This window comes from Streptomyces sp. NPDC093600 (assembly GCF_044764755.1).
In the GTDB taxonomy this organism is placed as follows: Bacteria; Actinomycetota; Actinomycetes; order Streptomycetales; family Streptomycetaceae; genus Streptomyces.
The window spans coordinates 67,314-115,197 of sequence record NZ_JBIWIU010000016.1; the positions used below are offsets into that span (position 1 = coordinate 67,314).

Annotated in this window: 47 protein-coding genes and 4 pseudogenes; 24 read left to right on the forward strand and 27 right to left on the reverse strand. The window is 71.3% G+C overall.

What is annotated here, in order from left to right; all coding sequences use genetic code 11:
• Window positions 1-135: 135 nt before the first annotated feature.
• On the reverse strand, window positions 136-930 hold the full coding sequence (locus tag ACIRB4_RS29040; protein WP_403295276.1) for an MBL fold metallo-hydrolase: 795 nt from the start codon (window positions 928-930) through the stop codon (window positions 136-138).
• Between the two features lie 82 nt (window positions 931-1,012).
• Between ACIRB4_RS29040 and ACIRB4_RS29045 the strand changes: the two genes are divergently transcribed.
• The gene (locus ACIRB4_RS29045; protein ID WP_403295278.1) at window positions 1,013-1,615 is read left to right on the forward strand and encodes a CGNR zinc finger domain-containing protein; all 603 of its coding nucleotides are present in this window, start codon (window positions 1,013-1,015) and stop codon (window positions 1,613-1,615) included.
• A gap of 80 nt (window positions 1,616-1,695) precedes the next feature.
• Here ACIRB4_RS29045 and ACIRB4_RS29050 read toward each other — a convergent pair whose 3' ends face one another.
• Window positions 1,696-1,923, reverse strand: a complete 228-nt coding sequence (locus tag ACIRB4_RS29050) for a hypothetical protein (protein ID WP_403295280.1) — start codon at window positions 1,921-1,923, stop codon at window positions 1,696-1,698.
• A gap of 35 nt (window positions 1,924-1,958) precedes the next feature.
• Between ACIRB4_RS29050 and ACIRB4_RS29055 the strand changes: the two are divergent.
• Window positions 1,959-2,474 (forward strand): annotated as a pseudogene (locus ACIRB4_RS29055) (MerR family transcriptional regulator); the annotation flags it as partial.
• A gap of 467 nt (window positions 2,475-2,941) precedes the next feature.
• On the opposite strand, the gene ACIRB4_RS29060 reads toward ACIRB4_RS29055, so the two are convergent.
• The 4 genes and pseudogenes from ACIRB4_RS29060 to ACIRB4_RS29075 all read right to left on the reverse strand — a co-directional run.
• Complete coding sequence (locus tag ACIRB4_RS29060; protein ID WP_403295282.1) at window positions 2,942-3,250, reverse strand: hypothetical protein; 309 nt, start codon at window positions 3,248-3,250, stop codon at window positions 2,942-2,944.
• A gap of 223 nt (window positions 3,251-3,473) precedes the next feature.
• Window positions 3,474-4,007 (reverse strand): AAA family ATPase, encoded by a 534-nt coding sequence (locus ACIRB4_RS29065; protein WP_403295365.1) that lies wholly within the window; start codon window positions 4,005-4,007, stop codon window positions 3,474-3,476.
• Between the two features lie 611 nt (window positions 4,008-4,618).
• On the reverse strand, window positions 4,619-5,224 hold the full coding sequence (locus ACIRB4_RS29070; RefSeq protein ID WP_403295284.1) for an HD domain-containing protein: 606 nt from the start codon (window positions 5,222-5,224) through the stop codon (window positions 4,619-4,621).
• A 330-nt stretch (window positions 5,225-5,554) separates the two neighbouring features.
• Window positions 5,555-6,148 (reverse strand): annotated as a pseudogene (locus ACIRB4_RS29075) (epoxide hydrolase family protein); the annotation flags it as partial.
• Window positions 6,149-6,269: 121 nt separating this feature from the next.
• On the opposite strand from ACIRB4_RS29075, the gene ACIRB4_RS29080 reads away from it, so the two are divergent.
• Window positions 6,270-6,530 carry a hypothetical protein gene (locus ACIRB4_RS29080; protein WP_403295286.1) on the forward strand — a complete coding sequence of 87 codons (261 nt, stop codon included), beginning with the start codon at window positions 6,270-6,272 and terminating at the stop codon, window positions 6,528-6,530.
• Here the strand turns inward: ACIRB4_RS29080 and ACIRB4_RS29085 are convergent.
• Both ACIRB4_RS29085 and ACIRB4_RS29090 read right to left on the reverse strand, forming a co-directional pair.
• Window positions 6,477-7,343, reverse strand: a complete 867-nt coding sequence (locus ACIRB4_RS29085) for a GNAT family N-acetyltransferase (RefSeq protein ID WP_403295288.1) — start codon at window positions 7,341-7,343, stop codon at window positions 6,477-6,479. The two genes, ACIRB4_RS29080 and ACIRB4_RS29085, sit on opposite strands and share 54 nt — an antisense overlap.
• Window positions 7,344-7,501: 158 nt before the next feature.
• Window positions 7,502-8,467: a MerR family transcriptional regulator gene (locus ACIRB4_RS29090; protein WP_403295290.1), complete on the reverse strand. Its 966-nt coding sequence runs from the start codon at window positions 8,465-8,467 to the stop codon at window positions 7,502-7,504.
• A 239-nt stretch (window positions 8,468-8,706) separates the two neighbouring features.
• Between ACIRB4_RS29090 and ACIRB4_RS29095 the strand changes: the two genes are divergently transcribed.
• Entirely contained in the window at window positions 8,707-9,087 is a 381-nt protein-coding gene (locus tag ACIRB4_RS29095; RefSeq protein ID WP_403295292.1) for a hypothetical protein, read from the forward strand.
• Between the two features lie 281 nt (window positions 9,088-9,368).
• Here the strand turns inward: ACIRB4_RS29095 and ACIRB4_RS29100 are convergent, their stop codons facing one another.
• Entirely contained in the window at window positions 9,369-9,776 is a 408-nt protein-coding gene (locus ACIRB4_RS29100) for a RidA family protein (RefSeq protein ID WP_403295294.1), read from the reverse strand.
• Window positions 9,777-9,912: 136 nt separating this feature from the next.
• Here ACIRB4_RS29100 and ACIRB4_RS29105 point away from each other — a divergent pair, with 136 nt between their 5' ends.
• From ACIRB4_RS29105 to ACIRB4_RS29120, 4 genes are all read left to right on the forward strand, one after another.
• On the forward strand, window positions 9,913-10,293 hold the full coding sequence (locus tag ACIRB4_RS29105; protein WP_403295296.1) for a winged helix-turn-helix transcriptional regulator: 381 nt from the start codon (window positions 9,913-9,915) through the stop codon (window positions 10,291-10,293).
• 149 nt (window positions 10,294-10,442) lie between these two features.
• Window positions 10,443-11,153: a VanZ family protein gene (locus ACIRB4_RS29110; protein ID WP_403295298.1), complete on the forward strand. Its 711-nt coding sequence runs from the start codon at window positions 10,443-10,445 to the stop codon at window positions 11,151-11,153.
• A gap of 146 nt (window positions 11,154-11,299) precedes the next feature.
• Complete coding sequence (locus ACIRB4_RS29115; protein WP_403295300.1) at window positions 11,300-11,995, forward strand: response regulator transcription factor; 696 nt, start codon at window positions 11,300-11,302, stop codon at window positions 11,993-11,995.
• Window positions 11,988-13,067 carry a sensor histidine kinase gene (locus ACIRB4_RS29120; protein ID WP_403295302.1) on the forward strand — a complete coding sequence of 360 codons (1,080 nt, stop codon included), beginning with the start codon at window positions 11,988-11,990 and terminating at the stop codon, window positions 13,065-13,067. The genes ACIRB4_RS29115 and ACIRB4_RS29120 overlap by 8 nt, the downstream gene beginning before the upstream one ends.
• Window positions 13,068-13,289: 222 nt before the next feature.
• Here the strand turns inward: ACIRB4_RS29120 and ACIRB4_RS29125 are convergent.
• A pseudogene (locus ACIRB4_RS29125) lies at window positions 13,290-13,553 on the reverse strand (GNAT family N-acetyltransferase); the annotation flags it as partial.
• A 385-nt stretch (window positions 13,554-13,938) separates the two neighbouring features.
• Between ACIRB4_RS29125 and ACIRB4_RS29130 the strand changes: the two are divergent.
• The 3 genes from ACIRB4_RS29130 to ACIRB4_RS29140 all read left to right on the forward strand — a co-directional run bounded on the left by ACIRB4_RS29130 (window position 13,939) and on the right by ACIRB4_RS29140 (window position 18,434).
• Window positions 13,939-14,979, forward strand: a complete 1,041-nt coding sequence (locus tag ACIRB4_RS29130) for a VWA domain-containing protein (protein ID WP_403295304.1) — start codon at window positions 13,939-13,941, stop codon at window positions 14,977-14,979.
• 222 nt (window positions 14,980-15,201) lie between these two features.
• A complete protein-coding gene (locus ACIRB4_RS29135; protein ID WP_403295306.1) occupies window positions 15,202-17,322 on the forward strand; it encodes a hypothetical protein in 2,121 nt (706 codons plus the stop codon).
• A 257-nt stretch (window positions 17,323-17,579) separates the two neighbouring features.
• On the forward strand, window positions 17,580-18,434 hold the full coding sequence (locus ACIRB4_RS29140) for a hypothetical protein (RefSeq protein WP_403295308.1): 855 nt from the start codon (window positions 17,580-17,582) through the stop codon (window positions 18,432-18,434).
• A gap of 77 nt (window positions 18,435-18,511) precedes the next feature.
• Here ACIRB4_RS29140 and ACIRB4_RS29145 read toward each other — a convergent pair whose 3' ends face one another.
• Window positions 18,512-19,426 carry an SDR family oxidoreductase gene (locus ACIRB4_RS29145; protein ID WP_403295310.1) on the reverse strand — a complete coding sequence of 305 codons (915 nt, stop codon included), beginning with the start codon at window positions 19,424-19,426 and terminating at the stop codon, window positions 18,512-18,514.
• On the reverse strand, window positions 19,423-20,253 hold the full coding sequence (locus ACIRB4_RS29150) for an SDR family oxidoreductase (protein WP_403295312.1): 831 nt from the start codon (window positions 20,251-20,253) through the stop codon (window positions 19,423-19,425). Before ACIRB4_RS29150 ends, ACIRB4_RS29145 begins: the two co-directional genes overlap by 4 nt.
• Window positions 20,254-20,331: 78 nt before the next feature.
• Between ACIRB4_RS29150 and ACIRB4_RS29155 the strand changes: the two genes are divergently transcribed.
• Genes ACIRB4_RS29155 through ACIRB4_RS29170 form a run of 4 tightly spaced genes read left to right on the forward strand, consistent with a single transcriptional unit; the run spans window position 20,332 to window position 23,775 of the window.
• Window positions 20,332-21,087, forward strand: coding sequence for an enoyl-CoA hydratase family protein (locus ACIRB4_RS29155; RefSeq protein WP_403295314.1), 756 nt, complete (start codon window positions 20,332-20,334; stop codon window positions 21,085-21,087).
• Window positions 21,084-21,947, forward strand: coding sequence for a CoA transferase subunit A (locus ACIRB4_RS29160; RefSeq protein ID WP_403295316.1), 864 nt, complete (start codon window positions 21,084-21,086; stop codon window positions 21,945-21,947). Before ACIRB4_RS29155 ends, ACIRB4_RS29160 begins: the two co-directional genes overlap by 4 nt.
• A complete protein-coding gene (locus tag ACIRB4_RS29165) occupies window positions 21,944-22,714 on the forward strand; it encodes a CoA-transferase subunit beta (RefSeq protein WP_403295318.1) in 771 nt (256 codons plus the stop codon). Before ACIRB4_RS29160 ends, ACIRB4_RS29165 begins: the two co-directional genes overlap by 4 nt.
• Window positions 22,715-22,725: 11 nt before the next feature.
• Window positions 22,726-23,775, forward strand: coding sequence for an NAD(P)H-dependent flavin oxidoreductase (locus ACIRB4_RS29170; protein WP_403295367.1), 1,050 nt, complete (start codon window positions 22,726-22,728; stop codon window positions 23,773-23,775).
• A 36-nt stretch (window positions 23,776-23,811) separates the two neighbouring features.
• On the opposite strand, the gene ACIRB4_RS29175 is transcribed toward ACIRB4_RS29170, so the two are convergent.
• From ACIRB4_RS29175 to ACIRB4_RS29190, 4 genes are read right to left on the reverse strand one after another with little or no spacing between them, the layout of a single operon-like run.
• A complete protein-coding gene (locus ACIRB4_RS29175) occupies window positions 23,812-24,969 on the reverse strand; it encodes an acetyl-CoA C-acetyltransferase (RefSeq protein WP_403295320.1) in 1,158 nt (385 codons plus the stop codon).
• Between the two features lie 33 nt (window positions 24,970-25,002).
• The gene (locus ACIRB4_RS29180) at window positions 25,003-25,620 is read right to left on the reverse strand and encodes a TetR/AcrR family transcriptional regulator (protein WP_403295322.1); all 618 of its coding nucleotides are present in this window, start codon (window positions 25,618-25,620) and stop codon (window positions 25,003-25,005) included.
• A gap of 15 nt (window positions 25,621-25,635) precedes the next feature.
• Window positions 25,636-26,445 (reverse strand): SDR family oxidoreductase, encoded by an 810-nt coding sequence (locus tag ACIRB4_RS29185; protein ID WP_403295323.1) that lies wholly within the window; start codon window positions 26,443-26,445, stop codon window positions 25,636-25,638.
• Window positions 26,442-27,608, reverse strand: a complete 1,167-nt coding sequence (locus ACIRB4_RS29190) for an acyl-CoA dehydrogenase family protein (RefSeq protein ID WP_403295324.1) — start codon at window positions 27,606-27,608, stop codon at window positions 26,442-26,444. The genes ACIRB4_RS29185 and ACIRB4_RS29190 overlap by 4 nt, the downstream gene beginning before the upstream one ends.
• Before the next feature lie 224 nt (window positions 27,609-27,832).
• Between ACIRB4_RS29190 and ACIRB4_RS29195 the strand changes: the two are divergent.
• The 5 genes and pseudogenes from ACIRB4_RS29195 to ACIRB4_RS29215 form a co-directional block, all read left to right on the forward strand.
• A pseudogene (locus ACIRB4_RS29195) lies at window positions 27,833-28,666 on the forward strand (enoyl-CoA hydratase); the annotation flags it as partial.
• Entirely contained in the window at window positions 28,666-29,904 is a 1,239-nt protein-coding gene (locus tag ACIRB4_RS29200; RefSeq protein WP_403295326.1) for an acyl-CoA dehydrogenase family protein, read from the forward strand. The pseudogene ACIRB4_RS29195 and the gene ACIRB4_RS29200, both read left to right, overlap by 1 nt.
• A complete protein-coding gene (locus tag ACIRB4_RS29205) occupies window positions 29,904-30,905 on the forward strand; it encodes an acyl-CoA dehydrogenase family protein (RefSeq protein ID WP_403295328.1) in 1,002 nt (333 codons plus the stop codon). Before ACIRB4_RS29200 ends, ACIRB4_RS29205 begins: the two co-directional genes overlap by 1 nt.
• A 97-nt stretch (window positions 30,906-31,002) precedes the next feature.
• On the forward strand, window positions 31,003-32,127 hold the full coding sequence (locus ACIRB4_RS29210) for an acyl-CoA dehydrogenase family protein (RefSeq protein ID WP_403295330.1): 1,125 nt from the start codon (window positions 31,003-31,005) through the stop codon (window positions 32,125-32,127).
• A gap of 309 nt (window positions 32,128-32,436) precedes the next feature.
• On the forward strand, window positions 32,437-32,877 hold the full coding sequence (locus ACIRB4_RS29215; protein ID WP_403295331.1) for a hypothetical protein: 441 nt from the start codon (window positions 32,437-32,439) through the stop codon (window positions 32,875-32,877).
• Window positions 32,878-32,986: 109 nt separating this feature from the next.
• On the opposite strand, the gene ACIRB4_RS29220 is transcribed toward ACIRB4_RS29215, so the two are convergent.
• A complete protein-coding gene (locus tag ACIRB4_RS29220) occupies window positions 32,987-33,208 on the reverse strand; it encodes a hypothetical protein (protein WP_403295333.1) in 222 nt (73 codons plus the stop codon).
• Between the two features lie 284 nt (window positions 33,209-33,492).
• On the opposite strand from ACIRB4_RS29220, the gene ACIRB4_RS29225 reads away from it, so the two are divergent.
• On the forward strand, window positions 33,493-34,053 hold the full coding sequence (locus ACIRB4_RS29225; RefSeq protein ID WP_403295334.1) for a nitroreductase family protein: 561 nt from the start codon (window positions 33,493-33,495) through the stop codon (window positions 34,051-34,053).
• A 412-nt stretch (window positions 34,054-34,465) separates the two neighbouring features.
• Here ACIRB4_RS29225 and ACIRB4_RS29230 read toward each other — a convergent pair whose 3' ends face one another.
• Genes ACIRB4_RS29230 through ACIRB4_RS29240 form a run of 3 tightly spaced genes read right to left on the reverse strand, consistent with a single transcriptional unit; the run spans window position 34,466 to window position 35,905 of the window.
• A complete protein-coding gene (locus ACIRB4_RS29230; protein ID WP_403295336.1) occupies window positions 34,466-34,654 on the reverse strand; it encodes a hypothetical protein in 189 nt (62 codons plus the stop codon).
• A gap of 31 nt (window positions 34,655-34,685) precedes the next feature.
• The gene (locus tag ACIRB4_RS29235; RefSeq protein WP_403295338.1) at window positions 34,686-35,183 is read right to left on the reverse strand and encodes a DUF3291 domain-containing protein; all 498 of its coding nucleotides are present in this window, start codon (window positions 35,181-35,183) and stop codon (window positions 34,686-34,688) included.
• Between the two features lie 32 nt (window positions 35,184-35,215).
• A complete protein-coding gene (locus ACIRB4_RS29240; protein ID WP_403295340.1) occupies window positions 35,216-35,905 on the reverse strand; it encodes a helix-turn-helix transcriptional regulator in 690 nt (229 codons plus the stop codon).
• Window positions 35,906-36,087: 182 nt separating this feature from the next.
• Between ACIRB4_RS29240 and ACIRB4_RS29245 the strand changes: the two genes are divergently transcribed.
• Complete coding sequence (locus ACIRB4_RS29245) at window positions 36,088-36,573, forward strand: hypothetical protein (RefSeq protein WP_403295342.1); 486 nt, start codon at window positions 36,088-36,090, stop codon at window positions 36,571-36,573.
• A 97-nt stretch (window positions 36,574-36,670) separates the two neighbouring features.
• On the opposite strand, the gene ACIRB4_RS29250 is transcribed toward ACIRB4_RS29245, so the two are convergent.
• From ACIRB4_RS29250 to ACIRB4_RS29270, 5 genes are all read right to left on the reverse strand, one after another.
• Window positions 36,671-37,393 (reverse strand): cation transporter, encoded by a 723-nt coding sequence (locus ACIRB4_RS29250; RefSeq protein ID WP_403295344.1) that lies wholly within the window; start codon window positions 37,391-37,393, stop codon window positions 36,671-36,673.
• Window positions 37,390-37,728 carry an ArsR/SmtB family transcription factor gene (locus ACIRB4_RS29255; RefSeq protein ID WP_403295346.1) on the reverse strand — a complete coding sequence of 113 codons (339 nt, stop codon included), beginning with the start codon at window positions 37,726-37,728 and terminating at the stop codon, window positions 37,390-37,392. Before ACIRB4_RS29255 ends, ACIRB4_RS29250 begins: the two co-directional genes overlap by 4 nt.
• Window positions 37,729-37,847: 119 nt before the next feature.
• Window positions 37,848-39,101 carry a phospholipase D-like domain-containing protein gene (locus ACIRB4_RS29260; protein ID WP_403295348.1) on the reverse strand — a complete coding sequence of 418 codons (1,254 nt, stop codon included), beginning with the start codon at window positions 39,099-39,101 and terminating at the stop codon, window positions 37,848-37,850.
• Window positions 39,102-39,190: 89 nt separating this feature from the next.
• Window positions 39,191-41,581, reverse strand: coding sequence for an ATP-binding cassette domain-containing protein (locus ACIRB4_RS29265; RefSeq protein WP_403295349.1), 2,391 nt, complete (start codon window positions 41,579-41,581; stop codon window positions 39,191-39,193).
• Between the two features lie 90 nt (window positions 41,582-41,671).
• Window positions 41,672-42,340: a TetR/AcrR family transcriptional regulator gene (locus ACIRB4_RS29270; RefSeq protein WP_403295351.1), complete on the reverse strand. Its 669-nt coding sequence runs from the start codon at window positions 42,338-42,340 to the stop codon at window positions 41,672-41,674.
• A gap of 62 nt (window positions 42,341-42,402) precedes the next feature.
• Between ACIRB4_RS29270 and ACIRB4_RS29275 the strand changes: the two genes are divergently transcribed.
• Window positions 42,403-42,906, forward strand: a complete 504-nt coding sequence (locus ACIRB4_RS29275) for a DUF3995 domain-containing protein (protein WP_403295352.1) — start codon at window positions 42,403-42,405, stop codon at window positions 42,904-42,906.
• A gap of 17 nt (window positions 42,907-42,923) precedes the next feature.
• Window positions 42,924-43,349 (forward strand): DUF6463 family protein, encoded by a 426-nt coding sequence (locus ACIRB4_RS29280; RefSeq protein WP_403295354.1) that lies wholly within the window; start codon window positions 42,924-42,926, stop codon window positions 43,347-43,349.
• A gap of 63 nt (window positions 43,350-43,412) precedes the next feature.
• On the opposite strand, the gene ACIRB4_RS29285 is transcribed toward ACIRB4_RS29280, so the two are convergent.
• Together ACIRB4_RS29285 and ACIRB4_RS29290 are read right to left on the reverse strand one after the other, a co-directional pair.
• Window positions 43,413-45,962 (reverse strand): alpha-L-arabinofuranosidase C-terminal domain-containing protein, encoded by a 2,550-nt coding sequence (locus ACIRB4_RS29285; protein WP_403295355.1) that lies wholly within the window; start codon window positions 45,960-45,962, stop codon window positions 43,413-43,415.
• A gap of 86 nt (window positions 45,963-46,048) precedes the next feature.
• The gene (locus ACIRB4_RS29290; protein WP_403295357.1) at window positions 46,049-47,578 is read right to left on the reverse strand and encodes an aldehyde dehydrogenase (NADP(+)); all 1,530 of its coding nucleotides are present in this window, start codon (window positions 47,576-47,578) and stop codon (window positions 46,049-46,051) included.
• Window positions 47,579-47,884: the final 306 nt, after the last annotated feature.

The following is a 47,884-nucleotide window of genomic DNA, read 5'->3' on the forward strand; positions in this document are numbered from 1 at the left end:
TTCGCTGATCAGGACACGGAGTACCGTGCTGACCACTACACGAGACGCCTTGAGGGGCGCCGGCCGACAGTCGCGGCGGGTACCTGTCGGCCGGCGCCCGGCCGTGTCCGGCGTACGCGTGCGACGTACGTGGGGTCAGCCGCGGACGCCGAAGTCGACGCGGTCGGCGAGTCCGGCGGCGGTAAAGGCGGCGACGAGCTCGTCGCGGCCCTCGGTGAAGTGGGCCCAGCTGTCGTAGTGGACGGGGACCACGCGGCCGGCGTCGAGGATCTTCGCGGCCTCGGCGGCCTGGGCGCTGTCCAGGACGATCAGCCCACCGTCGAAGACGTCGGAGAAGCGGGGCGCTCCGGCGAAGAGGAGGGCCGTGTCCACCGGGGCGAAGCGCTCGGCGATGTCCTTGACCGCGTCGAGCGAGGCGTTGTCGCCGCTGACGTAGACGATGGGCAGGCCCTCGCCGGTCAGGACGAACCCGACGACCTCGCCGCAGATCGGCTCGACCTTCTCGCGCGGCCCGGGGCCGTGGATGGCGGGCACGCCGGTCACGGTGACCGTGCCGGGCCCGCCGTCCCGGCGCTCGAGCTCGACCGACTGCCAGTCGGCGAGGCCGGTGGCAGCTTCCCCGAGACGCTCCCCGCCGCCGGGGGTGGTGAGCGTCAGCGGGACGTCGGCGAGGAGGGCACGGCCGGTGGTGTCGAGATTGTCGGCGTGCTCGTCGTGCGAGAGCAGGACCACGTCGACGCGGCCGAGATCGTCCGGACTGCCGTCAGCCGCAGCCGTCTTGGTCAGCACGACGGCCGGTGCGGGGTGGTCGCCGGGACCGTCGAAGGTCGGGTCGGTGAGAAAGCGCAGGCCGCCGTAGTCGAAGAGGGCGGTCGGACCGCCGAAGACGCGGACGGGGAAAGGGGCGGCCTGCAGGGTCGGGGAAGACACGAAGAAAGTTTCCTCACGGATAGATGACGTGTTAACCGTGAGGCGACTGTACGCACCCTCACGGATGAACGCAACCCGTACCATGAGAGACATGGAAGAGTTCGTGAGGGAAGAAGTCGTCCTGCCGTCGGCGCCGGGCGAGGCGGAGCATCCCGCCCTGAGCCTGGCCAACAGCGCCGTCACCCTGCCCGGCGGGCACACGGCCGACCTCCTGGGCACCCCGGCGCAGGCCGAGCAGTGGCTGAACCAGCGCGACCTCGCGCCGGCCGACACCGGCATGGCCGAGATGTGCGCGACGCAGCTGCGCTCTCTGCGTGAACAGGTCAGGTCGCTGCTGGCCTCCCGCGTCGCCGGCCAGCCCGCCCTGCCCGCCGCAGTTGCGGCGATCAACGACGCGATGAGCCGCGTCCCGACCGCATCCCTGCTGCGGTGGGACGAGAAGACCGGGCCTTACCGCGCCACACCCCACCCCACCACCGCGATCGTCGAGCACGCCCTGGCGACCATCGCCGCCGACGCCGCCGACCTGCTCACCTCCGCCGACGCTGCCCGCCTGACCGCGTGCGCTTCCCCTCCCTGCAACCGTTTCCTGCTCAAGCACGGCCGCCGCCAGTGGTGCTCCACCCGCTGCGGCGACCGCGTCCGCGCCGCCCGCGCCTACGCCCGCCGCACCGCGATGGAGTGACGACGCCGCTTCCCGGCCCGGCAGGACCCGGCGGCTTCGGCGCTGCACCGGACGAGGTAGTCCTCCAGGTCGGACGGCGGCTACTCGAAGGCGCCGCACATCGCCTCGGCCGCGTCCAGGACAGGCTGGAGCTCGGAAGGGATCCGCTCCGCGGGGCGCGGCGTCGGCAGGCGCGCGCAGAAGCTGGGCCAGGGCGACGAGCTGTTCGAGGCGCCGGACAGAGGCGGGCGGTGGTCCCACGGGGCCGCCGGCGGCTCCTGCATGCCCGCCGGGATGTCCTGCGCCGACGACTCACGACCGACCCGCACCTCCGGCTCGGTCGGCGGACCTCGGCAAGGTCCCTGACCGCAGCCCGGCCGGCTACCGCCTGTACGACATCGACGCCGTCGCACCCCTGGACCTCGTGCGGACCCTGCGCGAGCTGGGACGGACCTCCCGACGATTCGCAAGGTCGTGGACCGCGAGCTCTCGCTTCCCGAGGTCGCCGCGGCGCACGCCGAAGCACTGGCGGTGCAGATCAGCGTCCTGCGCCGGCGGGGCGCGGTGCTGACGGCGGTGGCCGAGCCCTGACCGCCGGCATCGACCCGGCCTCGCGCCAGGCCGATCCGATCGTCGCGGCGTTCACGGCGCACTACGCGTACCTGCTCGGCCGCCCCGACGACGTCGAGCTTCGTCGCCGGCTGGCGACCCGGCTGAAGAGCGTGAACGACCCCGCAGGGAGCGGTACCTCCAGCTGCTCGCCGTGGTCAACGGCTTGCCGGTCACCAGTGGGCGAGCTCTGTCGTGGACAACGATGCCGAGGCGGCACGGTGAGTGCAGGCGCAGCAGCGGGGAACCGGTTCGGCTTCGCCGTCCTTGAGGCACAACCCGATGCAGCTTGCGAACAGTTACTGGGCAACGTGGTCTTCGAGGAAGTCGTCTCCGGCAGGCCAGCGGCCGAGGTGACCTAGTTGAGGCTGCTCACGCCGAGAGGGCCTCGGGTCCTTCGGCGAGGCGGGCCGCGTTCGAAGCGGGCCCGGCACGGGCAAGAACGACGAGGTGGGCGCAGCGCGAAGCGGCCGATGGGCCTGTGGGCCGAAGCACCGCGTCTGAATGGCTGTCGCTCATGTGTGGGCGGAGCTGTATGCAGCACCCTGGTCTCGCCTCGCCATTCCGGAGACCGGCCACCTCGTCACCACCGTCGTCGATTCGCCAGTCGCGCCCCTGCCACACAACTTCGCTGGTCAAGCCGGCGCAGACGGCACCAGGCAACAGCTCGGCGCAGCGACCACCGACGACGCTCGGCCGACGAACCCAGCGGATGGATCGCGAATCCGCACGGGAAGATCAGGGCTCCGGTGGACGGCGGGACGCCGCAGACTGCTGCCTGAACGTGGTCATCAGACTCATCCCGGCCAGTACCACCACCACACACAGACCGAAGGTGCCCTCACCCATCTCACCGTCCACGAGCAGCCTGACCAGGAACGGCAGCGCGGCCAGCGCGGCGCCGGTGGTGAGCAACCACGGCGGAAGAACGGTCTCTCCCGGCCGGTCAGGATCGAAGTGGAACACCGCCTTCCAAACAGCGCCGACGATCACCAGCGCAATGACCACGACCGGGTACCACCATCCGCCGGCGGCGGAGTCGAGCACATCCCTTGCATCCACGGTGCGCCTCCCCTCCCCTATATCAACCCCGAAGGAATCTATCCACCAGCGCCAAAGCCATTCCCGGAGTCATGAGTTGGGGTGCGATCCCCGGCGCACTCCCCCTCCGACGTGCCCGCTCAGCAATTATCGGCCCGCGGCCTACGCAGCCGTAGGAACGGCTCTCGTCAGAAGGGATGGCGCAACCTCTGTCTCGACGGCGCGCCGGTCAGCAGTCCAGCGCGGGCAGGTGGGTCAGGCCGGTGTCGGACATGATGCGGTCGACAGTCTTCCGCAGGGTGCTGTCGGCACCGATGACGGTCTCGAGCCCGTCGGGCAGGAGATCGCGTGGCCGGTACCAGTCACGCAGCTGCGTCTCGTTGACCTCATCGGCGATCGGCTTGGTGGCGTGCCGGGTGAGAGTGACCTCGAACGGCACGTCCAGGTAGTAACCGTGAGTCGGGCCGCGGTGATCGGCCCGCAACTGGGTGAGCATGTCGCCGTAGCGGTCCGCGTAGAGGATGCCTTCGACGACTACGTGATACCCCGCGTCAAGGGCGTAACGCGCCGTCAAGTCGATCAAGCCGATATTCGCCGCGCCGGGCCGGTCGCGCTCGCGGAGCACAACGCGGCGCAGGTTGTCCTGGCCGACCAAAGCCAGGCCACGACCGAACCTCTCGCGAAGGCCGGACGCGACGGACGACTTCCCCGACGCGCTGTTTCCGCGCAGCACGACCAGCCGGGTCTCTTCAGTTCCCACCATCACGGGGCTCACGCTACCGACGGCTGATGACGTCGGCCTTCCTGTTTCAGGAGGGTCAATGACGAGCCGGGTGAAGTGAGGGAGACCCTGGTGCGCTGCGACTGAGCGAGTTGTGACCGGGTGCGCAGATCGAAGTCGGCTTAGTAGCCGATGGCATTCAATCCATGAGCGACACCGTGGACATCACAGGCAGGGTCGCCTGGGAGAAGTAGTGGCTGCACCAGAGGCGATTCATCGGCCAAACGGAGTCCACTCATCGACCCGTCGCTGCTGGCTGCCCCCGAGTCCCGCCGGACGGCAAGGGGTGGATCACCAACAAGGGTGGCGTCGGGCCGTCACCACTCCTTCGTCGCGTCCTGGCCTCACGACTTGGACCCGCTGTTCGGCCACTGCCCCGCATCGCTGACGCGGTGGTCACCGCGTCACGCCGGAGTCGTAGAAGCAGCAGAGTCGCCGCTGGTGCACCGCCATACCTCCCAACTGACCGCGCCGCGACTGTTGAACTGCCAGTCCTGGATGGGAGATCGCGGACCGTAGCGTGGCCGACGGTAGTTTCAGGTGGAAGGGTATCGTGATCGTTGGAAGGAGCGAAGATCTCTCACAACAGGAATTCAGACCTTATCGAGCGGGTTCGACTCCGTCCGCTCCGGCCAGTCTCCTGCTGTCAACTTCGCCGCTGAGCAACCCGGTTTACGTTCGGCCTGGTCCCGGAGAAGGCGTACGAAGGACTTGGCAAAGCCAAGCCGGGGGTATGCCGCGACGAGCGCCTCCCGGAATTTCGGGTCGAAGTCCTCAAGGCCGGCCCCCGACACGTCCGCGCTGGTACCCACTTGCAAGAGTCGGCTCTCCACGTCCACTTCCGGGGCAACGTCGTCCCGCATGTGGAGAACGATCAGCTCGGCCGCCCGGTCGCGTCGCTGGACCGGCCAGCCGAGACCTGCCGTGAACACACGGGCCAGGTGGCCACCAGCCTCTTCGAACGGAAGCCTGTGGCTGTCGAAGGGCGGAACAAGAGCCAGATCGTGCAGCAACGCCGAGACGAAGAACAACTCGCGGTCGAAGTCCAACCCTCGCGCCTCCGCCCAGGCCGCGCCGAAGAAATACGACCGCACCGAGTGGTGATACAGCGCCGTGTCAGCATATTCCTCACAGACCAGCCGAGCCGCGTCTGCCGCCCGCCCACCAGGGGCGCGGACCCCCACAACCTCGCTCAGCATTCTGGCTGGCTCCTTCCATCGAACATGTTCCGCCCTTTTCCCATGCTTTGGCGAACGTCCTGCCTACATCGAGACCGGCCTGGCGGAGATGCGCTTTTAGTCTCCCCGGCACAGGCGATCAGCGGCAGGGACGCTCGCGCCAGCTATGCGAAGGATCGGGCCATCAGCGGCACATCGCCACACCATGGCCGGCGGTCCCGGGCGTACGCCGCCTCCGACCCACGGTCGATCAAAGGTCAACGGTAGTCGGCGAAGAAGGCGCGGAGGTCGTCCAGTAGGAGCTCGGGGGCCTCCATCGCGGCGAAGTGGCCGCCGCGGTCGGTCGTCCTCATCTGCGGTGGGGTAGGTCGTCCCACCGTTGACGTGCACGGCTACGACGTTCTCCGGAGCGGCCAAGCCGAGCGCGCGGGAGATCGTGCTGCCGAAGTCGCCGCCGTGTGCGCCGTAACGGTCGTAACCGAGTCTGCGCATGAGCTCGGCCCAGGCGGTGGCGATCCGCTGAGTCGTCCAGCCCTCGCTGCTGGTCGGCCCGGAGAATCCGAAGCCGGGAATGGAGGGGATGACGAGGTGGAAGTCGCGTGAGAGCGGCTCGATCAAGTCGAGGAATTCCGCGACCGACCCGGGCCGGCCGTGGGTGAGAAGCAGCGGCAGGGCCGAACGGGAAGCGGAGCGGACGTGGAGAAAGTGGATGTCCTGCCCGTCGATCTCGGTGACGAACTGCGGGCGGGCGTTCAGTTTCGCCTCCCACCGGCGCCAGTCGTAGCCGTCCGCCCAGTAGGCCGCCAGCTCCTTCGGGTAGGACACCGGGACGCCGCGGCTCCAGCCCTGCCCGGGGATCTCGCTGGGCCAGCGGGTGCGGCCGAGGCGCTCGCGCAGGTCGTCCAGCTCGGCCTGGGGAACGTCGATGGCCAGGGGATGGATCAGGGGCGTATGGATCAGGGGCCTCGGGAAGCAGGACGTGGTGCGCCTCTACGTAGTGCGGGAAGTCCTTGCGCCAGAGCCAGGCGCCGTCGGTGACCAGTGATGAGCAGCCCAGGGAGTGGCGGTGCGCGCTGCCGGTGATGACGTCGTGGCCCGCCTGCATGACGTCGACGAGGACGTGACCGGCGTCCAGGTAGGCCACCAGGTCAGCCTCGTCCGGCTCGCCGGCGGGGTGGACGGCATCGCGGATGGGGCCGTTCGGCCGATCGTCCCCGAGGTGGTTGTCGAGTTCGTCGTAGAAGCCCAGCAATCCCAGCACCGGGCTGGAGTACTAGGCGTCCCGGTATTGATCGCGGACCTGGGGGCGTTGCTTGAAGCCGGCTGACTCGTAGGTCGCGACGGCGCCGACGTTGGAGCTCGGAGTGGAGACGAGCGCGCTCGACGAGCCCAGCTCTCGGAGTGCGGCCGCCGCGGCGAGGCTGATCGCCTTGCCGTAGCCGTGACGGCGATGGTCCCGGTGCACGCCCATCGGTTCGAGCAACCCGGGCCTGCCCGGGCCGGCCGACCACACCGTCACCGCCGCCACCGCGTCGCCCCGGTCGTCGTACGCGATCAGGCAGCGGGCGTCGGCGAACGGCAGTCCGGCCGCCATCGCGTGCCAGCGCTCGGCCGTGAACCTCGATCCGTCGAACGCTGCCCGCTGTACGGCGGCGACCGCGTGCGCCCGCTCCGGCCCGGCCACCTCGATCCGTACGCCCGGGTCCTTCACCGGTTCCGTGAGGTCGCGGCGCAGCGGTGTCCACGGCTCGTCGGCGTTCCAGCCGTCCTCGACCAGCAGCTCCTGGACCAGCGCACCCGTCGGCGCCTCGATGCTCACCCTCCCTGCGGGCAGTACGCCACGCTCCGGCTCGGTCACATCGTCGGCCAACCGTCGCGCCAGCTCTTCGTCCCGTCGAGCGTCGGGCGCGATCGTCAGGCGCAGCAGGCCGGGGCCGTCCAGCAGCCCGACGGCGAGCATCCGCCCGTCCCTGCTCCACGTCCTGACCGCCTCGGCGGTCGCCTGCGCACCCGACCGCCAGAACCAGCCCAGGTCCCCCGGATGCAGTTGCACCGGCGCCCCCTCGTACTGCCACTCCCGCAGCACGCCCACAACCTCGCCCAGCCCGTCGACTCCCGGCCTGCCCAGCCCCATCGTCATAGCGCCTATCAGACCCCACGGGACAGGCACTCCGCACCCGGTTTACGAGCGGCGGCGTGGTGTCGGTCGGGGCTCGATCGCAGGTGATTTCGGCGCTCAGTCTCAAGCGGGCCGGCCGGCGTGGCTACGGACCGGGACGGGGGCGTTCCAGCGATGCGTCACGTGGTGCGATGGTCCCGGAACCACTGGGCCACCTCGTCGGCGTGGGTGTCCGGCGGGACGACCGGGTAGAAGACGTGCTCGATCGTGGCGCCGCGCAGTACGAGGGTCAGGCGCCGGTAGAGCGTCTGACCTCCCGCCTCGAACGTCGGGAGCTTCAGCTCCTCGGCGAGCGTGAGCCGGGGGTCGGAGAGCATCGGGTAGGGCAGGTGCAGGCGGTCCACGAGAGCCTGTTGGTAGTCGGCGCGGTCCGAGGACAGGGCGAGGACACGGTCGACGCCTTCGGCCCGTAGCGCGTCCAGGTTGTCACGGAAGCTGCAGGCTTCCTGGCTGCAGCCACGGGCGCCGGGAATCTCGTTCCAGCCTTCCGGGATATCGGCTGCCGGGTCCCCGGTGAGCGGGTAGAGGAAAAGCACCCAGCGGCCTTCGGAGACCGAGTCCAGGCGGATGGCGCTGCCGTCCGTGCCGGTGAACGACAGAGCGGGGAGTGTACGACCCGGAAGGTGGGCGGCGGCGCCGTCGTCCACCGGGGCCGGCAGGTCGGCGGGCAGGGGGTCGGCTGTGGGCAGCATCTCGTCAAATTCCTTCGCTGGTTCGGTGGCCGAGGGGAATCCTCGGCGGGCCGCCGCGTCCCGGCGGCGGATCAACTGGTCCCGGGTGCGGCTCAGTCGGGTGACGAGAAGGTTCAGCGCTTCGATCTTCTGCTGGTAGGCGGCCAGGGACTCCACACAGTGGTCGCCCTCCTCGTGGCCCGCGCGCAGGCATGCGAGAAACGGGCGGGTCTCCTGCGGGGTGAGGCCGAGCGCCCCGAGGCTGCGAATCTCCTCGGCCAGCCGGACGTCCTCCGCGGTGTAGTCGCGGTAGCCGTTGGCCGTACGCCCCGGGCTGAGCAGACCACAATCCTCGTAGTAGCGCAGCGCCTTGATCGTCACACCGGCAGCCGTGGCAGCCTCACCTGCACGCATGTGCACCTCCTCGTCGTCCCGAACGCTAAACCCGGACCTTGGGGGACGGGTCAAGCGCCCACGTCAGGCCCTTCCTTCACTCCATCTCCCCCATCCGGGCAACCCAGCATGTGAGTGGGCAGGCCGCGGACGCCGTTCCGCGAGAGGAGGCCCCGGAGTAGCTTTCTATCGTCTCGGTTTCGGGTGCCGGATCGAACTGACGCGGGCTAGGTGCCGTCCGCCCGGTGGAAGAGGTGCACATGCGTATGTTCGTTTCGATCCTCGTCCTCATCTGCGGCGTCGGACTCGCGGCTGCCAGTCTCCCGTTCGTGCTGATAGGCCTTCTGGAAGAGCGCAGCGCCGGGAACATGTACGAGGTCGCGTTCCAGCGTGTCGGTGACGAGTGCAGCGGCGGGCACGAGCTGCACCTCGACGTCGAGAGCGGGGAGCCCATGGATTGCCTGCCCCACTACTTCATGGGGGGATCTCCACGTGTCGACCTGCCTGGCTTCACGGATGCGCAGAACAAGGAGGTGGCCGAGCTCAGCGGACAACTCGGCAGCGGGGGGGCTGACGGATGCCGAGCAGAACCGCATCCAGGATCTGGTGGACAAGATCTCAGCCGCGATCCCGGAGGCTGATCGGCCACTCCCTGCCTCAGCCACGGTGTGGCCTGCTGAGGCGGGTGTGTGGGGCGCTCGCCGGGCTTGGCTGGGAGTTGGAGCGACCGCGGTCGGCGCTCTGTGCGTCGTCGCCGGCTTCCGGTTGGCACGCTGACCTGCGCGGACGGTTGACACCGCGTCCTCGCTCACCTCGACGCCCGACTGGACACCGCCCATGCGCACGTCGTCCTCCGCACCCGTCTCCCGCACCGCCTCGGGCACCTGCCCGCTCCACCGGGAGCCGCGCGAAGAGCCTCTGCTCAGTCGATGACCGCCGTGGCTTCGATCTCGACCAGATGGTCGGGTACGTCCAGTGCCGCGACGCCCAGCAGTGTGGCCGGCGGGACCGGGGTTCCCCCCAGCTTCGCGGCCGCTCGGGAGATCCCGTCCAGGAGCAGAGGCATTTTGTCGGGGGTCCAGTCGACGACGTAGACGGTCAGTTTCGCCACGTCGTCGAAGGAACCACCGGCCCCGGCGAGGGCGGTGGCGACGTTGAGGTAGCACTGCTCGACCTGGGCGGCGAGATCGCCCTGCCCGACCGTAACCCGGTCGGCATCCCAGGCGACCTGCCCGGCGACGAAGACCAGGTTCGATCCGGATGCGATGGACACCTGCCGGTAGGCGTCGATCGTGGGGAGTCCTGTGGGGTTCACCAGGGTGATGGCCATGTTGCTGCCTCCTTGTCGGGAGCCCGTGGGCCCGCCACCGGACCAAGTGGCCCTTGGTCTCTTGTGGTTACTCAGAAACCGTAGGAGAGTGACGGCTGACGTGGAAGAACGCACTTTTCAGTGACTGGGGAACCTCATGGTGACCAAGCAGTTCGCGGGCTCGCCCGACGAAGCGGATCTACGGCGCGCCGACTCTCTGGCGCGGGAGATCTTCTCGGACGTCGCCAACAAATGGGCGCTGCTGATCATCGAGGCCCTGGGGGAGGAAACCCTGCGCTTCAGCGAGTTGCGGAACGCGGTCGAGGGCATCAGCCACAAGATGCTCACGCAGAACCTGCGCATGCTGGAGCGCAACGGTTTGATCGACCGCACGGTGTACCCCGTCGTGCCGCCGCGGGTCGAGTACACCCTCACCGAGCCGGGCCAGGCCCTTCGGGTGACCATCGACGGGCTGTGCGACTGGACCCACCGGTACCTCGGGCACATCGAGACCTCGCGCCACCGCTTCGACGCCTGACCGGACGGGGTGTCGCCAGCGCGGCAACCGCCTCGTACCGGGTGAGGCCAGTTCCTCGATGCCGCGGTTCCGTGTATCGCGGGCTTATATCGCGGGCGTATCGAAAATCGCATACGCCACCGCAACGGCCCTCCGTCTCCAATGGGGGCATGAACCACAACGCGTCCCTGTCAGCACCGCCCCGCCGCACGCGCGGGATCGTGCTTCTCAGCCTGGTGATCCTCGGTGTGGCGAGCGCCCTGTTCGTCGTACGGCGGCCGCTCATGATGTCCGCTCCGAGGTGTATGGCCGGGCAGTGGCACGGCTGCTTCGACACGTTCAACGGTGTCGTGTTCATGACGCTGGTCACGCTGCCGTTGGCCTTGCTCGTGGCGTGGGCTCTGGCGAGCCGTCGGCGGGCCCGGGGCGTGCCCTCGGCGTGTCGGATGTCGGTGGCCGAGGTGGGCATGGTCCACGGGACGGTGCCGTTCCTGTGGATGACCATGATGCCGGGCGGCGGGGCCGGCATCGTCCCCGCCCGGGTGAGCCTCGTTCCGCTGCGGGACCTGGTCACGATGGGGCCCCTCGGGATCGCCGGCAATCTGCTGGTCCTCGCGGCGCTGGGGTTCTTCGCCCCGATGCGGTTCGCGGCGCTGGCGTCCGTGCCGCGGATCCTGGCGTTCGGGGCGGGCTGCTCGGTTCTGGTCGAAACCGCGCAGTACGTCCTGCGCCTGGACCGGGTGTCCTCCGTGGACGACGTACTGGTCAACGCCGCCGGCGCCGTGCTGGCCGCGCTGGCGTCGCGCCGCTGGTGGCGTACGACGGCGGAAGCGTCGTCGGACCGGCCGCACCCCGCGCCGGCAACGGCACCGGCGGGCTGAGTCGCGTGTCCGCTGCGCACTCGAATCCGCATACGTCTCCGTATGCGTCCCGGCACACGTCTCCGTATGCGTCCCGGCACACGTCTCCGTCCCTGCGTACGTCTCCGCATACGTCGGCGATACGCGGGGTTGCTTAGGCTTCCGGCATGCGTGTACTGATCGTGGAGGACGAGCCCTACCTGGCCGAAGCCGTCCGTGACGGGCTCCGGCTGGAGGCCATCGCCGCCGACATCGCCGGTGACGGTGACTCCGCCCTGGAACTGCTCGGGGTGAACTCGTACGATCTCGCGGTCCTCGACCGCGACATCCCCGGCCCCTCGGGCGATGAGGTCGCCCGGCGCATCGTCGCCTCGGGCAGCGGCATCCCGATCCTCATGCTCACCGCCGCCGACCGGATCGACGACAAGGCGTCCGGGTTCGAGCTCGGGGCCGACGACTACCTCACCAAGCCGTTCGAGCTGCGGGAGCTCGTCATGCGGCTGCGGGCGCTCGATCGCAGGCGCGCGTACGCCCGTCCCCCGGTCCGGGAGATCGCGGGCCTGCGGCTCGACCCCTTCCGCCGGGAGGTCTTCCGCGACGGACGCTACGTGGCACTCACCCGTAAACAGTTCGCCGTGCTGGAAGTCCTGGTCGCCGCCGAGGGCGGGGTGGTGAGCACCGAAGAGCTCCTGGAACGGGCCTGGGACGGGAACGCCGACCCCTTCACCAACGCCGTCCGTATCACCGTCTCCGCTTTGCGCAAACGGCTCGGCGAACCGTGGATCATCGCCACGGTGCCGGGTGTCGGCTACCGCATCGACAACGGACCCGACACCACACGGTCCGGTCGTACGCGTGCGTAGACGCCCAGGGTTCAGCGTCCGGCTGAGGCTCACCCTCAGCTATGCCGGGTTCCTCGCCGTCGCCGGTGCTCTCCTGCTGGCCGTGGTGTGGGGGTTCCTGCTGCGCTACGTACCCGACAACCCTCAGGGCCTTCTCGGGATCTCGCCCAACCGCTACCTCCTTGTGCGCACCTTCGCCCCCGCCGCGGCCGTGGCGATGGCCTTCCTGCTCGTGTTCGGCCTCGTCGGGGGATGGATCCTCGCCGGCCGGATGCTCGCACCGCTCACCCGGATCACGGCCGCGGCACGGATGGCGGGGAGCGGGTCGCTGTCCCACCGGATCGGCATGGAGGGCCGCCAGGACGAGTTCAGGGAACTCGCCGACGCCTTCGACACCATGCTCGAACGACTCGAGTCGCACGTCGCCGAGCAGCAGAGGTTCGCCGCGAACGCCTCCCACGAACTGCGCACCCCGCTGGCCATCTCGCGGACGCTGCTCGACCTCGCCCGTCGGGACCCGCCGCGGGACAAGGAGGAACTCTTCGACCGCCTGCAGGCCGTCAACACGCGCGCGATCGCCCTCACCGAGGCTCTCCTGCTGCTCAGCCGCAGCGACGGCGGGAACGTCACCCGTGAGAGCGTCGACCTCTCCCTCGTCGCCGAGGAGGCCGCCGAGACGCTGCTCCCCCTCGCCGAACAGCGCGGGATCACGCTCGATGTCACCGGCGGAGCGGCACGGACCAGCGGCTCCGCGGAGCTTCTGCTGCGGATGGTGACGAACCTCGTCCAGAACGCCATCGTCCACAACCTCCCCGCAGGCGGCGCCGTGACGGTCCACACGGAATCGCAGGGCGACGCGAGCGTGGTGCGGGTCGAGAACACGGGTCATCGGCTGCCACCGGAACTGGTACCGACCCTCACCGAGCCCTTCCAGCGCGGCACGGAACGCGCTCGCACCGACGAGCACGCCGGCGTCGGCCTCGGCCTTGCCATCGTGCACAGCATCGTTCGCGCACACGACGGGACCCTCGACCTCGCGCCCCGCCCGGTCGGCGGTCTCCTGGTCACGGTCCGGCTGCCCAGGGTGCCGTAGGCGCCTGGCGGCTGGTGAGCGCGTTGCTCTCGATGAGCAACGGCTCGGGCGGCGGCTGCCGCTGCCCGAGTGGCGCTCTCGGACGAGGCTGCTCGGGAGGGCGGGACGGGCGTCTTCTCGGTTGCGGGACTTCAGGGCTGGTAGACGCACTGAGCCAGCGTCGCGTAGCTTCTTCCAGCCCAGCGACTCGTAGAGCGCGCGCCCGGCGTCGGTCGCGCCGAGGACGCCGAGGGTCGCGCCCTCCTCCACCGCGCGGTCGGCGAGCGTACGCATCACCAGAGCGCCCGGCCCGCGGCGTCGATGGGCTTCCTGGGTCTGCACTTGGTCGACGACCACGGCCTCCCCGACGGCTGCCATCTGGCCCTTGGCCGCCTGCCCGCCGGCGGCGTCCAGCACCCGCACGTGAGTCACGGCTCCGATGGTCTCCACCGTCACGGCGTACCCCTCGGGTGGGACGGGGCGTGTGGTCGTCAGGTCCATGGCCATCAGGTGTTGGTGTCCGCCCAGGCCACCACCCACCCCCGGGGCATCCAGGGCTCGACCACCTCCGGCTCCGCGGGCATCTTCATCCAGGTACGCGGCACGGACACCGAGCGGCCGCTGCCCTGACCAACGACTCCTCGGCCTGAGGTAGGACGAAGCGTCCCACCTCGCCGGGTTTGTCGGGCACTTCGACGTACACACCCCACGGCTCCTGGGGTGGTGATCCGGGGTGGTCAGCCGTGGCGCTGTCCACCTCACATCGTCGTCGGCTGTTCGGGCTGCGGCGCCCGGTCGCGGGTGAGCTGTCCGTCCGGCCTGTGAACCGAGGTCGATTGTCAGTGGTGGGTGAGAAGGTAGGAACGTCGAACCGGAAAGAGGGGGAGCAGTCATGTCGGGGAATCAGAACTACATCAATCACGTCGCTCTTGTGCTGGATGCCAGTTCTTCCATGTCGAGCCTGAGCCGCAAGGTCGTCGAAGTCGCCGATCAGCAGATCGCCTATCTTGCCCGCCGATCGAGGGAACTGGACCAGGAAACCCGCGTCACGGTGTACGTCTTCGCCGACAAGGTGGAGTGCGTCATCTACGACAAGGACGTGCTGCGTATGCCGTCGCTGAAGCACTTGTATCGGGTCGGTGGAATGACGGCTCTGCTGGCGGCCGCGGTGAAGTCGCAGCGGGAGCTGGCGCAGACGGCTCAACTGTACGGCGACCACAGCTTCCTGACGTTCGTGCTCACCGACGGGCAGGAGAACGCAAGTCATCGCTGCCCGGGTGCTCCCACCAGGGATCCTCGTGAACTGGTCGAGGCCGTGGCCCAGATGATCGAGACACAGGAGGACAACTGGACGTTGGCCGTCCTTGTGCCGGACCAGGTGGGCAAGCGGGAGGCCATGCGGTGCGGTTTCCCGAAGGACAACATCGCTGTCTGGGACGCCACGAGCACGCAGGGACTGGAGGAGGCCGGGCAGGTCATCCGAGAGGCGACCGAGAAATTCATGGTGGGCCGGTCCCAGGGAATCCGGGGATCGCGGGCGGTATTCTCCACGGGTGCCGAGACGGTCAACAAGGAGACCATCAAGGCAGCCGGTCTCACTCCGGTGAATCCGTCCGAGTACCAGCTCATTCCGGTGGCTCGTGACGCGGCGATACGGGAATGGGTCGTCGAATGCGGACACACGTACCGTACCGGTGGTGCTTTCTATCAGCTGAGCAAGTCGGAGAAGGTCCAGGCGCGGAAACAGATCGCGGTGCTGGAGAAGAAGACGGACCGGGTGTACACGGGGCCGGAGGCGCGCGCCCTTCTCGGCCTGCCGGACACAGAGGTCCGTCTCAAGCCGGACCACAACGACGACTTCACCATCTTCGTGCAGAGCACCAGCGTGAACCGGAAGCTGGTACCGCACACGCGGCTGCTGCTGATGTCCTGACGCCTTGGCAGCCCCGCCGGTCGGGCCGGCGGGGCGCGGGGCTCCAGACGCGGGGCTTGCTCGCGTTCATGGGTCCTGACGTGGAATCGGCGATGTCAGGGGCCGACGTTGATCACCCGAACAGGGCGTGATCTCATGAGCGCCGATTGAACGAGGGTGCGATCCGGGGGGGCTGCCGCCCCGTCCGTACGTACCCCGATACGGACACCCCCGGAGGTCCCCATGATGCGCCGTCGGCTGCTGCCACTCCTCGCGGCCCTGCTGTCGGTCCTGTGGCCCATGTGGCCCGCGACGCCAGCCAGTGCGGCGGTGGCGTCGGACTGCACCGTCCCCGGCATACAGAACCATGCCATCGCCTCCTCGACCTGGGCGATCAGTGGCTCCCTCGTGCACGACGGCCGCGCCTTCGTCACGAGCCGCGGCCGCCAGCCCGTGGTGATCGCCGAGTACGACCTCGCGCAGAAGAAGGTCGTGCCCGGGAGCGAGGTCGAGATCCCGGACGGCCCGGGCGCGGGCGTGCCCGAGGGCGCCTACGGCCTCGCGGCGTACGGCGGCAAGGTCTACATCGGCACGTACGTCGAGGCCGCCCTCTACAGCTACGACCTGGCCACCCGCCAGGTGAAGCACCTGAAGACCTTCGGCGGGAACGGCGACTTCATCTGGAGCCTCGCCGCGGCCTCGGACGGGACGCTCTACGCGGGTACCTACAACGACGGCAAGGTGTACGAGTACAAGCCCTCGACCGGCGCGGTCCGGGACTTCGGGGTGCTGGCCACGGGCGAGCGCTACGTGCGGTCCCTGGACGTCGACGACACGAACGTCTACGCCGGCCTGCTCGACACCAAGAAGATGGTCGCCATCAACCGGTCCACCGGCGCCGTCCGCGTCCTGGCCCAGGGTGGCACCGGCTTCACCACGGTCTCCGTCGGCCGGACGCGCGTGCGCGGTACCAGCGGCAGCACGCTGTACGACGTGAAGACCGACGGCACCGACCTGCGGACGGTTCCGATCACCAGCCCCGAGGGCAACGCCGAGTCGGCCGACATGGTCACCCTCGCCCCGGACTACACGATGTACCTGTCGACCCGTCCGGACGGCAACATCTACGAGTACAAGACGGGCTACGCGCAGCCCAGGCACCTGGGCAAGCCGGTACCCCAGGACGAGACCCGCGGTCTCTCCATCGACGGCACCACCCTCACCGGATTCGCGGGCTTCGGCAAGGTCTGGCAGCTGGACATCACCACCGGCGCGTCGTCGTACACCACGCTGAAGGAGGCCGGGTTCAGCGAGGGCGCGGAGCGCCCCCAGTCCATCCTGCGCGCCTCCGACGGCGCGGTGTGGGTCGGTGGCCACTTCATCATGAACGTCCACAAGCCCGACGGGGGCAAGGAGTTCATCGAGATCCCCGGTGAAGCCAAGACGCTGGTGGAGCGCAACGGCAAGATCTACTCGGCGCTGTACCCCAGCGGTCGCGTCATCATGATCGACCCGGCGGCGACGGACCCGGTGACGGGGGCGAAGACGTATCCGGTCAGCATCGTCGGCCAGCTCCCCAGCGGTCAGCAGCGGCCGTGGGACATGGAGTACGACGCCGCCCGCGACCGGATCCTCGTGGCGACCTCTCCGCTCGGCACCGGACTGCAGGGCGCTCTGAACGTCTTCAGGTTCCCCGATCCGACCGCGTCGGAGCCGACGGAGACGCCCGACTCGTTCCCCGTCGTCACCAACGAGAGCCTGATGAGCCTCACCGTGGGCCCGGACGGGACCGTCTACGTGGGCACCGACGTACGCGGCGGTGGCGGCGCTCCGTCGACCTCGTGGAACACCGCCGCCAGCGTCGCGGCCTTCGACGCGGACTACGTCGACCCGGCGACCGGCAAGAAGGGCAGGCTCCTCTGGGCGAAGGACCCCTACACGGCCGACGCCTACGACACCCTGCAGGACATCACCATCCACAACAACGTTCTGTACGGCCTCTACAAACGCGGCCCCGTGCCCACCACCGCGGTGCCGGAGCCGCCGCGCTGGTTCGCCATGGACCTGTCCACGAGCACGCGTCCGATCATCAGCCAGGGCTACCTGCCCGGCTACGGTGAGGTCCAGGTGCACAACGAGAAGGTCTTCGCCTCGACCTTCTTCAACGGGGACATCTACCAGATCGGCCCCGGCCTCACCCAGGCCAAGCACCTCGCCACCGCCCTCGACGACGAGTGGTACACCAACCCCCAGCTCGCGTTCATCCCGGGCACGTGGCAGGCCTACGGCCTGGTGGGCCGCCAGCTCGCCACGCTGCGGGTCGACCCGTCCTGCCCCAAGGTGACCGGCCCCTTCCCCTCCTGAGCCGAACGGGCGGGGCCGTCCTCGACGGCCCCGCCCGCCCACCCGTACGTCACCGCGCCGCCCCGGCGTGCCCACCATGGAGTGAATCTTCGCGCCCCTTCACGGCCGGCGGGCGGCGGTCATCGGCGGTCGGCCACGTACGCGGGCCCTGCTCGTCGTCGCTCGAGAAGGCACACGCCCTGTGAAGGGAGCGGGACCGATGGCACGATAGCCGGACAAGCCGGTCGACGGTCGGTTCCACCTCTCCTGGGGCACGTATGAAGATCTCGCTCCCGTTTCGACTCTTCGCCGCGGCAGCGGCGCTGGCCCTGTCGCTCACCGCGTGCGGTGGCACCGGCGGCTCCCCGAGCGCATCGGGATCGACGCCCGCCGCGCCCGGCACGCCCTCGCCTTCGCGCACGTCGCCCACGCCCTCGACACCCTCGGCGGCCACGTCGTCGGCGACCGAGGTCCCGACCTCGCCCACACCCACGCCGACGCCGACCTCCGAGGGCACGCCGCCTCTGGGTTCCTGGGGCCTTCAGCCGGTATGGCCGTTCGCGACGCTCGCGCAGGCGCAGGAGTGGGAGCGCGCCTACCGCGAGAGCGGCCACCAGCCCTGGCACCGTGACCCCGAGCAGACCGCGCTGGCCTTCACCCGTGGCTATCTGGGCTTCAAGGAGATCGACCGGGTCTCCCTGCGCAAGGTCAGCGGCCGGCACGCTCGTATCGGCGTCGCACCGACGGGACCCGAGGGCGGCACCGCGGCGGTGATCCACCTCGTGCGGTTCGGGACCGGCCCGGATGCCCCGTGGGAGGTCGTCGGCACCGACGACACGACGTTCTCCCTGACCACGCCCGCGTACGGGTCGCGCGTGCGCTCGCCCCTGACGGTCGGCGGGAGGATCACCGGGGTGGACGAGAGCGTCCGTGTGGAGGTGCGCCAGCCGTCCTCCGAGGCGCCGCTGGGCACCTCCCCCTGCTGCATCTCCGCGGGCGGCGAGGACCAGCCCTGGAGCGCGAAAATTTCCTTCTCCGGGGCCACCGACCCGGTGCTCACGATCGTCGCCTCCACGGGCGGGCACGTCGCCGCCGTCGAACGCTTCACCGTCACGGCGGTACGCGCCGGGTAGCCGCATGACGGAACCTCAACACCCCAGTACAGGGCGCACGCCGGTACGTGCGCGGCAGCCGGCCGCGCCCCGATGCGCTACCGCGCCCCGTACACCGGCTGTGGGGTCTCGGCCGCGGCCAGGAGCTTCAGGGTGGTCTCGCCCGCCTCCGCCGGTGTCCAGCGGGCGCCCTTGTCGGCGGTGGGGCCGGGTCGCCAGCCCTCCATGACGGTGATCCGGCCGGCCTCGGCCTCGAAGACCCGGCCCGTCACCCCGGCGCAGGCGGCCGAGCCCAGCCAGACGACGAGCGGCGAGACGTTCTCCGGAGCCATGGCGTCGAACGCGTCGCCTTCGGGGGCCGCCATGGTGCCGGCGAAGGTCCGTTCGGTCATCCGGGTGCGGGCGGCCGGGGCGATGGCGTTGACCTGGACGCCGTAGCGCGCCAACTCCGCCGAGGCGACCAGCGTCAGGCCGACGATCCCGGCCTTGGCGGCGGCGTAGTTGCCCTGGCCGACGCTGCCGAGCAGGCCGGCTCCCGAACTGGTGTGGATGACGCGGGCCTCGGGCATGCGGCCGGCCCTCGCCTCGGCGCGCCAGTGCGCGGCGGCGTACTTGAGCGGCAGGAAGTGGCCCTTGAGGTGGACGCGCACGACGGCGTCCCAGTCGTCCTCGTCGAGATTGACGAGCATGCGGTCGCGGAGGAATCCGGCGTTGCCGACGAGGGTGTCGAGGCGGCCGAACGCGTCCAGGGCGGTGGTGATGAGCGAGGCGGCGCCGTCGGCGGTGGCGATGTCCCCGTCGTGGGCGACCGCCTGTCCGCCGAGCGCGCGGATCTCCGCGGCGACCCGCTGGGCGGGCCTGTCGGCCCGGCCGGTGCCGTCGAGGCCGACGCCGAGGTCGTTGACGACGACGCGCGCGCCCTCGGCGGCGAAGGCGAGGGCGTGCGCGCGGCCGAGGCCGCGGCCCGCTCCGGTGACGACGGCGACGCGGCCGGCGCAGATTCCGGTGGTCATGGCGTGTCCTTTCGCTGGGGCGAAGTCCCTTGTGGGAGGCGGCCGGAGGGGCGGTCGTCGACGGTGGCGGCGTCGAGGAACACGGGGCGTTCCCCGCCGCCGTGGATGTGCAGGGCGGCGCCGCTGATGTAGGCGGCCCGGTCGGAGGCGAGGAAGACGCAGGCGTCGCCGATGTCGGCGGGGTCGGCGAGCCGGCCGAGCGGTACGGTGCGGCCGACGGCGGCGATGCCGTCCTCGTCGCCGTAGTGCAGGGCGGCCAGTTCGGTGCGGACCATGCCGAGGACGAGCGTGTTGACGCGGATCCGGGGCGCCCATTCCACGGCCATGGTGCGCGCGAGATTCTCCAGTCCCGCCTTGGCCGCTCCGTACGCCGCGGTGCCCGGGGAGGGGCGGGTCCCGCTGACGCTGCCGATCATCAGGATCGATCCGCCGCCGGCCTGCCGGCGCATCACGTCGTAGGCGGCGACCGAGGCGTTCAGCGGCGCGAGCAGGTTCAACTCGACCACCCGGGCGTGCCGTTCCGCCCCGCCCTCGTCGAGCATCCGGAACGGGGTTCCGCCGGCGTTGTTGACCAGGGTGTCCAGCCGCCCGTACTCGTCACGTACGCGGGCGAAGAACTCCCCGGTCGCTTCCGGGTCACGGAGGTCGACGGGGAGGAAGCGGGCGGTGCGCCCCGCCGCCTCGACGGGCTGGTCCGGAGCGTGTCGGGCGCAGGTGACGACCTGCGCACCGGCGTGGAGCAGGGCGCGGGCGATGCCCGCGCCGATGCCCCGGGTTCCGCCGGTGACGACGGCGACGGAACCCGAGAGATCGATGATCGCTGCCAATGCGCACCTCCCGCGGCGCGGGGACCGCTGCTATCTTCCGCCTAACAAACGTTTGGTGGAAAGGTAGCTGATCTGCTCATGGGTGTCTCCACCTCGGCCCCGCACGAGGGCATCGCCGTCGTCACCGTCGACTTCCCCCCGGTCAACGCCCTTCCCGTGCGGGGCTGGTACGACCTCGCCGCCGCGGTGCGCGCCGCGGGCGCCGACCCGACGGTGCGCTGTGTGGTGCTCACCGCCGCGGGCCGCGGCTTCAACGCCGGCGTGGACATCAAGGAGATACGGCGCACGCCCGGGCACGGCGCCCTGATCGGCGCCAACCGGGGCTGCTACGAGGCGTTCGCCGCGGTCTACGACTGCGAGGTCCCGGTGGTCGCCGCCGTGCACGGGTTCTGCCTCGGCGGCGGCATCGGACTGGTCGGCAACGCCGACGCCATCGTCGCCGCCGACGACGCGACCTTCGGACTGCCCGAGCTGGACCGGGGCGCGCTCGGCGCGGCGACCCACCTCGCCCGGCTGGTCCCCCAGCATCTGATGCGGACGCTGTACTACACCTCGCGCACCGTCACCGCCGAGGAGCTGCGGCGGCACGGCTCGGTGTGGCGGGTCGTCCCGCGCGAGCGGCTGCACGACGCCGCGCTGGAACTGGCGCGGGAGATCGCCGCCAAGGACGGGAGCCTGATCCGCCTCGCGAAGGCCGCGATCAACGGCATCGACCCGGTGGACGTCCGCCGCAGCTACCGCTTCGAACAGGGCTTCACCTTCGAGGCCAACCTCAGCGGCGTCGCCGACGAACACCGCGAGGCGTTCGTGGACTCCAAGGAGGGCCGACGGTGAGCGACAAGACGATGACGGCCGAGGAGGTCGTCGGCCGGCTCCGGAGCGGGATGACGATCGGCATCGGCGGCTGGGGCTCGCGGCGCAAGCCTATGGCGCTGGTGCGCGCGCTGCTGCGCTCGGATGTCACCGACCTGACCGTGGTCTCGTACGGCGGGCCGGACGTCGGGCTGCTCGCCGCCGCGGGACGGATCCGCACGCTGGTCGCGGCGTTCGCCACCCTCGACTCCGTCCCTCTGGAGCCGCACTTCGGGGCGGCCCGGCAGAGCGCCGCGTTCGAGATGGCGGAGCTGGACGAGGCCATGATCATGTGGGGTCTGACCGCCGCCGTGCACCGGTTGCCGTTCATGCCCGTCCGGGCCGGTCTCGCCTCGGACGTGATGAGCGTCAACCCGTCGCTGCGCACGGTGACCTCCCCGTACGGGGACGGCGAGGAGCTCGTCGCGGTGCCCGCCCTGCGGCTGGACGCCGCGCTGGTCCACGTCAATCGGGCCGACGCGCAGGGCAACGGTCAGTACCTGGGACCCGACCCGTACTTCGACGACCTGTTCTGCGGGGCCGCCGACGAGGCGTACGTCTCCTGCGAACGCGTGGTGGACACCGCGGACCTGCTCAAGGAGGCGGGACCGCAGTCCGTGCTGCTCAAGCGCGCCTTCGTCAGCGGTGTCGTCGAGGCCCCGAACGGAGCGCACTTCACCTCCTGCGTCCCCGACCACGACCGCGACGAGGCGTTCCAGCGCGCCTACGCCTGGGCGGCACGTACCCCGGAGACCTGGCGGGTCTTCGCCGAGCGGTTCCTGTCGGGTGACGAGGACGCGTACCAGGCCGCGGTGGCGGCGTTCCACGGGGAGGAGGCATGAGCAGCGGTACGCCGGCGGTGACGCGGGCCGAGTACTGCGTGGTGGCGTGCGCCGAGGCCTGGCGGGGCGCGGGCGAGGTGCTGGCGAGCCCGATGGGCACCGTCCCGACGATCGGCGCCCGGCTGGCGAAGCTCACCTTCTCCCCCGACCTGCTGCTGACGGACGGCGAAGCGCTGCTCATCGGCGACGTGCCGGCGGTCGGGGCCCCGGCGGGGGTGGTGGAGGGCTGGCTGCCGTACCGGCAGCACCTGGCCCTGGTCGCGACCGGTCGGCGCCACGTGATGATGGGCGCGAGCCAGATCGACCGGTACGGCAACCAGAACATCTCGTGCATCGGCCCCTGGGAGCGGCCCGAGCGGCAGTTGCTGGGCGTGCGCGGCGCGCCCGTGAACACCCTCAACAACCCGACCAGTTACTGGATCCCCCGGCACCTGCCCCGGATCTTCGTCGAGCGGGTCGACATGGTGTGCGGGGTCGGCTACGACCGCGCCGCCGCGGCCGGTCCCTCCGCGACCCGCTACCACCGCATCCCGGAGGTCGTCAGCGATCTGGGCGTGTTCGACTTCGAGACCCCGGACCGGACGATGCGGCTGCGCTCGCTTCACCCCGGCGTCACGGTCGAGCAGGTCGCCCGGTCCACCGGCTTCACGCTCACCGTCCCGGACGACGTCCCGTACACCCGCGAGCCCACCGCCGAGGAGCTGCGGCTGATCAGGGATGTCGTCGACCCGAAGGGGCTGCGCGAGCGGGAGGTGCCGACCGCATGAGCGAGATCACCCTGCGCACCGCGCTCACCGAACTGGCCGGCGTCCGGCACCCCCTCGTGCAGACGGGCATGGGATGGGTGGCCGGCCCCCGTCTCGTGTCGGCCACCGCCCAGGCGGGCGCCCTCGGGATCCTCGCCTCCGCCACCATGACGGTCGACCAGCTCCGCTCCGCCGTGCGCGAGGTCAAGTCCCGTACGGACGCGCCGTTCGGGGTCAATCTGCGGGCGGACGCGGGGGACGCGGCCGAGCGCGTACGCGTCATCGTCGACGAGGGCGTGAGGGTCGCCTCGTTCGCGCTCGCGCCGTCCCGGGACCTGATCGCCCGGCTGAAGGACGCCGGGGTCGTCGTCATCCCGTCCGTCGGCGCCAGGCGGCACGCCGAGAAGGTCGCCGCGTGGGGCGCCGACGCGGTGCTGGTGCAGGGCGGCGAGGGCGGCGGGCACACCGGCGACATCGCCACGACCGTTCTGCTGCCCCAGGTCGTGGACGCCGTCGACATCCCGGTCATCGCGGCGGGCGGCTTCCACGACGGGCGCGGGCTGGTCGCCGCGCTCGCCTACGGAGCCGCCGGAATCGCCATGGGCACCCGTTTTCTGCTCACCTCCGACAGCACCGTCCCGGACGCGGTGAAAGCCGCGTACCTGTCCGCGACCGTCAAGGACGTCACCGTCACCACCAAGGTGGACGGCCTGCCGCACCGGATGCTCCGCACGGAGCTGGTCGACTCGCTGGAGCGCTCGGGCCGCGCCGCCGCGCTGCTGCGGGCGGTCCGGCACGCCGCGGTCTTCCGTCGCGAGAGCGGCCTGAGCTGGGCGCAGATGGTCCGGGACGGTCTGGCGATGAAACACGGCAGGGAACTGACCTGGAGTCAGGTGCTCCTTGCCGCCAACACTCCCCTGTTGCTGAAGGCCTCGATGGTCGAGGGCCGTACCGATCTCGGTGTGATGGCCGCCGGTCAGGTCGCGGGGCTGATCGACGACCTGCCGTCCTGCGCCGAGCTCGTCGACCGCGTGATGGCCGAAGCCCACGCCACCCTCCGCGCCCTCCCCCTCACGGGCTGAGGCCCCGTCCGGTGCGCGGGTACGAGGGTGGGAGCGTCAGAGGCGCTCGATGATCGTCACGTTCGCCTGGCCGCCGCCCTCGCACATGGTCTGGAGGCCGTACCGGCCGCCGGTGCGCTCCAGCTCGTGCAGGAGGGTCGTCATCAGCTTGACGCCGGTGGCGCCGAGCGGGTGGCCGAGGGCGATGGCGCCGCCGTTGACGTTCACGCGGTCCGGGTCGGCTCCGGTCTCCTTCAGCCAGGCGAGGACGACCGGGGCGAAGGCCTCGTTGATCTCGACCAGGTCGATGTCGTCGATGGTCAGGCCCGTCTTCTTCAGGGCGTGCGCGGTGGCCGGGATCGGCGCGGACAGCATCCGGATCGGGTCCTCGCCGCGTACCGAGAGGTGGTGGACGCGGGCGCGCGGGGTGAGCCCGTGCTCCCGTACCGCGCGCTCGCTCGCGAGCAGCATCGCGGCGGCCCCGTCGGAGACCTGCGAGGAAACGGCGGCGGTCAGTAGGCCGCCCTCGACCAGCGGGTTCAGGGCCGCCATCTTCTCCAGGGTGGTGTCGCGGCGCGGGCCCTCGTCGACGGTCACGTCGCCGTAGGGGACGGTCTCCCGGTCGAAGCGGCCCTCGTCGATGGCGCGGAGCGCCCGCTGGTGCGAGCGGAGCGCGAACTCCTCCATGTCGCGCCGGGAGACGTCCCATTTCCGCGCGATCAGCTCGGCGCCGTGGAACTGGTTGACCGGTGCGTCGCCGTAGCGGGCGCGCCAGCCTTGGGAGCCGGCGTACGGGCCGTCGGTCAGGCCGAGCGGCTCGGCGGCCTGGCGGCTCGCGAAGGCGATCGGGATCATCGACATGTTCTGGACGCCGCCCGCGACGACCAGGTCCTGGGTGCCGGAGAGCACGCCTTGGGCGGCGAAGTGGACGGCCTGCTGGGAGGAGCCGCACTGGCGGTCCACGGTGACGCCGGGGACCGCTTCGGGGAGCCCGGCGGCGAGCCAGGCCGTACGGGCGATGTCGCCGGCCTGCGGGCCGACCGTGTCCAGGCAGCCGAGGACCACGTCGTCGACGGCCGCCGGGTCGATACCGGAGCGGGCGACGAGGGCGTTCAGGACGTGTGCGCCGAGGTCGGCCGGGTGGACGGCGGACAGCCCTCCGTTCCGCCGGCCGACGGGGGTACGTACCGCTTCGACGATGTAGGCCTCGGACATGGCTGCTCCCTTTTCCAGAGCTCTTCTAGGGTGTCAGGTGCGTACGGCGATTCCGTCCAGGACCATCGAGAGGTACTGGCGGGCGATCTCCTCCGGGCTGTGCTGTCCGCCCGCCCGGTACCAGGACGCGGCGACCCAGACGGTGTCGCGCACGAACCGGTAGGTGAGCCGGACATCGAGGTCGGCCCGGAACACCCCGGCCTCGACGCCCCGCTCCAGCGTGCCGAGCCACGCCTTCTCGAACTTCTGCCGCGAGTCGGCGAGGTAGCCGAAGCGGTGCTGCCCGGTGAGGTGTCGGGACTCCTTCTGGTAGATGGCGACGGCGGCGCGGTGCCGGTCGATCTCCCGGAAGGACTCGGTGACCAGGGCCTCGATGGTCGCCCTGGGCCCGAGCCCGGCGGCGAGGACGGCGTCGTACCCCTCCCACAGCTCGGTCAGGAAAGCGGAGAGGATCTCGTCGAGCATCGATTCCTTGGAATCGAAGTGGTAGTAGAGGCTGCCCGCGAGCATCCCCGCCGCGTCCGCGATCTCGCGGACGGTGGTGGCGTTGTAGCCCTGGGCGGCGAACACCTCGGCCGCGGTGGCGAGGAGCTCCTCACGCCGCTCGGGCGAGGCGGTCGCCGGGGTCTTCCTGCTGCTGTTCGTCGGCACGTCACCATTCTCGTCTCACGGGTGCTGGCTGCTGACGGACAGGACCTCTCCGGTGAGGTACGAGGCGTAGCCGCTGGCCAGGAAGACGATGACGTTGGCCACCTCCCACGGCTCGGCGTAGCGGCCGAACGCCTCGCGGGAGGTCAGCTCCGCCAGCAGTTCGGGCGTGGTGACCTTCACCAGGTGCGGGTGCATGGCGAGGCTGGGCGCGACGGCGTTGACGCGTACGCCGTAGTCGGCTGCCTCCAGCGCGGCGCAGCGGGTGAGCGCCATGACCCCGGCCTTGGCGGCGGCGTAGTGCGCCTGGCCGCGCTGCGCCCGCCAGCCGATCACCGAGGCGTTGTTCACGATGACGCCTCCGGCGCCCGCGGCCTTCATGCGGCGCAGAGCGGCGCGGGTGCAGCGGAAGGTGCCGTTCAGGGTGACGTCGAGGACCTTGTCCCACTGTTCATCGGGCATGTCGACAAGAGAGGCCGTGCCGCCGAGCCCGGCGTTGTTGACCACGATGTCGAGGCGCCCGTGCCGTTCCTGGGCCGCGTCGAAGAGCGCACCGACCTGGGCGTCGTCGGTGACGTCGCAGGGCAGCGCGGTCACGCGGTCCGCCCCGAACTCGGCGGCGAGCCGCGCCTCGGACTCCTTCAGTCTGCGGGCGTGCGCATCGGAGACGACGACACTCGCGCCCTCCTCCAGGAGCCGCCTCGCGGTCGCGCCGCCGATCCCGGCGCCGGCCGCGGCGGTGACGACGGCGGTCCGGCCGGCGAGCAGGCGGTGACCGGGCTCGTACGGCGGCGGGGCCGGGGTCATGGGCGGTGGGGCCGGGGTCATGGGCGGGGCTCCTTGGGCAGGCCGAGCACGTGCTCGGCGATGATGTCGCGCTGGATCTCGTTCGATCCGGCGTAGATGGTGTCGGAGCGGGAGAAGAGGAACAGCCGCTGGAAGTCGTCGAGGTCGTAGGGCTCGCCGGCCGCGAGCATGCCGTCGGCGCCGCAGACGTCCATGGCGAGTTCGCCGAGCTCGCGGTGCCAGGTGGCCCAGAAGATCTTGCCGATGGATGTCTCGGGGCCCGGTGCGCCGGCCGCGACGCCGTCGAGCGTCCGCAGCGCGTTGACGCGGATGATCTCGAGGCCGATCCAGGCGCGGGCGATCCGGTCGCGGATCAGCGGGTCCTCGGCCGCGCCGTTGCGCCTGGCCCGTTCGATGACGGCCTCCAGCTCGCGGCGGAAGCCGACCTGCTGGCCGAGCGTCGAGACGCCGCGCTCGAAGCCGAGGGTGGCCATGGCGACCTTCCAGCCCTCGCCCGGCGCTCCGACGATGTTCGCCGCCGGGGTGCGGGCGCCGTCGAAGAAGAGCTCGTTGAACTCGTGGGTGCCGGTCAGCTGCTTGATCGGGCGGACCTCGACGCCGGGCTGGTCCAGCGGGACCAGCAGATAGGACAGTCCTCGGTGGCGGGTGGAACCTGGCTCGGTGCGGGCGAGGACGAAGCACCAGTCGGACTCGTGCGCGAGTGACGTCCAGGTCTTCTGGCCGGTGACCGTCCACTCCTCGCCGTCGCGTTCGGCCCGCGTCCGTACGCCTGCCAAATCGGACCCGGCGTCCGGCTCGCTGTATCCCTGGCACCAGAGCTCCTCGACGGCGGCGATCCGGGGGAGGAAGCGCTCGCGCTGACCGGGCGTGCCGAAGGCGATGAGGGTGGGGCCGAGCAGCTGCTCCCCGATGTGGTTGACGCGGGCGGGGGCGTCGGCGAGTGCGTACTCCTCGTGGAAGGCGACCTGCTGTTCGAGGGTGGCGCCGCGGCCGCCGTACTCCTTCGGCCAGCCGACGCAGGTCCAGCCGGCGGCGGCCATGTGCCGCTCCCAGGCGAGGCGTTCGGCGAATGCCTCGTGTTCCCTGCCGGGTCCGCCGCGGCCGCGCAGGGGCGCGAACTGCCCCGTGAGGTTGGCCCGCAGCCAGTCGCGGACCTCGGTACGGAACTCCTCGACGCTGCGCATGGCGGCTCCGGACGGCTCTCGGAGGGAGGGCGGACTGGGCTTCTCGACGGCCGACGGCCCGTACGTTAACCTACCAAACACTTGTTAGGGAAGGAGGACGAATGTCCGCTGTCCACACCGAGTCAGCGGGGCCTGGTGCGTCCGCGGGGTCTGGCGGGTCTGGCCGATCCGCTGGGTCCGCTGGGTCCGCCGAGCCTGCCGGGGCGGCCGAGCATGCCGGGTCCGCCGAGCCTGTCCGGTACGAGCGCCGTGAAGCCGTCGCCCTGATCACCCTGGACCGACCCGAATACCGCAACGCCCAGAACTCCGCGATGACCTACGCCCTGGACCGGGCCTTCTACCGCGCCGCCGACGACGACGCGGTGAAGGTCGTGGTCCTCGCGGGAGCGGGAGAGCACTTCTCGGCCGGCCATGACATCGGCACCCCCGAGCGGGACGCCCATCTCCCGTTCGACCGGAAGGCGGGCCTGTGGTGGGATCACTCGGACAAGCGGGGCGCGGAGAGCCGCTATGCCCGCGAGTCGGAGGTCTATCTCGGCATGTGCCGGCGCTGGCGCGAACTGCCCAAGCCGGTGATCGCGTCGGTGCAGGGCGCGTGCGTCGCGGGCGGCCTGATGCTGGCCTGGGTCTGCGACCTGATCATCGCCTCCGAGGACGCGTTCTTCGCCGATCCGGTGGTACGCATGGGCATACCGGGGGTGGAGTACTTCGCCCACCCGTGGGTGATGCCGCCGCGGATCGCCAAGGAGTTCCTCTTCACCGGTGACCGGATGAGCGCCCGGCGCGCGTATGAGGTCGGGATGGTCAACCGGGTTGTACCGCGCGCCGAACTGGCGGCCCTGACCATGGAGTTGGCGAACCGGATCGCCGGCATGCCGCGCCTGGGCCTGGCGCTGACCAAACGGGCCGTCAACCAGGCCGAGGACCTCCAGGGCATGCACGCCGGAATGGACGCGGTCTTCGGGCTGCACCACCTGGCGCACGCGCACAACGCCGAGACCGGCCGTGACGCGCTCGGCGGCATGGACGTCCGCGCGATGAAGGAGGCCTCGGCCTGATGGATCTCGACTTCACCGCCGAGGAGGAGGCGTTCCGCGCCGAGGCCCGCGCCTGGCTCGCCACCCACGTCCCGGCCGCGCCCCTGCCCTCCCTGGAGACCGCCGAGGGGTTCGCCGCCCACCGCGCATGGGAGCGCACCCTGGCCGCGGATCGCTGGTCGGCGGTCTCCTGGCCCGAGGAGTACGGCGGCCGGGGCGCCTCCATCCTCCAGTGGCTCATCTTCGAGGAGGAGTACTACGCCGCGGGTGCACCCGGTCGGGTCGGCCAGAACGGCATCAGCCTCCTCGCACCCACGCTCCTGGAGCACGGCACGCCCGAGCAGCTGGCCCGGATCCTGCCGCCGATGGCGAGCGGCGAGGTGATCTGGGCCCAGGCCTGGTCCGAGCCGGAGTCCGGCTCCGACCTCGCGAGCCTGCGCTCCACGGCCGAACGGACCGACGGCGGCTGGCGGCTGAACGGCCAGAAGACCTGGTCGTCCCGGGCGGCCTTCGCCGACCGCGCGTTCGGCCTCTTCCGCAGCGACCCGGGCGCCGACCGGACCCACCGCGGACTGACGTACCTCATGTTCCCGCTGGACGCGGACGGGGTGACGGTACGGCCCATCGGCCGGCTCGACGGCAAGCCCGCCTTCGCCGAACTCTTCCTCGACGACGTCTTCGTCCCGGACCGGGACGTGATCGGCGAGCCGGGTCAGGGCTGGCGCGTCGCGATGAGCACCGCGGGCAACGAGCGCGGGCTGACTCTGCGCAGCCCCGGGCGGTTCACCGCGGCGGCCGACCGCCTGGCGGCGCTGTGGCGCGCGACCGCGGACCCGGCCGACACGGCCCTGCGCGACCGGGTCGCGGACGCCGTCATCGGCGCCCGCGCGTACCGGCTCTTCGCGTTCGCGGGTGCCTCGCGGATCGCCGCCGGGGAGGCGAGCGGAGCCTCACGGGTCGGGGCCGGGGAGGCGGTCGGTGCCGTAAAGACGGCCGGTATCGGCGATCCGATCGGTGCCGAGTCGAGTCTCAACAAGGTCTTCTGGTCCGAGCTGGACCTCGCCCTCCACGAGACCGCGCTGGACCTGCTGGGCCCGTACGGTGAACTGGCCGACACCGCCGGCGAGGCGCCCGCGCACGGCAGCTGGGCCGAGGGGTACACCTTCGCCCTCGCAGGGCCGATCTACGCCGGCACCAACGAGATCCAGCGCGACATCATCGCCGAGCGGCTGCTCGGCCTGCCGAAGGGACGCCGGTGATGCGGTTTCTCCTCGACGCCGAGCAGCAGGCGTTCGCCCGCTCCCTGGACGGCATGCTCGGCGCGGCCGGCACCCCCGCCGTCGTACGGGCCTGGGCCGCGGGAGACCCCTCGCCCGGCCGCGAGCTGTGGGCGAAGCTCGCCGAGGCCGGCGTGTTCGCCCTCGCCGTGCCCGAGCGGCACGACGGTCTCGGCCCGCTCCCCGTCGAACTCGCCGTCGAACTCGCCGTCGCCTTCACCGAGTTGGGACGTCACGCGGTGCCGGGCCCGCTGGTGGAGACGGTGGCCGCGGCGGCACTGCTCGACCGGTCGGGAGACGCAACGGCGGCCACCGCGTGGCTGCCGGGCATCGCGGCCGGCAAGACGGTCGCCTCGCTGTGCCTGCTCTCCGACGACAGCCCGTACGCCCTGGACGCCCATGCCGCCGACGCGGTCTTCGTCGTGGACGGCGATGCCGTACGCCTGGCGGAGGCGACGGGGCCCGTCCAGCCGTCAGCCGACCCGGCCCGCCTGCTGGCCCGCCCGCTGGGCGGAACCGTCCTGGCGCGCGGTCCGGAGGTGGCCGCCGCGGCCGCGCACGCCGCGGACGTCGCGGCACTGGCGACGGCGGCCCAGGCCCTCGGGCTGGGCCGCGCCCTGCTCGTACGGACCGTCGCGTACGCCCGGCAGCGCACCCAGTTCGGGGTGGCCATCGGCTCGTTCCAGGCGGTGAAGCACCGGCTGGCCGACGTACTCCTCGCGCTGGAGTTCGCCCAGCCGCTGCTCCACGGCGCGGCCGTGGCGCTGGCCGGGGAGGACGCGGCCGCCGGGCGCGACGTCGCGGCGGCGAAGGTCGCGGCGTGCGAGGCGGCCTGCGCCGCCGCCCGTACCGCGCTGCAGATCCACGGTGCGCTCGGCTACACCGACGAACTCGACCTGTCCCTGTGGATCCGCAAGGCCCGCGCGCTGCGGTCCGCCTGGGGCACGCCGGGCGCCTGCCGCGCGCGCGTGCTCGCCACCTGAACCGGCGGATCGCCGTTCCCGCCTCGCCGACGCTGTACGCACCGCTGGCGCCGCTGAGGTCAGTCATCTTCGGCGCCCGGAAGAAGGGAAACGACCGGTGAGGCCCACCGAAGAAGAGAAGGAGCTGCGGTCCGCAGTGCGGGCGTCCCTGGCACGGCACGAGGGCGCCGCGGCCTGGCGGCCGTTGACCGGGCAGATCGGCGTCGCCGGGCTCGCCGTCCCCGAGGAGTACGGCGGTGCGGGCCGGGGCGCCCGCGAAGTCCACGTCGTCATGGAGGAGTTGGGTCGGCACCTGAGCCCCGTCCCTTATCTCGGCTCGGCGGTGCTCGCGGTGCGGGCCCTGCTCGCCTCCGGTGACGCGAGGGCCCGCGCGCACCTGCTGCCGGGCCTCGCCGAGGGCCGGACGGTGGGGGCGCTGGCGTGGGCCGAGCGCGGTTCCTGGGAGCCTGCGGCCATCCGGACCGACGCGGCCCGTGGCCCGGGGGGCGGCTGGCGGCTCACCGGGACGAAGGAGTTCGTACTGCACGGCGCCGAGGCGGATGTGCTGCTCGTGGCGGCCCGCACGGAGGGCGGGACGGAGGGCGGGATCTCCCTCTTCCAGGTGCCCGTCGACGGCGCGGGGGTACGCCGCGTCGCGACCGTGCCCATGGACCGGACCCGGGCGCAGGCGCGCCTCGTGCTCGACGGGGCTGAGGGCCGGCTCATCGGCGCGGACGGCGACGGCGTCCGGGTCCTGCGGCACGTACGGGACCTGGCCTGCACGGCGCTCGCCGCGGAGCAGGTCGGCGCGGCCCAGCGCTGCCTGGAGCTCACGGTCGCCTACGCCAAGGAGCGTATCCAGTTCGGCCGGCCGATAGGTTCCTTCCAGGCGGTCAGGCACCGGCTGGCGGACGCGTACGTACGGGTGGAGTCGGCGCGGTCGGCCGCGCTGGGCGCGGCGTTCGCGGCGGACGCCGGCGCCCCGGAGCTGTCGCGACGCGCGGCCGCCGCGAAGTCCGCCTGCTCGGAGGCGTTCGCGGCGGTGGCGGGCGAGATGATCCAGCTGCACGGCGGCATCGGCATCACCTGGGAGCACGATGCCCACCGCTACTTCAAGCGGGCGCACGGCTCGGCTCAGCTGTTCGGCCCGCCGGCGGCGCACCGGCGCCGGCTCGCCGAGGAACTGGGGCTGACATCGGCCGCAGGCACAGCCACGGCCACGGCGCCGGCGACGTCCCCGTGACCCGTGGAAACAAGGCCGGCGCGCGCCCTGGTCACCGACCGCGACGTCGTCAGTACGCCCCGAAGACAGCGAGGGCGCGGCATGGGCGATACGTCGGCACCCGGCTGGTGCATGGCGGCGGTGGTCGGGTCGGGGCCGGGGCCGGGGCCGGCCCGGCCATCCCGCTTGCCCGTCGTACACCGGCGCGCCGCCGCCGCCCGCACGTGCGGCCCGCCACCCACCGGCGCATCACCGCTGCCCGCACGTGCGCCCTTATCGGGCGTGAATGTCGCCAGGGCGGGCACCTGCGGGTTCCCGAAGGAGGTCGCCATGAGCAGTTACAGTCACCACCACGTCACCAGGGATCAGGAAACGGCAGAGCGTTTCCGTCATGCGCTGCACGACGAACTGCTGACCCTGCCGATGCTCCTCGCGGCCGTGGCTCTCACGGTCGGCCCGTTCGTCTCCCAGCTCGGCCCCAAGGACGCGCAGGTGAACGAGGCGCTCGTCGGCTTGATCCTGCTGTTCGTGGTGGGCCGGCGCCTCTACCGGGGCAGCGGACTCCGCTCCGACATCGTGGTCGGCGTGCTGGGGGCTTGGATGATCGCTTCCCCCTTCGTGCTGGACCTGCAGAACACCGCCGTGGCGGAGGGCAACTGGATCCTGGACCTGACCGCGGGCAGTGTTCTCGTCGTCTTCGCCGGTGCGTCCATGCTGACGATGAGGCAACGGCGCGAGGGCGCGGGCCACAGCCGGGTGACTCCACGGTGATGCGGGTGCTCCATGGTGCCCGAAGGTGCCCGGGCCCGTCCGAGCCGGACGAAGCCTGAACCGGCCTCGCGGTCAACGGCACACTCGCCGGGTGGCCTACCGCACCCGGTCACCATTCGGGATGGACGTCGTGGCTGTCGTAGCGGACGCCGGCGGTGGTGATCCATGGCCGGAAGCGGCCGGGGCCGGTGTGCTCGTGGGCGTAGGTGACCGGTTCGTCGGTGTCGTCAGTGACGATGACGGCCCCGCTCTTCTGCGCGCTGCGCAGCGCGTGGGTCCACAGCCGGCCGCGATGACCGGTGCGGTAGTCGGGGATCTTGCACTGGGACATCGGGTTCTGCCTCGAAGCTGCTGGGTATGGGCCTGCCCGTCGGCGAGCAGGCGTCACGGCGGATGCCGAACAGAGCGCTATACCCGTTCTACGGCCTTTCGAACTGGCTCGGGCGCCCTGCGGGTCCGCTGGGGATCCGGGGGTGCGGCTACGCGCGGCATCTCGCGCCGCGTCCGTCCAGCAGCCGAAGGGGCACTGGGGCGCGTATCGAGTCGTCCGGCGTGGCGGTGCCCGCGCTCGCACCGGCCGGAATACGCACCGGCGGTGGCCGGTTGCAGCGGAACATGCACCAGCCTCAGGAGCCGTCCCGCGGCATACACCCACTGCTCGCCGGGCGCTTCAGCCCCTACCGGTTCGATCCGTCGGCGGTTGTGGACGACCACGCCCTCGGGCTGCTGCTGGAAGCGGCGCGGTGGGCGCCGTCGGCGGGGAACTCCCAGCCGTGGGGCTTCTTCATCGGCAGGCCCGGTGAGCCGGAGTACGACCGGGTGCTCCCTCACCTTGCGCCGAGCTCGGCCCGGTGGGCGACGGATGCGGGCCTGCTCGTCGTCACGCTGACGCGTCGGCACGTCGATGACACGCAGCTGCTCTACTCCGAGTTCGCGGACTACGACCTCGGCCAGGCCATCGCCCACATGACTGTCCAGGCCCAGGCCATGGGACTGGCCGCACACCAATTCCGGGCCTTCGACCTGGAAGGGCTCACCAAGGAGCTGGACCCGAACCCAGGCTGGGTGATCGTCTCCATGGTCGCGGTCGGCAAGGCGGTCGACGGACCTCCGGAGTGCCGTGACCGGCGCAGCGTCGCGCACTTGCGCTCCGCTCCTTGGTCGCCGGCGGGGTAGCAGCCGAGTCGTGATCATTGAGCGGCCCGGGCGAGGCCTTCGCCCGTGGCACGCCGGGATCCGTTTACGGGGCCCGAGTCGTCGAAGTCGTTCCTCCCCTCAGCGGGCGTCACCGGCTCCTGCGATGGCTGGACCAAGACCTACCGGAAGGTGGGCAACCGCCAGGACGACTGCCCGGTTCTTCCCTTGCCCCCCAGGCGACTCCCGCCCGCACGGCGTCCGCGAGTTCCGATGTGGCTCCCGTGATGAGTTCCACCCCTTGGCTCCAGCCGGACACACTGAAGAGGCGACGCTCGGCTCCGATGCGAACGGACAGCGCGGCGGCCAAGCTGCCCGCAGCGATCACATCGGGATAGAGGTCGGGGTCCACCTCAGCAGTGTGACGCGTCAGAACCGCGAAAAGCGCGATGCCTTAGGAGAGCACCCATCGGGGCGGGTGGCCGGGATCGGACGGGCAGGTGAAGACGTGGAGGTCCCGGTCCCGGCCGAAGCGGAGCCGGGTGGGTCGGGCGACGGACCGGCCGCCCCTGATCGAGGCCTTGCCGTGCAGGGTCGGGTCGCGGTCTTCCAGGGGCACCCAGCTGTGCGAGTCGGCGTCCATCTCCTCGCCGCCCGCGGTCAGCAGCAGCCCCCTACACCCCCGCCGCGTCCCCCACGCCCTGGGCGGCCTCGGCTGCGGTGTAGGAGGAGGCGAAGGTGAACGCGCGCGGGGAGGGCCCGTTCGCCCGCAGGTGGGCCAGTCGCTCCAGGGCCTCGTCGACCGTCGGAAGGTGGCCGGCGGGAACCCACCAGAGCACCATGTACGCCTCGACGTGCCGCTCGAACCATTCGCGGCGCCGCCGCATCACCTCCAGGTGGCCGCTGCGGTAGGTGAAGTCCCACAGAGCCTCCTGCGACTCCCACACCGACAGGTTGACGATGACGTTCTCGCCCGCCGGGCGCAGGCCGGTGGCGTCGGCGGCGCCCTCCTCGGCGAGCCGCCACACGAAGCCGGGCGTGCCGTCGGCCGCGGCGTTGACGGGGTCGAGCATCTCGACGAACGGCGCCATGCGCGGGTCGTCGAGGGGGTGGCGAAGTGTGGCGACGTTGAGCTCGGCGAGGTGGGCGGCGGCAGGCACGGATGCGGTCATGGCCTCATCCCAGCATGGCCCGCATTTCTATGTCAATGAGAATTGTTTTTAGAAGGCTCGACCACCACGCAGCACTCCCCCGGCCGTGCGTCCATGCGGGCACGCACGGGACCGTCCGTGCCCAGCAGCCCTTCCAGCAAGGCGAGGTTCATGCCGCAGACGAGCGGCGGGAAGCGTTCGGCGACGGCGTGGAAGGGGCAGTTGCGCATCCGGACGACGCGCGCGGGCGCCCCGTTCTCCCCCTCGGCGTCCTCGGCTTCCTCCAGGTGCGGTTCGTAGCCGCGGGCGGCCAGCGTCTCCATGGCCTCCTCAAGGCCGCCGCAGGGCACCGTCGAGCCGCGCAGTGATTCGCCCCGGCGGCGTGCGGCTTCGCAGAGCCCGGCGTCCAGGCCGGCCTGCTCGGCGGCCTCGGCGAGCAGCTCGGCGGCGGTGCGGTAGTCGCGGGCGGGCAGCGAGACCGCGCGCTCCGTCCGCGTCCGCGTGTACACCTTGGCGGGACGGCCCGCCCCCGGCCCCGAACGGCCCGTAAGGCGGCGGCTTCCGCTCTCCAGCAGCCCGGCCTCGGTCAGCCTGTCCAGATGGTGCGCGGCGAGCGTGCGCGCCACCCCGGCCGCTTCGGCGGCCTCGTTGCGGCCGACCTCGCGGCCCTGCGCCGCCACGTACTCGTACAGGCGGCGGCGCACCGGGTCCTGCAGTGCCGCGATCGCGTCGATGTCCTCCATCCACCCATTCTAGGAACAACAGAGGTTGGAGATAGAAAGCGCACGCCACCCCGTGAACGGCGCACCTCGCACCTCGCCGACTGGCTGGGCGACTGGAGGTCCTGACCGTCCGCCTCAGTGAACGGCAGGCGAGATGGGGCCGGCCGGGGAACCGGAGCCCCGGGGGTGGCGTCGTCCTGATCATGATTGCGGATGCCGAAGAGTGGGCCGATGACTGGGAGTCGATCAGGGAGGGGTACTTCCTCGGTGAGCCCGACGAGTCCCTGCTGCAATGCGTGGAGCAACTCCGCGTGGCACGGGCCGCCGTCCCGCAGGACCCCGATGCCACGGCGTTCTTCACATACGGACTCGTGCTGATGCACGGCCACGCCGCGTCGGAGGCCGATCCCCAAGTCGCCGACGTGACCGTGGAGGCACTGCTGGCCGCGGCTTCGGATCCGGCCCTCGTCGGCCGCGCGTGCGGTCATGAGACTCATCCGTGCGACGAGAGTGACGTCGACGAGCAACTGGAGTCCTTCGGGACGCTGCTGTCGTCGCTGGCCGGGGGCTCGGAGTACACGTGGGACGACCTCGACGGGAAGGGACGGGAATCCGAGGAGGAGTCCCGATGGCGTTGTCCGCGCAACGTGGCGGGCTTCGCTCGGTGGGCCGCGGCGGCGATCCGTTGACCCACCTGGCGCCGGAGTCGACCCTCCCCCGCGCACAGTCGACCGTGGCCGTCGACGGCTGAGCGGGCGGGCGTCGGAGGTGTGAAGGGGTGGCCCTTCACGCGCAGCAGGAGGTGTCCGAACGGGAGGCGCAGGCGTCGGTCGACTGGGGGGTGGCGCCGGGACCACCGGTAGCCCCCACACGGGTGGGTGCGCAGCAGCCCCTGCCGTGCCAGGCTTCGCGGCCTTCCTTGACGGCGACGGCGGCGATGACGAGGGCGGCGATCGGGTCGGCCCAGGACCAGCCGAGGGTGGCGTTGAGGATGAGGCCGACGAGGAGGACGGCGGAGAGGTAGGTGCACAGCAGGGTCTGCCTGGAGTCCGCGACCGCGCTGGCGGAGCCGAGTTCCTTCCCCGCGCGGCGTTGGGCGGTGGAGAGGAACGGCATGATCGCCAGGGAGAGGGCGGCGAGCACGATGCCGGGGATCGAGCGGTCGGCCTCACCGGTTCCGGCCAGCGCGCGGACGGCGTCGACGCTCACGTAGGCGGCCAGCGCGAAGAAGGAGAACGCGATGATCCGCAGGGTGGTCCTCTCCCGGGCTTCGCGAGCGGCATGGTCGCGGGCGGAGAACTGCCAAGCGACCGCGGTCGCGGAGGAGACCTCGATGACGGAGTCCAGGCCGAAGCCGACCAGCGCGGTGGAGGAGGCCATGGTGCCGGCGGTGATCGCGACCACGGCCTCGATGACGTTGTAGGCGATGGTCGCGGCGACCAGCAGCCGTATGCGCCGGGTGAGCGCGTCGCGGCGGGCCGGGGACGGCCCGATCGATATCGCGGTCATCGGCAGCAGTCCTTCGTCGCGGCGTCCGGGCAGGTCTTGTCCGACTCGACCGCCACCACCGAGGTCAGCAGGTGGTCCAGGGCGTGCCCGAGGCGAGGGTCGGCGAGTTCGTAGCGGGTGCGGCGCCCGTCGGGGACGGTCACGACGAGGCCGCAGTCACGCAGGCAGGCGAGGTGGTTCGACAGTCTGGTGCGGGAGATGCCGAGCGCGTCGGCGAGGTCGGCCGGGTAGGCCGGCGCCTGGCGCAGAGCGAGCAGGATCCGGCAGCGGATCGGGTCGGCGAGCGCGCGGCCGAAGCGGGCCAGCACGTCGATGTCGGAGGCAACGGTCAGCACCCTCCTGACAGTACACCCAACCCTGAATTCAGGAAAACGTGGATTCAGACTGGGGTGCCGGTCGATCCCATGGCGGTGAGCCCTGGGCGACCAACGCCCAGGGCTCACCGCCTGGTCCGTCAGCGGCAGGCCGCCGTCGCGTCCGACGTGCCCGGGTACGCCGCGGCCCGCACCTGGTCGAAGTTGGTGACGAACGCGTCGTACACCGAAGGCGTCGTGATCCGCAGCATCGCCTCGTCGTTGTCGCGCAGGGCCGGACCGCTCCAGTTGTGGCTGCCGGTGAAGACCAGCCTCTCCCTCGCCCCCGCGTACATCCCGTCGATCATCAGGTTCTTGGAGTGCACGATCCGGTTCGGTGTGCCGGTGTCGCCGTCGTGGTCGTGCTGGTAGCAGCGCGTCGCGAGCCGGGTCTGGCCGTGCAGGGCGTTCCACGTACCGGTGTCGGTCTCGCTGTAGACGATGTCGACCGTGCACCCGGCCGCCGCGAGCGCGCGCAGCTTGTCGGCGACCGCCTGCCGGGTGATCTTCAGCATCGCCACACGGATCGCGGTGCGGTGGGTTCCGGACGAGTCGCTCCACGTGCAGCCCACGTTGTCCAGGGCGTTGACGACGGTGTCGGTGCCCCCCGTGGCCTCGGCGCGCGGGAAGAAGTACACCTTGTAGTCGCCCGCGCCCGCGTACGTGTAGTCCCAGTTGACCCGGTCCTGCTTCGCCAGCTTGGTGAAGTACGAGGTGTAGGCCGCGTACAAGGTGGAGTTGCCGGCGAAGCCCACTGAGCTGTTCCAGTAGCGGGAGTAGTTCGACGGCGTCAGGTTGGACGTCAGCTGCAGCACCGCCTGGGTCACCGCGCCGCCGCCGACGCTGCTGAACAGCAGGAACTTGTTGTGGTTGATCCCGCTCGTGCTCGATCCCAGGCACGACCGGCCCTTCGCGCACAGAGTGACGTACGAACTCCTGGTGATGTCCGTCCCGAGCGCCGCCTTGAGCGTGTGGTACGAGTCCGGGTTTCCGGCGGGGTCGCTGACGGTCGACTCGTCGAGGACGACCTGGACGTCGACCCCCCGGGCACTGTGGGCGTTCGACAGGTCCTGGGCGACGGTGTTGTCCCACAGGTGGTACATCGCCATCCGGATGGTCGAACCGCTGTCCGCGGCGGCGATGAACTCGCGCACGCGATTCCTGATGGCGTTCTGCCGGGCCGGATCGGCGGACGTCGGGTCGTTGAACACAGGCCCCATCGCGGGCACGGCGGCGACCTCGGCCGGCGGCGCCTCGTCGGCGGTCGCGCTCTGCGCGGAACCGAGCACGCCCGCCGCCGCCAGCGTCAGTGCCATCCCGGCCGCGTACACGCGCCTGCGGATGCTGGAAAGCATGAATCCCCCCTCGGTGATCACGAGTTGCGGCCCTGAGCCTAAGGCCTCTCGTGTGGATCGCGCCGGGCGCGGGGGCCCCGGCGCTTCGGTCAGGTTCCGACGTAGGCCGCGAGGTGTTCGCCGGTGAGGGTCGAGCGGGCGGTGACCAGGTCGGCGGGTGTGCCCTCGAAGACGATCCGGCCGCCGTCGTGGCCGGCACCGGGGCCGAGGTCGATGATCCAGTCGGCGTGCGCCATGACCGCCTGGTGGTGCTCGACGACGATGACGGACTTGCCGGAGTCCACGAGCCGGTCGAGCAGGCCGAGGAGCTGCTCGACATCGGCGAGGTGGAGACCGGTGGTGGGCTCGTCGAGGATGTAGACACCGCCCTTGTCGGCCATGTGCGTGGCCAGCTTGAGGCGTTGCCGCTCGCCTCCGGACAGCGTGGTGAGCGGCTGGCCGAGGCTGATGTAGCCGAGCCCGACGTCGGCGAGCCGGCCGAGGATGCCGTGCGCGGCCGGTGTGCGCGCCTCGCCGGCGCCGAAGAACTCCTCCGCCTCGGTCACCGGCATCGCGAGCACCTCGCTGATGTCGCGGCCGCCGAGGTGGTACTCGAGGACCGATGCCTGGAACCGCTTGCCCTCGCACTCCTCGCACGGGGTGGCGACGCCCGCCATCATCGCCAGGTCCATGTAGATGACGCCCGCGCCGTTGCAGGTGGGGCAGGCACCCTCGGAGTTGGCGCTGAACAGCGCCGGCTTCACGCCGTTGGCCTTCGCGAACGCCTTGCGGATCGGGTCGAGCAGTCCGGTGTACGTCGCCGGGTTGCTCCGCCTGGAGCCGCGGATCGGGGTCTGGTCGATCGACACCACCCCCTCGGCGGCGGGGATCGAGCCGTGTACGAGCGAGCTCTTGCCGGAGCCGGCGACGCCGGTGATGACGGTGAGCACCCCGAGCGGGATGTCGACGTCGACGTCGCGCAGGTTGTTCGCCGTCGCGCCGCGGATCTCCAGCGTCCCGGTGGGCTCGCGCACCGTCTTCTTGAGGGCCGCCCGGTCGTCGAAATGGCGTCCGGTGACGGTGCCGCCCGCCCGCAGCCCCTCGACGGTGCCTTGGAAGCAGACGGTGCCTCCCGCCGTACCGGCGCCGGGACCGAGGTCGACGATGTGGTCGGCGATCGCGATCGTCTCCGGCTTGTGCTCCACGACGAGCACGGTGTTGCCCTTGTCGCGCAGCCGCAGCAGCAGGTCGTTCATCCGCTGGATGTCGTGGGGGTGCAGACCGATGGTGGGCTCGTCGAAGACATAGGTGACGTCGGTGAGCGAGGAGCCGAGGTGGCGGATCATCTTGACGCGCTGCGCCTCGCCGCCCGACAGCGTGCCCGACGGGCGGTCGAGCGAGAGATAGCCGAGTCCAATCTCGACGAAGGAGTCGAGCGTCCGCCGCAGCGTGGCGAGCAGCGGCGCCACCGACGGCTCGTCGAGGCCGCGGACCCACTCGGCCAGGTCGCTGATCTGCATCGCGCAGGCGTCGGCGATGGTGGTGTCGCCGATCCTCACCGACCGTGCTTCCGCGCTCAGCCGGGTGCCCTCGCAGTCGGGGCAGGTGGTGAAGGTGACCGCCCGGTCCACGAACGCCCGGATGTGCGGCTGCATCGCCTCCCGGTCCTTGGAGAGGAAGGACTTCTTGAGCTTGGGGATCAGGCCCTCGTACGTGAGGTTGACTCCCTCGACCTTCACCTTGGTCGGCTCCCGGTGGAGGAAGTCCTGCATCTCCTTCTTGGTGTACTCGCGGATCGGCTTGTGCGGGTCGAGGAAGCCGGACTCGGCGTAGAGCCGCACCGTCCAGAAGCTGTCCGACTTCCAGCCGGGGATGGTGAACGCGCCCTCGGCGATCGACTTGGAGTCGTCGTACAGCTGGGTGAGGTCGATGTCGGAGACCGCGCCCCGGCCTTCGCAGCGCGGACACATGCCGCCGGTACGGGAGAAGGTCGCCTTCACGGTCTTCGCGGCACCGCGCTCGACGGTGATCGCCCCGCTCGCCCGAACGGAGGGGACGTTGAAGGCGAAGGCGCTCGGCGGGCCGATGTGCGGCTTGCCGAGTCGGCTGAAGAGGATGCGCAGCAGGGCGTTGGCGTCGGTGGCGGTGCCGACCGTGGAGCGGGGGTCGGCGCCCATCCGCTGCTGGTCGACGGTGATCACGGTGGTGAGGCCGTCCAGGACGTCGACCTCGGGCCGGGCGAGCGTCGGCATGAAGCCCTGGACGAAGGCGCTGTAGGTCTCGTTGATCAGCCGCTGCGACTCCGCGGCGATCGTGTCGAAGACCAGCGAGCTCTTGCCGGAGCCGGAGACGCCGGTGAAGACCGTCAGCCGACGCTTCGGGATCTCGATGCTGACGTCCTTGAGGTTGTTCTCGCGCGCCCCGTGCACACGGATCAGATCGTGGCTGTCCGCGGCGTGCGGCGCGGGCGGCCGGGGATCGGTCCTCTTGGCCTTGCTCATCGCGTCTCCCTCTCCTGGGCTGGGCGCCTTCGCCGTCTCCGTCGGTCGGGCGACCTTACTGCGCGGCCGGGCGGGGACGGCGGAAGGTTCTCACTCCGGGTCGGCCCGGGGCGCGGCTTGGGGCAGGGCCCGGGGCGTGGCCTCGGGCGTGGCCGGCGGCCCGGCCTCGGGCATGGCCTGGGACATGGCCGATCGCGCGAGCGCGGTGATGAGGTGCTCGAGCGCGGCGGTGGCGGCGGCGCCGGTGGCCGCGACCTCGGGCACGACGTCGACGGCGGAGCGGCGCAGTTCGACCCAGCCGAGGTAGGCGGCGTAGGTGGTGACCGCGTGGCGGCGGGCGGTTGCGGGAGCCATGCCGAGGTCGGTGTAGAGGTCGGTGAGGTAGGCGATCCGCTGTTCGGTGACCCGGCGCAGGACCGGGGCGACGGCCGGGTGGTCGGCGTGGGCCACGATCGCGGGCTCCAGGCCGTCGATGTCCTCCTCTCCCAGCGCGGTGGTGAACAGGGCGGTCAGCCGCTGCAGCGGGTCGGTGATGTCGCCGAGTTCGGCGATCAGCGCTGCGGTGTGCTGCTGCTCCCACGTCTCCAGGGCGGCGGTCAGAAGTGCGTCGCGGTGCTTGAAGTGCCAGTAGAAGCTTCCCCGGGTCGCCCCCAGCTCGCCCGCGAGCGCGTTGACCGATACGGCGGCGACTCCACCGCGCGCCATCGCGCGCAGCGCCGCGATCGACCAGTCCTGGGGGGTGAGTTGCTTTCTCGCCATGTCCGTACAGTACTGTACGGACACATCCATACAGGGGTGTACGGAGTGATGGGGTGAGCGGGATGACGCTGACGAGAATCACCGGTGGGGCGGCCGCGGTCGGCCTCGGCGCGACGGGGGTGCTGCACGGGATCTGGACGGTCTCTCCTTGGCCGCTGACCGGCCGGGCGGAGTTCGCCCGTACGATCGTCGGGGTCGCCGAGGCGGACCTGCCCTCGCCGGAGTTGACGGCGGCGGTCGCGGTGGCGCTCGGTGCGGCCTCCTACGCGGTGGCGGCCCAGGCCGATCTGGTCCCCCGGGTGGGGCCACCGCGTCTGCTTCGCCGGGGCGTGTGGGGTGTGGCGGGCGTGCTGCTCCTGCGAGGCGCGGCCGGTCTGGTGTCGTCCGGCCTGACCAGCCGGCCGAGCGAGTTCACCCGCTGGGACCTGGCGCTGTACTCCCCGCTGTCCCTGGCGCTGGGCGGACTGACGGCGCACGTCGCCGCCACCGCGCGCGCTCCTCGCGGCCGGGACCGGCGCGCCGAGGTCACGCGGCCGGCGACGCCCTCCCCCGCCACGGGGGCGTGATGCGGACGCCTCGCGCCATGAGCGCCCGGCCACCGCACGGATCGGGGCCGTCGTCACTGACCCGGGCGATTCCGCTCCTGGTGATCGCACTGACCGCGGTGCACTTCGCGGTCTTCGTGGTCGCCTCCACCACCGTCGGTGCGGTGGCCCGCGACGGATTCTGGAACGCCGTCACGGGCAATCCGCGGCGAGAGTTCGAGATGTGGTTCTTCCTGGCGGGCTTCGGCCTGCTGGCGCTCGGCACACTGAGCCGGCGCGTCGTCCGGGACACGGGCAGGCTCCCGGCGCAGCTGGGCTGGTATCTGCTCGCCACCGGAGTGCCGCTGCAGATCCTCTCCCCCGTCTCCGGCGCCCCGGGGCTGATCGCCCTCGGCGTCCTCGCCCTGATCGCGGCCCGGCGGGACAGCGCCGCGGCGCGAGCCGGGCACATCCCACCGCCTTGAGAGAGGCGCATGGATCCGCGGCCGACGGGAGATGCCCGTCGGCCGCGGTCGTGCGGGAGGGGGTCAGTGGGTTCTGATACGGAGGAAGGTGATCGAGTGGGCGGGGAAGGTGTACGTGAACTCCGGGCCGGCGAGGGGGATGTTCGTCGTCCGGGGGCGGACGGGACGGGCGGTGGCGGTGTTCTCCGCGTCCGGGGGCGCCTCGACGGTCGTCACCCTGGCCCGGGGACCGGTCCTCGTGTCCGCGCCCAGGTCGATCCGGGTCCGGGCCGTGTGCTCCTGGGCGTTGACGACCTTGACGATCAGCTCGCCGGTCCTGGTGTCCCGGGTGACGACCTGCCGGAAGGGCTCGGCGGCCTTGTCGTCGGTGAACCGGGCCCATTCACGGCCGTCGAGGAAGAGCGTGACCTGGCGGCCGCGGACCTGGACGTTCACGTCGTAGGTGCGGCCCGTCTCGATCCGGGTGCCGTCCTGGACCAGGGTCTGCTTGCCGCCGCCGGTCGCCTTCTCCACGGCGGAGGCCGTGTTGTTCCAGCCGCCGAGGTTCCACCAGTAGTAGTTGCCGGTGTCCCGGACGCCGAAGGCGATCAGGAACCCTTCCGCGCCCGCCTTCTTGGTGGCCTTGACCTTGAGGTCGTAGTTCTGCCAGCCGGGGTCGCCCGCGGTGACCATGGTGTCGGTGGCGGCCGTGTCGGTCTGGACGAGCGCTCCGTCCTCCACGGTCCAGTCGCCCCTGCCGGTGGCGTGGGTCCAGGCGTCGCGACCCGCGGAGAAGTCGTCGCGCAGCAGGGTCGTGCCGTCGGCGGCGGTCACCTCGACATCGTCGTACGCGGCGCTCGTGGCCCAGGTGGACAGGCCCACGGCTCCGGTGATCGGGCCACTGACGACCGGGGTCCCGGACGCCCGGCTGGGCACGACGTGGTTCCCGGGGTTGTTCATGAAGAGCTTCTGCACTTCGTAGTTGGCGCTGCCCCATGACCGGGTGTTGTCGAACCAGATCATGTCCGGCTGCCACTGCGGCTTGTCGGTGCGGGCGAGCAGTGGGGCGTACGAGGCGAGCTTGACGACGTCCGCGTTGCGTTCGAGGCCGGTCATGAAGGCGGCCTCGGCGAGGGCGTTGGAGAAGCGGTTGCCGAGGGAGGCGTACTCGCCGAGGAAGACCTTCGGGCCGCCGCGGTCGTAGGAGTCGTAGCGTTCGTTGTTCTCCAGGAACCACTGCGGGCTGTTGTAGTAGTGCTCGTCGACTATGGCCACGCCGCCGGACCGGTTGAGTTCCCAGGCGCGGTCGAAGACGGGACCGGCGTCGTCGGGTCCGGAGTTGCTGATCACCGTGATCTCCGGGTGGCGCTCCTCGATGGCGTCCCGGAACCGGGTGAAGCGGGCGAAGAACGCGTCGGGCAGGTTCTCCTCGTTGCCGACTTCGAGGTGGGTGAGGCCGAAGGGCTTCGGGTGTCCCATCTCGGCGCGCTTGCGTCCCCAGGTGGAGGTGACGGGTCCGTTGGCGAACTCGATGAGGTCCAGGGTGTCCTGGATGTGCCGGCGCAGCAGGGCCGGGTCGTCGGTGGCCTTGTTCTGTCCGCAGCCGGTCACGAGGGCGGGGACGACCGGCAGGGGCATGGCGCCGATGTCCTCGGCGAACTGGAAGTACTCGAAGTAGCCGAGGCCGTAGGTCTGGTGGTAGCCCCAGAAGTTGGCGTTGGCGGCACGCTGTTCGACGGGGCCGACGGTGTCCTTCCACTGGTAGGAGCGGGCGCGTTCGTAGTGGGGTGCCTCGTAGCCCTGGTGGCTGCCGGTGTTGACGAGGCAGCCGCCGGGGAAGCGCAGGAAGCCGGGGCTGAGGGCCTCGATCTTCTCCGCCAGGTCCTTGCGCAGGCCGTTCGGCCGTCCCTTGTAGGTGTCCCTCGGGAAGAGGGAGACCATGTCGAGCCGGAGTGTGCCGGAGCCGCCGGCCGTGACGGAGAGCCGGGCGGCCGCGCCGCTGCCGCGCGCGGTGAGGGTCCCGGTGTACTTCGTCCACCGGTCGCCGCGGACGGTGAGGGTCAGCGGCGCGGACAGCGCGGTGCCGGCGTCGTCGCGCAGGGCGACGGTGAGCGGGGTGCCGGCCGGCTGGTCCGTGCGGGCCCAGACGGAGAAGTCGTGACGCCTGCCGGAGTCCACGGCGATGCCGGCGGCGAAGCCGCTGTTGACGACGCCGTACCGGCCGTCAGGTCCGCCCTTCCCGTCGAGGCGCAGACGCAGGTGGCGGCGGTTGCGTTCGTTGAGTCGCCCCTCGTCGTCGATGACCTCGGCCGCGCCTCCGGCGCCGCCGGACGCGGTGGGGGTCCATGCCGTCATCGGGTGGTAGGCGGGGTTGTCCACCCGGTCGAACTCGAAAGAGCGGTTCTGGACGAGCTCGGCGTACAGTCCGCCGTCGGCCGCGTTGTTGATGTCCTCGTAGAAGACTCCGTACATCGTCGGGTCGATGGCGGGTCCCTTGCGGGACGCGTCGACGTCGAGTGTGTAGTCCACCCCCGCGGACGCCGGTGTGCTCCGTGCGTCGGCGGGCGCGGTGAGGCAGGCGCCGGCGAGGAGCAGACCGGCGAGGAGGGTGACCCCTGTTCTCGCTCGTGGCATGGCTGTTCCCGTTCCCTTCGGCTCTGGGGATCAGTGGCTGCGCTTACGGAGGTGGTACGGGTACGGTCCGGCGCCAAGGCGCGTTCTCAGGCGTCGCGGCGGCCGTCGACGCGGCGGGGCAGGCCCAGCGGGTTGGCGTCGCGCAGCTCCGCGGGGAGGAGCGCCTCGGGGGTGTTCTGGTAGACGACGGGGCGCAGCCAGCGCTCGACGGCCGTGGAGCCGACGGAGGTGGCGGTGGAGGTGGTGGCCGGGTAGGGGCCGCCGTGGTGCTGGGCGGGCGCGACGGCGACGCCGGTGGGCCAGGCGTCGACGAGGACCCGGCCGGCGAGGGGCACCAGGGCCTCCAGGAGGCGCGCGCCGTCCCCCCGGCCCGCCTTCTCCTCCGAGGACAGGTGGACGGTGGCGGTGAGGTTGCCGGGCAGTCGGGCGAGGACGGCGTGTGCCTCGTCGTCGTTCTCGTAGCGGGCGACGACCGTGACGGGGCCGAAGCACTCCTCCAGGAGCAGGTCGTGGTCGCCCTCCTCGGCCAGGGTGGCGGCGGGCACGGTGAGGACGCCCGCCCGGACCGTACGGTCGGACGCGGCACCGGCGGGGACGGGCGCCGACACGCCGGGCAGTGCGGTGCGCGCGGTGACCCCTTCGACGAAGTTCTCGTGCATGCGCTGGTCGAGGAGGACTCCGGGCCCGGTGGCCGCCACGGACTCCTCAAGGGACGTGAGCAGGCGGTCGCCGCCGGGATTCGCCGGGACGAGCACCAGTCCCGGCTTCACGCAGAACTGGCCGGCGCCGAGCGTCATGGAGCCGGCGAGTCCGGCGCCGAGCTCCTCGGCCCGCTCCCCCGCTGCCGCCTCGGTGATCACGACCGGGTTGAGGGAGCCGAGTTCGCCGTGGAAGGGGATGGGTACGGGGCGCGCCGCGGCCGCGTCGAACAGCGCCCTTCCGCCCCGTATCGAGCCGGTGAACCCCGCCGCCGCGACCAGCGGGTGACGGACCAGCCGGACGCCGGCGTCGAAGCCGTGCACCAGACCGATCACCTCGGCAGGCACCCCCAGGCTGCGGGCGGCCTCGCGCAGCAGCCGGGCGGCGAGTTCCGAGGTGGCCGGGTGGTCGGGGTGTGCCTTGATCACCACGGGGCAGCCGGCCGCGAGCGCACTGGCGGTGTCGCCGCCCGGCACGGAGAAGGCGAAGGGGAAGTTGGACGCGGCGTACACCGCCACGACGCCGAGCGGCACCTTGTACCGGCGCAGGTCCGGAACGGGCGGCGTCACCGTGTCGTCGGGGTGGTCGATGATCACGTCGAGGAAGGCGCCCTCGTCGACGAGGTGCGCGAAGCCGCGCAACTGGTGGCAGCTTCGGGCGAGTTCTCCCCGGAGGCGGGCGGGGCCGAGGGCCGTCTCCGCGTCCGCCGTCGCCACCAGCGCGTCGGCCTCCCGCTCCAGCAGCGCGGCGGCCTCGCGCAGCAGAGCCGCTCGCACCGTACGGTCGGCCAGCGCGGGCAGGGAGGCGGCGGCTCCCCGTACCGCCGCGTCGACCTCCTCGGGCGACGCCTCCAGCGCCACCCGCTCCCGCCGCTCCCCGGTGCGGGGATCGAGGCTCCAGACCGGTGCTGTCGTCATGCCGCCCTCCTCACTGTTCGTCATATCGAACGTCGTTCTCAATGTCGGCCGTGGCAGGCTAGGCGCCCCTCTCGGTGCGGTCAAGAGTCACTCGTTGCCCGCCGAACGCCCCGTTCTCGTCGACCCGTTGACACCGACCGGCCACGCTTCGTACTGTCGCGGCAAGATTTCGAACGTTGGTCGATATACCGAACATGAGGAGTCCCTCCCTTGCGGATCACGGGAATCACCACACACGTCGTCGGAACACCCTGGCGGAACCTGACCTACGTCCAGGTCCACACCGACGAGGGCCTGACCGGGGTC

What these genes read in the sequence shown, in the direction of transcription:
- ACIRB4_RS29045 (WP_403295278.1), top strand. Translation starts at nt 1,013, where the DNA reads ATGAGAGACATGGAAGAGTTCGTGAGGGAAGAAGTCGTCCTGCCGTCG.
- ACIRB4_RS29065 (WP_403295365.1), bottom strand. Translation starts at nt 4,007, where the DNA reads ATGGTGGGAACTGAAGAGACCCGGCTGGTCGTGCTGCGCGGAAACAGC.
- ACIRB4_RS29070 (WP_403295284.1), bottom strand. Translation starts at nt 5,224, where the DNA reads ATGCTGAGCGAGGTTGTGGGGGTCCGCGCCCCTGGTGGGCGGGCGGCA.
- ACIRB4_RS29085 (WP_403295288.1), bottom strand. Translation starts at nt 7,343, where the DNA reads ATGACGATGGGGCTGGGCAGGCCGGGAGTCGACGGGCTGGGCGAGGTT.
- ACIRB4_RS29090 (WP_403295290.1), bottom strand. Translation starts at nt 8,467, where the DNA reads ATGCGTGCAGGTGAGGCTGCCACGGCTGCCGGTGTGACGATCAAGGCG.
- ACIRB4_RS29095 (WP_403295292.1), top strand. Translation starts at nt 8,707, where the DNA reads ATGCGTATGTTCGTTTCGATCCTCGTCCTCATCTGCGGCGTCGGACTC.
- ACIRB4_RS29100 (WP_403295294.1), bottom strand. Translation starts at nt 9,776, where the DNA reads ATGGCCATCACCCTGGTGAACCCCACAGGACTCCCCACGATCGACGCC.
- ACIRB4_RS29105 (WP_403295296.1), top strand. Translation starts at nt 9,913, where the DNA reads ATGGTGACCAAGCAGTTCGCGGGCTCGCCCGACGAAGCGGATCTACGG.
- ACIRB4_RS29110 (WP_403295298.1), top strand. Translation starts at nt 10,443, where the DNA reads ATGAACCACAACGCGTCCCTGTCAGCACCGCCCCGCCGCACGCGCGGG.
- ACIRB4_RS29115 (WP_403295300.1), top strand. Translation starts at nt 11,300, where the DNA reads ATGCGTGTACTGATCGTGGAGGACGAGCCCTACCTGGCCGAAGCCGTC.
- ACIRB4_RS29130 (WP_403295304.1), top strand. Translation starts at nt 13,939, where the DNA reads ATGTCGGGGAATCAGAACTACATCAATCACGTCGCTCTTGTGCTGGAT.
- ACIRB4_RS29135 (WP_403295306.1), top strand. Translation starts at nt 15,202, where the DNA reads ATGATGCGCCGTCGGCTGCTGCCACTCCTCGCGGCCCTGCTGTCGGTC.
- ACIRB4_RS29140 (WP_403295308.1), top strand. Translation starts at nt 17,580, where the DNA reads ATGAAGATCTCGCTCCCGTTTCGACTCTTCGCCGCGGCAGCGGCGCTG.
- ACIRB4_RS29145 (WP_403295310.1), bottom strand. Translation starts at nt 19,426, where the DNA reads ATGACCACCGGAATCTGCGCCGGCCGCGTCGCCGTCGTCACCGGAGCG.
- ACIRB4_RS29155 (WP_403295314.1), top strand. Translation starts at nt 20,332, where the DNA reads ATGGGTGTCTCCACCTCGGCCCCGCACGAGGGCATCGCCGTCGTCACC.
- ACIRB4_RS29165 (WP_403295318.1), top strand. Translation starts at nt 21,944, where the DNA reads ATGAGCAGCGGTACGCCGGCGGTGACGCGGGCCGAGTACTGCGTGGTG.
- ACIRB4_RS29175 (WP_403295320.1), bottom strand. Translation starts at nt 24,969, where the DNA reads ATGTCCGAGGCCTACATCGTCGAAGCGGTACGTACCCCCGTCGGCCGG.
- ACIRB4_RS29185 (WP_403295323.1), bottom strand. Translation starts at nt 26,445, where the DNA reads ATGACCCCGGCCCCACCGCCCATGACCCCGGCCCCGCCGCCGTACGAG.
- ACIRB4_RS29190 (WP_403295324.1), bottom strand. Translation starts at nt 27,608, where the DNA reads ATGCGCAGCGTCGAGGAGTTCCGTACCGAGGTCCGCGACTGGCTGCGG.
- ACIRB4_RS29200 (WP_403295326.1), top strand. Translation starts at nt 28,666, where the DNA reads ATGGATCTCGACTTCACCGCCGAGGAGGAGGCGTTCCGCGCCGAGGCC.
- ACIRB4_RS29205 (WP_403295328.1), top strand. Translation starts at nt 29,904, where the DNA reads ATGCGGTTTCTCCTCGACGCCGAGCAGCAGGCGTTCGCCCGCTCCCTG.
- ACIRB4_RS29215 (WP_403295331.1), top strand. Translation starts at nt 32,437, where the DNA reads ATGAGCAGTTACAGTCACCACCACGTCACCAGGGATCAGGAAACGGCA.
- ACIRB4_RS29220 (WP_403295333.1), bottom strand. Translation starts at nt 33,208, where the DNA reads ATGTCCCAGTGCAAGATCCCCGACTACCGCACCGGTCATCGCGGCCGG.
- ACIRB4_RS29225 (WP_403295334.1), top strand. Translation starts at nt 33,493, where the DNA reads ATGCACCAGCCTCAGGAGCCGTCCCGCGGCATACACCCACTGCTCGCC.
- ACIRB4_RS29230 (WP_403295336.1), bottom strand. Translation starts at nt 34,654, where the DNA reads ATGGACGCCGACTCGCACAGCTGGGTGCCCCTGGAAGACCGCGACCCG.
- ACIRB4_RS29235 (WP_403295338.1), bottom strand. Translation starts at nt 35,183, where the DNA reads ATGACCGCATCCGTGCCTGCCGCCGCCCACCTCGCCGAGCTCAACGTC.
- ACIRB4_RS29240 (WP_403295340.1), bottom strand. Translation starts at nt 35,905, where the DNA reads ATGGAGGACATCGACGCGATCGCGGCACTGCAGGACCCGGTGCGCCGC.
- ACIRB4_RS29245 (WP_403295342.1), top strand. Translation starts at nt 36,088, where the DNA reads ATGATTGCGGATGCCGAAGAGTGGGCCGATGACTGGGAGTCGATCAGG.
- ACIRB4_RS29250 (WP_403295344.1), bottom strand. Translation starts at nt 37,393, where the DNA reads ATGACCGCGATATCGATCGGGCCGTCCCCGGCCCGCCGCGACGCGCTC.
- ACIRB4_RS29260 (WP_403295348.1), bottom strand. Translation starts at nt 39,101, where the DNA reads ATGCTTTCCAGCATCCGCAGGCGCGTGTACGCGGCCGGGATGGCACTG.
- ACIRB4_RS29265 (WP_403295349.1), bottom strand. Translation starts at nt 41,581, where the DNA reads ATGAGCAAGGCCAAGAGGACCGATCCCCGGCCGCCCGCGCCGCACGCC.
- ACIRB4_RS29270 (WP_403295351.1), bottom strand. Translation starts at nt 42,340, where the DNA reads ATGGCGAGAAAGCAACTCACCCCCCAGGACTGGTCGATCGCGGCGCTG.
- ACIRB4_RS29275 (WP_403295352.1), top strand. Translation starts at nt 42,403, where the DNA reads ATGACGCTGACGAGAATCACCGGTGGGGCGGCCGCGGTCGGCCTCGGC.
- ACIRB4_RS29280 (WP_403295354.1), top strand. Translation starts at nt 42,924, where the DNA reads ATGAGCGCCCGGCCACCGCACGGATCGGGGCCGTCGTCACTGACCCGG.
- ACIRB4_RS29285 (WP_403295355.1), bottom strand. Translation starts at nt 45,962, where the DNA reads ATGCCACGAGCGAGAACAGGGGTCACCCTCCTCGCCGGTCTGCTCCTC.
- ACIRB4_RS29290 (WP_403295357.1), bottom strand. Translation starts at nt 47,578, where the DNA reads ATGACGACAGCACCGGTCTGGAGCCTCGATCCCCGCACCGGGGAGCGG.